The sequence below is a fragment of the Vibrio salilacus genome, assembly GCF_002811245.1.
Classification (GTDB): Bacteria; Pseudomonadota; Gammaproteobacteria; order Enterobacterales; family Vibrionaceae; genus Vibrio; species Vibrio salilacus.
In genome coordinates this window covers 1-44,180 of sequence record NZ_NIVQ01000022.1, presented here as the reverse complement: position 1 = coordinate 44,180, position 44,180 = coordinate 1, and the positions used below count along the sequence as shown (strand labels likewise).

The window sequence follows — 44,180 nt, the reverse complement described above, 5'->3', positions numbered from 1 at the left end:
CTAAGCAATAACCTATTGGATTGTCATCAACGAGTGCCCACACAGATTGATAGGTTTATATTGTTAAAGAGCAATTTCTAACTTCCGTTGCGCTCAGCGCTTCGTCGTTAGGGGTGCGAATCTTACGCTTCCCGTGTTGAGAGTCAAGAACTTTTTAATAATTTCTTTTTCTCACTTCCCAACTCGCTGTGTGACGTCTGTCTCACTCCGTGTCGGTGAGGCGGCATTATAGGGAGCTCTGAGAGGATGACAAGCGTTTTTTTAAATTAATTTTCCGTTTGGTCAAAAAAAAATCAACACACTGAAAATAGAATAAAATTTCAACATTTGAGTCATGTCACATCAATACGTTGGAAAAACATCAACCATATACGTAATATCGCTGTGTCTATTTTGTTAATGTAGACCTATTTTTTCTTAAACCTAAAAAGTTGTATTCCAGTATGAATTCAAACAAATCGACCTTATTGATTGTTGCCTTAGCCGTTTTAGGTGCAATCATCTTTTTTTCGCAGGTAGCGGTTCAACCCGCTTTAAGCTTTGTTGTAGGTTTTGTTGTGGGTGTTGTTGCCTCTACTTTTATCTTTAAACTTTCCATTACCGACAGCGAAGTAAAAAAAGAAGACGACGATCAAGCCAGCGACACTTCAACCAAAACCCTTTATGTCGGTAATCTGCCGTATAAAGCCAATGAATCGCATGTTAAGGATCTCTTTGCTAAGCATGGGGAAGTTTTTGCCGTACGCTTAATGAAAGATAAGCGCACTGGTAAAAGAAGAGGTTTTGGCTTTGTTGTGATGGCTGCAACCGATGTCCCAACCGCTATCGATGCGCTTAACGAACAGGATTACATGCAGCGTACATTAAAAGTACGTGTCGCTAACGATCCTAAATCTCAAGCGGATAATATTGAACAGGACTAAAACCGAACGCCTTTAAAGCCTTATTCAACGCTTCCTCTTGCCAAGGGGGAGCGGTTGAAAAGATGTCACGACTGCCTTTTTTACTCTCATTATTGTTCAGCACTAAATCGTCCAGCGCTAACAGGTCTTCTACTCGACGTGCAATCGCCTCTCCCGAATCGATTAATTGAACCTGTTCACTCAACACAGCTTGAATCTCGGTTTTAATCAACGGAAAGTGGGTGCAGCCCAGAACCGCCACATCTATCTTATTGGCAATCGGCAATAAGATTTGCTTAAGTTCCTCTTGATCAAGGCTTTCACCACGCAGTTTTTCTTCCGCCATATCCACTAGTCGTGTAGAGCCCAGCAATTTGACAGGCTTACTTTGCGAAAAATTGCGAATCAGGTCGTGCGTATAAGGACGAGTGATAGTCGCAGGTGTTGCAATCAGACCAACCGCTTTATTCGCCATATTAGACGCTGGCTTTATCGCAGGTACAACCCCCACCACAGGAACAGACAGCTTGGCCCGCAAAGTAGGTAGAACAATAGTACTTGCGGTATTACAAGCAATCACAACCAAATCGACGTGATACTGCTCAACCATTGAGGTGATTAACGTATCAACCCGAGCTATTAAGGTATGACGATCCAGTTCTCCATATGGATAGGCTTGATTGTCAAAGAGATAGAGGTAATCAAGTTGAGGCAGCTTAGTCTCTATTTCTTGATAAACTGAAAGGCCACCAACGCCAGAATCAAACACTAGGACTTTTTTATTACTTAATGCTCGCACAAGTCTTACCTGCAAATTAAGGACTTGGCGATCATACTGGTTAGATTTGTTTTGGCAATGTTTTCGCTTGGTATCTTTAATGTCTCAATCGCTCCTCTCTTCACTTCAAGTTTAAAAAGAAAAACCGCCGATGTGGCGGTCTTGTTTGGCTCAATTAGAAGCGGTAGTCTGTCGAGATAAAGTACTGACGCCCTGGCGTGGCATAATCTGAGTACATCTCGTAATCTTTATCGAATGCGTTACTGAGCTTCGCATTAATATCCCAGTTTGGGTTCACAGCGTAAGAAGCGGTAAGGTTCCATAGACTGTAACTCGATAATTTTGTACTGCCATTAAAGCGCTCACCTTGGTAAAGATACTGCGAACCCAACGTCCATTGGTTAAATGTTGCGTAAGCATTCCACTTCGCACCACGCTTAGATCGGTATGCTAATTGGGTCTTCTCTGTACCAGACTTATCGACAGGATCTTTATAATCTAAGTAGAACTCATGAGAGACGATATCCGTCTCGAATTTCACCTCTAGCTCTATACCTTTGATCTGTGCTTTACCGACGTTTTGCATGCCAGCGCCTTTCCAAATCAGCATATTTTCGATTTGGTTGTAGTAACCCGTTACTGTCCAATCAACAATCGATACTAGACCAGATAACGATAATTCCGTGTTTTCTGATTCTTCCGGTTTTAGATTTGGCATTTCGTAACCTGGATAGTATAAGTCAACAAAGCTCGGGGCACGAAAAGCCGTACCATGGCTTAAGGTTAATTCGTAGCCTTCGTAAACCTTCCAACCAGCAGCAGTTTGCCATGTGGTGTTGTTACCAAACTGATTGTTTTCGTCATTACGTACGCTGAGTTCTAACGTCCATGCATCGTAAACGTATTGGGTAATAGCACTCACACCAAAGTTAGTTCTTGGATTTTTTTTGGGATGATAGTCTTGAGCCGGTCCCCAACTATTTGCCGCAATATAGCCTTTTGCTAACTTCTCGGTACGGTAGTCCAAACCACCGCCAATACTCAATTGCTCGTTAACGCTGTACGAGTTCAACCAAATTGCATTGAACTGTTCAATAGCAACATGATCGCCCGTAGATTTGCTTTGACCTGACTTATGGTCATAGTTGTCTTGTTGACCATAAGCCAATTTTAATTCAGATGAGTAAACGTCTTTGTTGTATTCTAGCGATAAGTCCGTTCCTACATACTCAACTTCGCCAGTTTTTTTCTCATGGCCACTCCAAATACTGCTGTTGTCGTAATCATATTCATTGTTATAAGCGCTAAGACCTACATAACCCGATAAATAATCTGAGAAGTTTTGTTGATAGCCCAACTTAAAATTTAACGTTTCGAAACCATGTTCATCGCCGTCATTCAATCCCGCTTGAGGCTTAACGTTAAAACCATTGGTTTTCTCGTACCCCACGACCCCCTTAAAGTGCTTACCTTCACCCACAGCCTTAGAGACCAAAAACGTGCCCTTTTTATGATTATTTGAGCCATAACCTATAGACACTCGGCTTGAATCGTCATCAATAGTCGCACGAGTAATAATGTTAATTACGCCAGAGATGGCCTCTGAACCGTAGATGGAGGCACGCGCGCCACGAATGTAGTCAATACGTTCAATAGAATTCATTGGAAATTGGTTAAAATCGATACCCCCCATCATTGTACGTGACATACGAATACCATCGACTAAAACCAGAACTTGGGATGAACTACCTCCTCGAACGTAGATAGACGCGGATTGACCACGTCCACCGTACTGGGCAACTTCAACACTCGGTAGTGTACGAAATACATCAAACAGGCTATTGACTTGAAGACGTTTAATGTCTTCTTTTGTTATAGTGACGGTTTGTGCAAGAACGGCACCATCAATTTGCTTGAAGCGGTTTGCGGTCACCAAAACCGTTTCATCTGCGGCAACTTCTTGGGCTTGTAAATAAAAAATAGGTGAAAGCAGCGATGCACACGTGATCGCAAGAAACGTTTTTCTCATTCTATTATCCTAAATCGCGTAAGTCCTACTGAGTCGGAAAGCATTCCATTGTGACTCAGGCGCTGGCAGGTATTCGGACTCAAGAGCTCGGCTTCGCCACCTACTTGCTCGACTTCCCACATAAATCTCTATGCAGTGTCATTTGAGCGTTCGTTCTCTTTTACCGCTGCGCGTCAGTTCTGGATTTACACCAGGATTCCCTTTTGGCCGTCTATACATCTAAACAGCACCAGCTTGGCGACGATGTTATTAAGCAATTGATAGTTTGTCCAGCCGATATTGAACGGAACTATAAATTAACGCCGAATTCGTGGTCAGCCAACACAACTTTTACACGCTATATTTTGTTGATGAGGCGCTCAATGCTGGACATCACGCTGAGATTGAATAAAATCTGCGCTCTCAAATACAACACACCCTCCACAGGTACAAATACCAAAGGTAATGATCATGGCGACTCTGGACGTAAACCCGCAACGCTACCAAGAACAACTGGCTGAAAAGGTCAAATGTCTCAATGAGATGTTTGCAGATTACAATGTACCTGAGTTGGAAGTGTTTGAATCACCAGAACAAAACTACCGCATGCGCGCTGAATTTCGTATTTGGCATGAAGGTGAAGACCTTTATTACATCATGTTCAATCAACAAACCCGTGAGAAATATCGTGTTGATCAGTTCCCAGCAGCCAGTCGCCTGATCAACGACCTTATGCCTTTACTCATTGATGCTCTCAAGGACAACGACTCTCTACGCCGTAAACTATTTCAAGTGGATTTCTTATCAACATTAAGCGGCGAGATTTTAGTGTCGCTGCTTTACCACCGTCAACTTGATGATGAGTGGACACAAAACGCCAAGACACTCAAACAGCGCCTTAACGATGAAGGGTTTAACCTGAATCTTATAGGCCGTGCGCGTAAGATGAAAGTCGTCCTCGATCGAGATTATGTCATCGAGAAACTGGATGTAAACGGAAAGCCTTATGTCTACCAACAAGTTGAGAACAGTTTTACTCAACCTAACGCTAAGGTCGCAGAGAAGATGTTGGAATGGGCGGTTGATTGCACCCAAGATAGCCAAGGTGACTTACTTGAGCTTTACTGCGGTAATGGTAATTTCTCTCTAGCGCTGGCGCAGAACTTTAACCGCGTGCTCGCCACAGAACTCGCGAAGCCTTCTGTCGTTTCTGCCCAATATAACATTGCAGCGAATAAGATTGATAACGTGCAAATTTTGCGCTTGTCGGCTGAAGAGTTTACTCAAGCGATCGAAGGTAAGCGTGAATTCCGTCGTCTACAAGATGCAGGCATAGATCTGAAGAGCTACAACTGCAACACCATCTTTGTCGACCCTCCACGTGCAGGGATGGATGTCGATACTTGTAAAATGGTGCAAGGTTACCAGCGCATCCTGTACATCTCTTGTAACCCTGAGACTCTAAAAGAGAACTTAGACATTCTATGCGAAACACACAACGTGACACGTTTTGCTCTGTTTGACCAATTCCCTTTCACCCACCATATGGAAGCAGGTATACTTCTAGAGCGTAAAGTCTAAATATCATTTTGATATAAAAAACGAGCCATCACGGCTCGTTTTTTATGACGTTGATAATAATTACTCTTGAGCTTTTTCTGTGGCAGTCAGAAAACCGAGCTTTTTAGCTATCCATAACAGCAAGCCAAGAGTAATAAAGATTGCGAGCATGTTTGATCCTGCCTCAGGGTACTGCGCTTTGATAAACGCAGAATGACCAAAAGCACCAACAAAGAAACACGCCAGTCCGACTAAAGGAATGTCTTCAGAGACCGGGTTACTTAAATATTCTCGATACAGAGCTTGGACTGACAGAGCCAGCGCAATCAATGGAAAAATAGAGAAAGAGACTTCGCTCATGGTTAACCATGACAGCACTGCATCACCACACATACCAGCGACCAGCGCCAGAACCAGTGTTTTTTTCTCAGAGCTACGATTAACTTGGTTTGTTTCATTCGACATTAATCTATCCCACCTTTTAACCGGTTACGTTCACGTTCTTTGCGATACCAAAACGCCCCTTTAGCGATCATTCGCAACTGCATAATAAGACGCTCAGCGAGTTCATCACGCTCAGGTCTCTCTAAATCTAGCGCTTCAGCACCCGAGCTAAAGACTAACGTCACTGACGCTTCAGCTTGGGTAAAAGCTTCATCGCGCGTCATACCACTACTAATTAAGTATTCGGTCATCTCAGCAACAAAATGCTGCATTTCACGCGCCACAGCATTACGAAATTCAAATGAGGTGCCTGAGCGTTCACGCAATAACAAACGCAAGACATTGGGACTGCTCTCGATAAATTCCATAAAGGTTTCTACCGACGTGCGTATCACACTGCCCTCTTTTACAATACGCTGGCGCGCTTGACGCATCAGTTGGCGTAACAACAAACCACCTTCATCAACCATGGTTAGACCTAACTCGTCCATATCTTTGAAGTGACGATAGAACGAGGTGGGGGCAATGCCCGCTTCACGTGCTACTTCACGCAAGCTCAAGTTGGAAAAACTGCGATCGGCACTGAGTTGACTAAACGCAGCATCTATCAAAGAACGTCGTGTCTTCTCTTTCTGCTGTGCTCGGATTCCCATGGATTTCATAGCTGTAATTCTGTTTTTACTTCTAATGTCATTAATATACAACGATTGGAGTAACGAGATAAGCCATAATCGTCCGCTTTGATGACCGAATGGCAATTAAATCGAGCTGAGTTGAGAATTCAATCCTTTCGCCACTAATTAGAGACATACAGCATACCCTTTAGCCATTTTGATCTATTCTGCGTGATCTCGCCGACTCTCTAGTGCGCTTATCATTTACGCTGTCAGCGAATCAGTTAAAATCTCGCTACAGCAATGTTAAGAATCGATAACAAGGAAAAGCGCTATGGCGGAGAATAACCACTTTGATGTAATCGTTATTGGTAGTGGCCCCGGAGGTGAAGGGGCAGCGATGGGATTAACCAAAGCGGGATTGAATGTGGCTATTGTGGAAAAAGAGAGCAGCGTCGGTGGCGGTTGTACTCACTGGGGAACGATTCCTTCTAAAGCGTTACGTCATGCCGTTAGCCGTATTATTGAATTCAATAACAACCCGCTGTTTTGCCACAACAACACCAGTTTGCATTCCACCTTTTCCAGTATTCTTGGTCATGCAAAATCGGTGACAGATAAGCAAACGCGCTTGCGTCAAGGTTTCTACGATCGTAATCAGTGTTCATTGATCTTTGGTACCGCTCGCTTCACCGATAAGTACACTATCGCCGTGATGCAAAGTGATGGTACCGAAGAGACTTACAGCGCGGATCGCTTTGTGATTGCTACAGGCTCACGTCCGTACCAACCTGCCGATGTCGATTTCACACATCAGCGTATTTACGACAGCGACTCGATTTTGAGTCTGAAACATGACCCTCGCCATATCATTATCTACGGAGCAGGGGTTATCGGCTGTGAGTACGCCTCTATCTTCCGCGGGTTAGGCGTAAAAACTGATCTAATTAACACCCGAGATCGACTACTTTCTTTCCTTGATAACGAAGTGTCGGACGCACTGTCTTATCATTTCTGGAACAGTGGTGTCGTTATCCGCAATGATGAAACATATCAGAAAATTGAAGCCACAGAAGACGCCGTGATTGTTCACTTAGAGTCTGGGAAGAAAATGCGCGCCGACTGTATTTTGTACGCCAATGGCCGCACTGGTAATACCGACAAGCTCAATCTTACTGCTGTTGGCCTTGAGGCAGACTCTCGTGGCCAGTTGAAAGTTGACAGTAACTATCAAACAGATATTGACCATGTCTACGCCGTCGGTGACGTGATTGGTTACCCAAGTCTTGCAAGCGCCGCCTATGACCAAGGTCGCTTCGTAGCGCAGGCGATTAATAAAGGTCAGGCAGAAGGGCTTTTGATTGATGACATTCCAACGGGTATTTACACCATTCCCGAGATTAGCTCTGTCGGCAAAACCGAGCAGGAGTTAACTGCAGCCAAAGTTCCATATGAAGTTGGGCGTTCTTCGTTCAAGCACCTTGCTCGCGCTCAGATCGCAGGTAAAGATATTGGCAGTTTGAAGATTCTCTTCCACCGTGAAACAAAAGCAATTTTAGGCATCCATTGCTTTGGTGAACGAGCCGCTGAGATCATCCACATCGGCCAGGCGATTATGGAGCAAAAAGGTGAAGCCAATACCATCGAATACTTCGTCAATACGACCTTCAACTATCCAACCATGGCTGAAGCGTATCGCGTCGCTGCGCTCAATGGCCTCAACCGACTGTTTTAATATTCATGCCTTGTTTCAAGCCGGACCCAGTTCGGCTTGTTCATCGTTAAGCTACCACTGATTGGTTAATTGTGTCACTGAATGAGCAATTAAACACCCAGTGTGTTTGTATCATCACCGTGAGATCACCAACGCAGCTGAACCACGACAGGGGTTAAACGCTGTTTTAAGAACTGGAATTTACTGATCCACCGCTGCCAAAGCTTCCAACGTCCGCAATCACGTTCAAGTGGTGAATCCGTTTTAACCCAACGTGCCCAAGGCAAGTAACCTAGCATCGCCTCTCCTGGCGAACGATAACCATGTTGATAAAGACTGGCTCCCATCTTTTGTCCCAACTTACTCACACACAAATCTCCAGCTAAAACCATACAAATCCGTGCGCTGTCGAAATGACAGCCAAGCGCCTGCACAAATTTGGCGATTTGCTGTTGATTACAATCTAACAAAGCGTGTTCACAAACAATCATCACCGGGCTCTTATCCCCCACCGGCAATTGCGTCAGCCAACTTAAATCATCAACACTACCACACAAGTGATGGTAGCGTTCGCTATGATGAAACAGTTTTTTTCGCCACAACAAATGCTCCGTCACATCAAGCTCGAGCCAGTGACAGCGGCCATTATCGACCCGGTAGAAACGTGTATCCAACCCTGCCCCAACATTAATGATCCAACCATCGGGATTGCGTTTAATAAAAGCGGATACGTGCTGATCGCATAGACGAGCTAAGGTGACATGAAGTAGTTGCTTCTGGTCAATATCACCAGAGAAGCATTCGGGAGCGAGTTGGCAGCGTTGGCAGGCACGCGCGGCGATCGGATCGTAAACTAGGCCATTGTCGATTAAACTCTCACGACTGCGTAGCCACATAGGTTGGAGCAAATTAGCTGGGATTTGATAGCGATGTTGATTGGATTGGGGGTTAGTGGCCATTATCATCTTCCTTCTGTCGCCAGAAGAAGATGATAATGAATATCAGTTACAAAAGCAACAAATGAGAATTAATCTCAATTATTAACTACATCCAGTCGGTATTGCGGATAATGCCGACAGCCAGTCCTTCTATTGCGAGATGCTGACTCGTAAGATCCACTTTGATCGGTGCAAACTGATCGTTTTCTGCATGCAACAGTACTGTTGAGCCTTTACGCTCAAGACGCTTGACCGTTACGTCGTCGTCGACACGGGCCACCACGACTTGACCATCACGCACATCTTGGGTCTTGTGCACCGCAAGCAAATCGCCATCCATGATGCCGATATCTTTCATACTCTCGCCATTTACACGCAAAAGAAAATCCGCTTGAGGCTTGAACATACCAGGGTCGACCTGATAATGCGTCTCGACGTGCTCTTGCGCTAAAATAGGTTCACCGGCCGCAACTTGGCCAATCAACGGCAGACCTTGATCGTCATTTGCAGCGTCTTGAAGCAAGATACGGATACCACGCGAAGCGCCTGGAATGATCTCAATCACTTGCTTACGCGCAAGCGCTTTTAAATGCTCTTCTGCTGCATTAGCGGAGCGAAACCCCAATTCTCGAGCAATTTCTGCTCGTGTTGGTGGCATACCTGTCACATCAATTTTGTTCTTGATGAGGTCAAACACTTGTTGCTGGCGGGGCGTTAGCGGCTTCATAAGTCACCTGTCTTTTTATACAGTTGACTGTGAGTATATCCAGTATTTATAAAAATGAAAAGCCAATTGATTGCTTTTTAACAGGAGTGTTAGCTGGCTAAGATCATGCGAGCAGAGAGTCAAATGAGTATGAGAAACTGTGGTTCATTTGGGTGCAGGTCATTTTAAAACACGCTTTTACTCCTTAGTATAAACATCAGGTTACGTTGCTAAGAGGTTTGGCACCATGTAGGGTTTTCGGTGGCATGTTGCTTTCTATTGGCCGTTTATCGAACGACTTTCTTGAGTTGAAAATTGACGTTTTCCTAATCAATAATAAGTAAAAGGTTAGACCAGTTTCTGGTATCCTTGCCGGCTATAAAAATAACGCTTGAGCATCGCCCCACTTCGATAGTTAGAGAAGGGGAAATACGCTTACGCAAACTCGCAAATTTTGAGGCCAAGATCCTTATGTCTTCTGGACGAATGTTATCGTACTCTTTACTGAAACTGCCCATGTCATTGTTAGTAAAAGGGACAACAATTCCTTCAAATCCTATTGAAGATCATAGCATTGATATCAACAAACCCATTATTTACGCACTACCATATCGATCCAATGTCGACTTGCTCGCATTGCAAAAACAGGTTATCGCATTAGGGCTACCAGACCCCCTACAACCTGTTGAGATCAATGGTAAGCCGTTTATTCGCTATGTGTTTACCTCTGCACGACAAACCGTGATAAACAACGACCAAGACGTGCCGAACGAATCGATCACCCTCTTTTCGGATCTACTTGAGCTGCATAAATTTGATTCAGATCTCGATGTGCAAGTGATCCCAACGACGGTGCTATGGGGACGTAAACCGGGTAAAGAGTCTCAGCACAAACCTTACCTTCAATCGCTTAATGGCCCACAAAAAGCCATGGCGGTTATTGTTTCTGGACGCGACTGTCTTGTTCGTATCAGCCCTGTGGTCTCACTGCGTTATATGGCTGATTCGCACGGCACCGATACTTCGATTGCCCATAAACTGGCCCGCGTGGCACGTATTCACTTCTCACGTCAGAAGCTCGCAGCATCAGGCCCTAACCTGCCAAGTCGCCAAGCGCTATTTAAGCGTTTAATGAAATCGCAGGCGATTGAAAAAGTGATCGAAGATGAGGCAAAAGCGAAAAACGTTTCGATTGAAAAAATGCGTAAAGAAGCGCATGCCATTATGGATGAAATCGCTGCAGACTTTTCTTACTCACTGGTAAAAAATGGTGACCGTCTACTTGGCTGGCTATGGAACCGCATCTATCAAGGCTTGAACATTAACAATGCGGCGACTGTGCGTAAACTCGCTCAAGATGGTCACGAGATTGTTTATGTTCCTTGTCACCGTAGTCATATGGACTACCTATTATTGTCTTACGTGCTTTACCATGAAGGTATGGTACCTCCGCACATTGCGGCAGGGATAAACCTTAACTTCTTCCCGGCCGGACCGCTTTTCCGTCGTGGCGGCGCTTTCTTTATTCGTCGCAGCTTTAAGGGCAATAAGCTCTACTCAACGATTTTCCGTGAATACTTAGCCGAATTGTTCGCCAAAGGTTACTCCGTCGAGTACTTTAGTGAGGGCGGCCGCTCTCGAACTGGTCGTTTACTGCAAGCAAAAACTGGCATGTTAGCGATGACTATTCAGGCCATGTTGCGCGGATTAAACCGCCCAGTCACCTTAGTGCCGGTTTATATTGGTTACGAGCACGTAATGGAAGTAGGAACTTATGCTAAAGAGCTGCGCGGCAAACGCAAAGAGAAAGAAAATGCCAGCCAAGTGCTACGCACGATTCGTAAACTGCGCAACTTCGGCCAAGGCTATGTCAACTTCGGTGAACCAATCCCGTTAAATCAGTATCTTAACGAGCAAGCGCCCCAATGGACCAAAGATATCGATCCTATCGGCGGCAACAAACCACAATGGCTAAACCCTGTGGTTAACTCGCTCGCGACCAAGATGATGACGCACATCAATGATGCGGCCGCTACCAACGCAATGACGCTATGTGCGACAGCACTGCTTGCTTCTCGCCAGCGCGCCCTGTCGCGTGACAGCTTGGTGAATCAGATCAACTGTTATCTGTCGATTTTGAAAAATGTTCCGTACTCAGAAACTTATACCGTCCCTACTGACGATGCCAAGGCCTTAGTCAAACACGCAGAATCACTGGATAAGTTTATTATTGAGACCGACAGCATGGGCGATATTGTTTCACTTGACCGCAGTCAGTCGATTTTAATGACCTATTACCGTAATAACATCATTCACTTGTTAGCGATACCTTCCTTGATTGCGCAGATGCTGGTTCGCCATCAGCAATTATCACTGCAACAGATTCAACGTAATGTCGCGCTCATCTACCCATTTCTTAAGCAAGAGTTGTTTTTAAGTGTGGAACAAAAGAGGTTGGCAGAGCTTACTGAAGCGTATATCGAAGAATTGGCACATCAAGGCCTTGTCACCATTGATAACCAACACAATGTGGCCATGAACCAAGCCAATAACCAAGTACTGGTATTACTGGGTCGCACCATTACCGAAACTCTGCAACGTTATTCGATTGCGCTAAACCTATTGGTCTCAAGCCCTGATCTGGGTAAGTCTGATTTGGAACAAAAGAGCCAAGATATTGCCCAACGTTTAGGTCGGTTGCACGGTATTAATGCCCCGGAGTTCTTTGATAAAGGCGCCTTCTCGGCCATGTTTGCTACCCTCAAACAAGAGGCGTATCTCGACGGTGACGGAAACTGCGATAGAATCAAGAGTAATGAGCTTGCAAAACTGCTCTACTCAATGCTTTATCCAGAAGTACGCCTGACCATTAAAGAGAGTATCCATCAGGCGACTGACCACACAAAGACGCATTAAAATAAAAGAACAAAGGGCATCATACGATGCCCTTTGTTTTACCAGAATGCGATAAATAAGCCGATGGTTATCACCATACCGACATAGTTATTGTTGAGGAAAGCTCGAAAGCACAACGCTCGTTCGCGATGGCGGATAAGATGTTGCTGAAACACAAACAGCGCACCTGCAATCAGCAAGCTCCAGTAATAGCTTGCGCCCAGTTGATAGTAACTGCCTACCCACATCAGCATAGCCAAAGTGACCAGTTGCAATAAACCAATCACCATCTTGTCATAGCGACCGAATAAAATGGCCGTCGATTTGATACCGATCTTCAAGTCATCATCTCTATCAACCATGGCGTATTGCGTATCGTAGGCAATAGTCCACAGGGCATTAATCGCAAAGATAAACCACACCATCATCGGCACTTCATTGGCTTGCGCAGCCCATGCCATAGGAATCGACCAGCTAAATGCTAAACCAAGGAACAGTTGCGGCAGATGCGTATAGCGCTTCATAAATGGATAGATAAACGCCAAGAAAAGGCCAACAAATGAGAGCTTGATGGTTAGCGGGTTCATGCTCATAACAAGCAAGAATGAACTCAACGCGAGAAGAAGAAACAGCGCAATCGCCTCTTTGGCACTCACGCGCCCGGAAGGCAAAGGACGTTTCTCGGTACGTTTGACGTGACCATCAACATTACGATCAGCAAAATCGTTAATCACGCACCCAGCGGCACGCATAAAAATCACCCCAAGCGTAAACACGACTAGAACACTAACGTTTGGCATGCCTTGGGCCGAAATGATCAGCGCCCATAAAGTCGGCCACAGCAGTAACAAAGTGCCAATCGGCTTGTCCATACGCATCAATTGCCAATAAGCAACGGCTTTATCCGCGGTCATCGCTCGCATTCTCCTTGGTGTAAATGGGCGCTGTCGGCAAAAACAATTCAGCCACCAGCATAGGTTTGTGATTCATCCATAATCGCGAGCGCCTAGCTAATAGTGTCTGGCCATCAATGTCCACCGCCCCAACTTGCAAAGCGTCACGTTTAACATTACTGGCACTAAATACGGTTAGCCCGAGCGGTATTTCGCCTTGGTCGGATAGATCAAAGTCTTGTCCTTGCATCGAGCTCTGCGGGATCAAGGTTCGGCCCAATACCCAAGCTTGACCATCGCCTTTTAAGACGACTTTGCGTAACAAACACTGCTCTTGAGTCAGCAAGCTTACTTCTTGCCAATTAAGCTGTTGGCCATCAATGGCTTTGTTATGTAGCAAGTCAACACTCAATGCCTGACAGTAAGACTCTAATAAACGTGACAAGGAGCCCTGTTCTAGCAACCAAATCTTCGCACGTGGAGTGGGAAAGCTAAAATGTTTTGGGTCTTGCCATTCAACTTGACGTAAAGCAGATAAATAAAGCGCAGTTGATTGATTCATACTAGTATTCAATAAGTAGCCTTATCATCGTACAATAATAAAGCTTCGTGCTCTGATGTTAACCACTAGATAGAGTGCTTAACGCATTTTTATTACAAATCGATGCTCTATTGTAACAAGACTCAGGCGATTCGAATATCGTGATTGGAAGAAAGAAAAGTTATAAATATGATTAAACGTTACCTAACCCAAATATTTGTCGTCTGGGGGTTGCTTATTAGCTTACCCGCACTAGCCGAAGAGGAAGGCGCACCCAAGTTGGCTTATTTTACTCTAGAGCCTGATCTCACGACCAACTTCTATACCAAAGGGAAAAAACTCGGTTATATTCAAGTTCGCATCGACATCATGGTTGCCAGTCAAGCAGACCTCGGTATCATCGAGCTGCATCAACCGCTTATTCGAGATGCAGTGATAGAATTACTCGGTAAACAAACCGAAGAAACCGTCACATCACTCGCTGGACGAGAAGATCTTCGTAAAACCTTAGTTGAGCAGTTAAATGCGACCTTGCTGCCTGAAACCGGCAAAACCATTATCGCCGATTTACTGTTCACTAAATATCTCTACCAATAAAACCAAACGGCGCACTCTATGAGGCGCCGCGTTGACTAGTCTTGCTCTACCATGCGAGTGGCATCCAACAGACCTAATAGCACCCCAGAAATCAAACCGGCCAAATGAGCCGTGTTAGCAATAGCCATAAACGGCTGGACAAACCCGAGCACTAACCACGCCAACATGAAGCCAATCACAGGTTTAGGAAGGTTTAAGCCCAGTTGAGGCGCTTTGTAACCGAGCATCCATAAGTAGCCGACTAACGCATAAACTACCCCAGACAAACCACCAAAGTTTGCACCCTCAATCCAGTATTGGCCTGCTCCCGACAACGCTGCGGAAATCACCAGCAACTGAAGCAGTTTTGCCGAGCCTAAACGCTGCTCAATATCGCCACCCAACTGCCACCACCACAATAAATTAAAAGCGATATGCATAATGGAAAAATGCAAAAGTGCATGACTCACCCAACGCCATAGCTGCCACTGCTGAGTAGAAAAAGCGGGGAAGTGGAGTGCGTTAAACACCCCTTGGCCTGACCCAAACTGTTGCAAACCAAAGATGACGATACACATCATCATTACACTTAATGTGACTGGCCCAGCTTTCGCTTTGATCATTGCCAACATACTGGGCGAGTGGTATTTAAAATGATTCTGCCTTGTTTCAGCTACCTGCCATGAGGCCGCTTGGTATTTGCCAGCGTTTGGATTGGCCAGAAACTGCTTCAGCTCAACTTCCGCTTCCACTTGATGTTCTACCCCCACCAGCCACAGAGCAAACTGACCCTCTCCCTCAGGCATCATCTGCACGTCTATTTTTCGAGACGCCATATAATCGATAAACGCTTGCGCCATTCTTGGATTGTTGAGAGCAATCAGTCTCACCATACTGCTATCCTAAACTCGATTCCGTAGCAAGCCCTGCCCTGTGCCAGGCTTCAAAACCACCATCAACACTATACACCTGCTCAAAGCCTTGGTTAACCAAATATTGCGCCGCTCCTTGACTGCTAATACCGTGATAACACATCACCAATATCGGCTGTTCAAACGCCACATCATCCATAAACGAAACCATCGTATCGTTGGTCAAATGAAATGCTTGTTTGGCATGACTCACAGCAAAAGATTGCGGGTCGCGGATATCGACCATTCTCGCGTCACCTTGCTTAAGCAGTGCTTGAGCACCTGCCACATCTATATGTTTAAACTGGTCCATAATCTTTCTCTTTTATCGCTAGTTTTACTAACGCGATTGTAACCTATCCAGTGGTCAACAAGTACTCTGTGTCAGTAAGGTTATCCACCAGTGATCATAATTCAACCATCTGTGGATAAATTTGTGGATTACGTTGATAAAGTGTTTTTATAAGAATCGATCCACAATATGTAGTAATGATCCTTATTCGATTGTGTGTAAAGAGAAAACTATCCCCACTGGATAAAGAGAGTACAGCCCTTTATTCACCCTGCTTTCTGACAGATAGCCAATAATTTCCACACAGAGTTACCCACAGGCAAGTCGGTTACATTCGATCCCGAAAAACAGGCAAAATATCGATAAGCGATCAGCAACAAAAAAGCCGAGATCGTTTGATCTCGGCTTTTTAGATAAATCAGTTTGTGCGTGGCTATTAGAACTCGCCAACCGCCGCTTTAAGCTTCTTCATCGCGTTCTTCTCTAACTGACGAATCCGCTCGGCAGATACATTGTAAGTCTCTGCCAGTTCTTGCAACGTGGCTTTATTGTCTTCTAGCCAACGAGAGCGAACAATATGCTGGCTGCGCTCGTCTAGGCTCTTAAGTGCGAGGCTAAGACGATTGTTGGTGTGTGCTTCCCAGTTTGCCGCTTCCACATTGTCAGCAACATCAGACGATTTGTCTTCTAGGTAGACCATCGGCGCTGTGTACGATGAACCAGAATCATCGTCGTCGTTTGGCATCTCGAAAGTAGGATCTTGTGCCGCTAAACGAGATTCCATTTCACGTACTTCTGATGGCGCAACACCTAATTCGCGAGCGACCGTTTCCACCTCGCCGTTATTGAACCAACCTAAACGTTTTTTCGACTTACGCAGGTTAAAGAACAATTTACGTTGTGCTTTCGTCGTGGCGATTTTGACAATACGCCAGTTACGCAATACGTACTCATGAATCTCGGCTTTAATCCAGTGCACAGCAAACGAAACCAAACGTACACCCACTTCTGGATTGAAACGTTTGACCGCTTTCATTAGACCAATGTTACCTTCTTGAACTAGGTCAGCCATTGGTAAACCATAGCCAGAATAACCTCGCGCGACGTGAACAACAAAACGAAGGTGGGAAAGGATCAACCCTTTTGCCGCCTCAATTTCACCGTCATAATGCAGCCTCTCAGCAAGCTCACGTTCCTCATCAGCAGTCAGCATTGGGTAACTGTTTACTGAGCGGATATAGCTGTCTAAGCTATCTTGTGTAACAACCGCCATAGGGTATGCTTTATTCGTCATTCGGTTCCTCATCAATCTCTGATCTGGAGTAAGTTTTAACCCAACAATCTTGAACCTAAAATGAACAAGATTCAAGCAGGGGGGAACTATTATGCATAAACAAATCGCCTACACAAGAGCGAAGTATACGGTAGCGTCTACTTTTTTCAATAGTATGACAACCACTAAACAGTCGAGTTCCAACTAAATAGGCTCGATCTCTTTTAAGTGCCGTTGGGCGGAGACTTTGGCCGCTAAGCAACCTAAGAAAATGCCGAGCATCACCAGCAATAACGACTCATCCCAGCTTAAACCTACCAAACGAAAACGACTGTCATACAGTAACGCTAACTTCTCAACGCTACTATTGAGTAATACAGTAATCAACGCCGTTAAGATCCATGCGCTGACCGCCCCCAGTAAGCCAAACCACATTCCCGAGTACAAATAAGGACGTAAAATGTAGCTGTTGGTCGCACCAATCAGCTTCATGGTTTGGATCTCTTCTTTATTTGCCAGCACATTGAAACGCAGGGTGTTACCTACAATCAGAAACACCGATCCCAACATCAATACCGACAGGGTAATCACAATACCACTCACAAGGTTCTTGATTGCATCCAGCCGGGTTAACCAATCTTCATCCAGACGAACATCGGTGATTTCACTTTGTTGTGCTATCCGCTCGGCCAATTGCTTAATCACTTGCTGGTCGTCACGACTTGGTGTTACCACTAACACACCCGGCAGGGCGTAATCATCCAGTAAGCTAATAGCTTGTTCAAACCCTGAATACTGGCTTAAATCATCCAAACCTTGCTGTGGAGAGATATATTTGACCGCCGCGACATCACTGTCACTCTCAAGCTGATCTTTTATCACCATCACGCGCGCCTCAGGCGTACGCTCTTGAATATAAGCACTCACTTGTGAAGGACTCGTCACATCACTGGATGCTTGAGCAATATTTTTACCCAGGAGATATAGCGCCGATGGCATCGCTAATGCCATTGAGATAACCGCTAAAGTCAGCAAGTTTCCTAATGGCCGTTGCCACAATTCATGAAATGACGACTTCGCCTGCTTAAGATGGACCTTCAAAAAGCTGTCTTTTTTGACGCGATTTTTCGCTGTCCCATTGGTTCGTCCACGAGGTTTAGTGGCCATAATCTTCTACCTCGCTAAGGAAGCCTTGGGTGAGCTCAAGGTGACGGTATTGTGGGCGCGTATTCACTAAACCGATGTCGTGAGTAGCGAGCAATATCGTCACCCCTGCGCGGTTAAACTCTTCAAATAGCTTCAAGACACGATTCGACAACTCAGGGTCAAGGTTACCCGTTGGTTCATCGGCCAATAATAATGTTGGTCGGTTAACCACTGCGCGAGCAATGCCTACGCGTTGCTGTTCACCACCAGACAACTGGCTAGGTAAACATTTCACTTTGTCGAGTAAATCGGTTTTATCTAATGCAGCTGAAACACGACGTTTAATTTCATGTTCCGAGATCGATTCAATGCGCATCGGCAGAGCGACATTATCAAACACTGTTCTGTCCATCAGCAGACGGTGATCTTGGAATACAATACCGATATTACGGCGCAAAAAAGGAATATCTTTACTAGGAATTCGCGTGATGTCGTGACCGTTAAAGCTCACTTTACCGTCCGTTGGGCGCTCTATCGCACAAATCAACTTGAGCAGAGTACTTTTACCCGCACCCGAGTGGCCGCCAAGAAAAGCCATTTCACCGCGACGCAGATGGAAGTCGACTTTCTGCAAGGCTTGTCGGCCGCCGCGATACGCCTTACTCACTTGTTGAAACTTTATCACCCGAAATCCCTCTATTACGGAGTTGCTGCTATTGGTCGCTTAACCTTAATCTTCGTGACTAAACAAAGCATCAATAAACTCTTGTGTCTCAAATGGGCGTAGGTCGTCAATACCTTCACCAACACCAATATAACGAATAGGGATTTGGAACTGATCGGCCAGCGCAAAAATAACACCACCTTTCGCCGTTCCATCCAGCTTAGTCAGCGTAATGCCCGTCAACGGCGCAACATCACTAAATAATTTAGCTTGGCTAATCGCATTTTGCCCGGTGCCCGCATCAAGCGTCAGCATGATTTCATGCGGCGCCGAGTCATCGATCTTCTTCATCACACGGACGATCTTACGCAACTCTTCCATTAAGTTGGCTTTGTTTTGCAAGCGCCCAGCGGTATCAGCAATCACCACATCAACGCCCTTGGCTTTCGCCGATTCAATCGCATCATAAATCACGGATGCACTGTCAGCACCAGTATGCTGCGCTACCACAGGGACATTATTGCGCTCGCCCCATACTTGAAGCTGCTCGACAGCAGCAGCGCGGAAGGTGTCACCTGCCGCTAGCATGACGCTTTTACCTTCGGCTTGGAATTGTTTGGCCAGTTTACCTATTGTGGTAGTTTTACCGACACCATTGACACCAACCATCAAAATAACGAATGGCGTTTTCGTCGAATCCACGACCAGCGGCTGCTCAACCTGAGACAAGATATCCGCCAGCTCATCTTTAAGCAGACCGTAAAGTGCTTCGCCATCTTTCAGATCTTGACGTGAGGCCTTGTCGGTTAAATTGTCGATAATTTTAACAGTGGTATCCATACCCACATCAGCGATCAGCAATTGCTCTTCAAGCTCTTCAAACAGCTCATCATCAATTTGCTTACCTTTGAACAGACCAAAAAAACCCGCCCCTATGTTCGCTTTAGTGCGCGTTAAGCTGCGCTTTAAACGCACAAAGAAACTTTCGCTTGGTTTCTCTTGTTCGACAACGCGCGGTTCAGCGGGAGTGTCAGGTTCTGCTTCTGCTTCTGCTTCTGCTTCTGCTTCTGCTTCTGCTTCTGCTTCTGCTAGCTCAGCATCAGGGCGTTGATGTTGCTCGTCAACCGTTTGTTCTAGTGTTGGTTCGGTTTCCGTTTGTTGTTGTGTGGATTGTTTGGCCTGTTCTTCGTCACCAAAGCCAAGCCAAGAGAGTAATCCACGCTTCTTTTTTTCCGTCATCTGGGGCTATCCTAGATCGTCTTAATTAACTCAGACTCTTTTTTGCGGCAATGTCGCCGACAAGAAAAGAAAAATGACAACAGAGTGAAACGTTTTCACTGTCAGAGTGATGGTATACACTCTGTCATCAACAAATTTGGGCTGTATGTTAGCGCTCAACAGCAGAGCAGTCAGCGCGTATAGTATCACTTTATTAGCGGTCAAAAAATCTATGGTAAGACGTCGCCAGCAAAACACATCACAAAAAAAGCCCTCAAGTGGCTTTGTTCGTATTATTAGCGGGTTATGGAGAGGACGTAAACTCCCTGTTCATGACGCCGAAGGGTTAAGACCGACCACAGATCGTGTCAAAGAAACGCTGTTTAACTGGTTAGCCCAAGATGTGCCGCGAGCCAAGTGTCTCGACCTGTTTGCTGGCTCTGGAGGGCTAGGTTTTGAAGCCGCTTCACGCCAAGCTGAAATGGTCACGCTGATTGAGCTCAATTCGAGTGCCTTTAAGCAGTTGCAAAGCAATATTGCTGCGCTCAATACTAGCAACCTCACAGCGGTCAACAGCGATGCGTTAAGCTACCTTAAACAAGCCGGGACGCCGCATCATGTAGTATTCATTGATCCACCATTTCGTCAAGGGTTACTCGATGAGACAATTCAGTTACTTGAGCAAAATGGTTGGTTGACAGACGATGCGCTTATCTATGTCGAGACCGAAAAAGAGCTGACACTGGATAACGCGATTCCAGCGCATTGGCATCTACACCGAGAAAAAACCGCCGGTCAAGTCAGCTACCGCCTGTTCAACCGTCAACACTCACCACAAGGATAATAAAATGAAAGCATTGATATGGTTAGCCAAAGCAGCCATCGGGTTTGTCTGGTTTATACTTATCCTCAACTTCTTTACGCCGTTTCCGGGCAAAGCAGCGATCGCCCTCTACATTATGAGCGCGTTCTTGTTGATGATGCATGGTTTGCAGATGGCGATCTTCATTGGGGCTTTTGGTGACAAGATCAAAATGAGCAGTTGGGAAAAATGGTCGATTTTAATCTTCGGCATTTTTGCTCTGCTTGATATTCGCCGCAAACACATGTCATAGCAAATACATGCCATTACAAACAAGCCGCTAAGTTGAGCGGCTTTTTTGTCACTATCGTTAACCGAGATACCCTTTGACGCCATCGAGGAACATCTGTGTCGATATCATAATAAGTAGCAAGCCCATCAGGCGTTCAACCGCTTTTAATCCTCGCTCGCCCAACACTCGATGGAAAAAGTTGTAGAACATCAAAATAAAGAAAACCACGCCCCAAGCCAACAATACCGCAGCAGACAACTCAAGTAACTGCTCAGGGTGCTGGCTCGATAAGAGCAACAACGCCGCAATAACGGATGGACCAGCAATCATTGGGATCGCCATTGGCACAATAAACGGCTCCTCACCCGCCGCCAACCCTGTGATACTACCACCACTTGGGAAGATCATTTTGATGGCAATAATAAACAGGATGATCCCGCCCGAGATGCTCAATGTTTCTGGTTGAACATGGAGGAAATTAAGGATGCTCTTACCTGCAAATAAGAACAGCATTAAGATGCCCAAAGCAAAAAACAATTCTCGAACCAAAACCTTACGCCTGCGCTTTGGATCAAGGTGCTTCAAGATCGATAGGACAATAGGTAAATTGCCAAGCGGATCCATGATCAACACCAACATGGTCGCGGCAGAAAGTATGTCCATAAAAGACCTCCAAAAATAAATCAATCGAGCACAGAAAATTGGCCGAAGTATCGCAACTTCGAGACCTAACAGCAACAATGGTTGTTTGAGCATCAAGGTACCGGATAAAAGCCGTCAGGCACCTTGATTTTTTAGATGAGCAGAGAAGCTGTGATCAGACAGTGTGCCAACAGATAGCTCCCAGAAATAAAGTAGCGCCCCTTGTCGAGCGGATGACGATAGTCATGGATAGCCAACAGCATCGCCGATAACGTCAGTGTCAACGACCCAGTAAAGCCTAGCGCGCTCGCAACGGTGCGGTTCAACAGCCACACTTCACCTGCGGCCCAGTTAAGCTGCAACAACACCATTCCCATCATCACCACAGGGAAGATCAATCGATCGATTTTTGGCAACAACAGGAAGAAGCTGACAACGCCGATACCGAACAGCATTGCAGGCAACCACCAAACGATATCGCCAGAGAGCTTAAACCAAAATGAAGCACTATAACAAAGCTGCGCTGCAATAAACCCTGTAAAACAAAACTTAAGGTGCTTTTGGGCAATATAGAGGCCATCGGCAACCATCGAAATGATTAAACCCAGAGATACCCACCACGCCACAATGCCAACCAAGGCTTCCTGACTCCAAAGCATGACGAGCAACATAAATAACGTCAATATTTTAAATATCGCCGCTTGCTTGATGCGATTGTTTTCAAGCGCAGAAATACTGATGTACCCAGATAAGGCAACCGAGAGCCAGCTCCACATTCGAACACCTCAATAAAAATGAGCTGCTAGTTTAGGCAGCTCAAAAAAGATGTCTAGCTTTGAGGGGCAAAAGTTGGATCTTGATAATACTTCTTATCGGCGCAATATTTGCGACAGCACGGACTTATTCGGCAATTTTTTACCAGGCAATTCAAAATCATAGCTGTAACAACAGAACCATCAAAAAAATCACTTTTCTACTCAAAACGAAGGAGGACAAATTAAAAGACAATAAAAATCAGACTCTTACAATCAAAAAAGCAATATTTAATTCATGTGATATTTAATTTTATCCTTGCGATAACTTGACATCACACTAACACTAATATGCAACTTGGAAATAAAATGCCTATTTATAGCCAATCTAGCAGTTAAATGGACGTAATATCTAGCTCGACTAACAAAAGCTCTATAAATCACACAAAACTAATTAAAACAAAGTTTGACCACTTAAAATAACATTTAATAACAGCAACTTATGGATAAAATTAGCAATATAGAATAGAAAACAAACAGGTCAAACATCACTCATTCCGCGCCTTAACTTCAACAAAAAGGTTTAATCGAGACCAGAAAAGTTATTTTTTAAGGGCGACTTTCTTATTAACTTGATCTAAACCCTAAAAATCTGCTATTCTTATTTACATACCGTTAAACATCAATTTTTAGGAGCAGTGCTATGATTTCTTCTTCACAAAAACAAGGACTTGTAATGATCGCAGTTGTCGTAGGCCTAATGACACTGCCGATGATGTACTAAGTAAAATACAAATAAAAAAAGGGACGCTGATGCGTCCTTTTTTGCTATCTGAGGCCAATACACATGACTTTGGTGTAAAAAACTAGCGATGTGTCGGCTTTTGCACCAAAAGAGAAAAAACCGATTTTGGTGCTCTCGCGTTATAGATGTTTAGATAACTCGTCCCAATGCACATAATAGAAAAATAAGGCAGCACCAGTAATCAATGTCATCAACATAATCGCAGCTCGCCATACAAAACGAGAGCTGCGAGGCGTCAGTTCTTTTTCACACTCATCACACACTGACATAAAATCATTGTAACCATCGAGTTTAAAATCATGCTCATGAACAACTTTATTGCGTATGGTTGCAATGTAGCGCAGCTTACTAATCACATCATGAGGTAAACGCTCTTCACAGCTGGTGATCAACTGATGTAGCCCCTTACCATCTGCATGATACTGAGCCCGCAGTAGCGCCTCGATTTTTCTCGTCCGTGTCACTACGTTTTCGATATCAGACATAGTCTCCCTCCACGCTCTAAGTTTAGGGGGTATTTGATCCTTATTGTATCTAATGTCCCACTTTTTGTTTCGAATGCAAATAGGTTTGTATAAAAGAATCAACCACTAAAAAGTGGCTAATGACTTACACTGCCCAGTGCCCGTGATATGACTCGAAGATTTTTGTTACACTGAACACTTTGTTTTTACGGCAAGATCCGTGCCCTGAATCACAACGAAAATATCGCTAGTATTAGACCAAACCCTCAGAGACCCAATGATTATGCCTATCACACTGTTTATTGCTATTGCCGTCACTGCTCTTGTTAGCGGTTGGGCATTTACCCACTTCTACCGCAAACACATTCAAGGCGAGAATGCCCCACAACAGAAAATCGACGTCACTATTTTAGACAAACAGTCAATTGTGATTGAAGATGCTCAACCCGGTCAGGATGAGCAGGAATATTGGATCTATGTACAAAAAGGGCGCATTGGCCCCAAACGTGAATTTCAAGTGGGTGTGCATTACTTCCAAGCGCTCAATCCTGGAGATAAAGGTACGCTCACCTATCAAGGTGACACTTTTATCCATTTTGCGCTAAAACGTTAAGGTAATAACCACTGTGTTTTTTCTGAGCGTGATACCAACCAACTAAGCCATAATGCACCGCCACCACTGAGAAGAATCCAAACGGGGATCACCCAAGCTGGATGGCCTTGATACCAGCCAAACTCTTTCATTGGCCAAAGGAAAATAGGGTGTAGCAAATAGATGCCTAGGCTGTGCTGACTGATAAAGCCAATCACTCGATTAACTGGCGCTGACAAACCTTCACCCAGATAACGGCATAAGATGAAAATCATACTTGCCGCCAGTACCACGTTGAACGTTTTATACGACAACCAACGCCCAACGGTATACTTGTCTGCAGCAAGGCTATTACCAATCACCATGTAAGTTGTAGTGGCTAGTGCAGCAATCCCAAGCAAGCTAAAAAGAACAGTCCAACCCAATGTGGCAGGGACGCGTTGGTACAATAAATACCCTAAGGGTAAATACCCACTGTAAAGCCACAGCTGATTACTCCACACGCCGTCAATCCCCAGCAAATAGAGTAAGGTCGTCACCAGCCAAATCGCAACATACGCATACAACGTGTTATCACCGTGGTGTCTTACCACAAACTGGAAAAACGGGATCAGCAAATAAAGTGGAATAAAATAATAGAAGAACCCGAGATGATAGTAAGTGGCATGCCACGGACTGTCTCGCAGCACTTGCTCAGCGACACCAAACTCATAGCCCTGAATAGTGAGGCCAGATAACAGAGCATAAAACGCAGACCACAACAGAAACGGAACCAATACTTTGCCTAAGCGACGCTTGAGGTAATACTTAGCATTAAACGGACGTTGGTCGCTGAGCATGAGTGCGCCACTAATGAGAATAAACACCGGGACCGCCCAACGACTCACACTGTTCACCCCAACCGCCGTTACCCATTGGTCAAACGGAATTTCCCCCAGCATTTGACGATATGGGGCAAGCACATGAATCGCTATCACTGCAATGGCTGCCACACAGCGCAGCACATCAAAAAACATCACTCTTTCTCTCACGCTTGCCACCCTTTTTGTCACTGAGAGAGTGACTATAACAACAAAAAAGCCAACCTCGGTATCACCTTGGTCAGCTTTTGGTTATAACTTCGATTTTGTTATGCTGCAGCTATCACTTTGAGCGTCGGCAGTGTTATCGAGATAAGCGTAGTAGCGCATGTGTCATACATATAGGATGTGTCATATCAGGTGCCCCTTATGCCAGACCGACTTTATGAACTAATTCAGCGGTACGCGTCGCGTACCCCCATTTCGTTAACATACCAAGCGTATATTTTGACCACCCAAGTACCAATAACCATAGTTGACTGCGTATCGACGATAGTAGAACACTGATCACCACCTCATTAATCAATACAAACTCCAACTCTGACCAATCAAAAGCGGCGAGGAATATCAGATGACGTGATTGATCTCGCGGCTCCAACGCTGGGCCTCAGAGATACGTGGCATCACTTCGTTAACCGATAAATTGAGTTGCTGACAAGCCAGCTCCATCCCCTGCCAGTCAGCGCTCTCGTAACATTCTTCAAGAGAGATCAGCTGACCATACGGACCTTGACGCTCAAGCAGTGCAAGCTTGATCGTGGCACATAACGGCAGTTGCTTGACCAAATCATCGAGCGACATATCGAGCATCGCATCAAGCATGGAAAACAGCCCTATCAGAAACGCTTGGTCACGATATTGACTGAATGGGTTGTCGCGCGCCATCAACATAAAGAACTGAGCACGCTGCAAACATAAGGTGTAGAGCTCTTTGGGCTTATTGACCGAAACGTAAGAAGCAACGGCAAGAGAGACAAAAATCTTAATTTTATCTTGACCAAGATAGACCAGCGCTTGGCGAAATGAAGAAATAGGAATTTCTATTCGCTCTGACATCGAGTTAACAAAACGCAGCAGTTTGTATGACAGTGCGACATCACGCGCGACTATCTGCTCGACCTTAAGAAAGTCGACCTCTGGCTTACACACTTCCTGAAATAGCTCCATCGCTATGATGTGTTCAGGACTGATATAGCGCTGACGAATCATTTCAGGCTTACTGAAAAAATAGCCTTGGAAGAAGGTAAAACCCGCCGAGCGCGTAGCCAAAAATTCCTCTTCGGTCTCCACTCGCTCTGCAAGAAACTTACGTTTAACCCCCATTGCAAGGCGTTCTTTGACCAACTCACAGGAGGTTTCTAATCCCGTCGCCATGATGTCGATTTTAATGATATGGGTCAAAGGCAAGAACCGCTCCCACTCAGGCTTATACACAAAATCGTCCAGTGCGATTAGATAGCCCTGATTGTGGATCTGTTTCACCGCGTCATAAAGCTCATCATTCGGTGTGCAGGTCTCAAGTATCTCTACTACTATTTTATTTTTTGGCAACGAAAGAGGCAGCAGACGCTGCAAGCTTTGTTGAGGGAAGTTAATAAAACAACGTGATGTTGCCATCGCTGGATTGGTACCGAGCGACAAAAAATTCTCAACAATAATGCGGTAGGTCGCGCGGTTAGAGTCAACATGCGCCGGGTAAGCATTGTTTTCACCGTCCCGAAACAGCAGTTCGTAGCCAAGGGTCTGGCGCTTAGCATTTAAGATCGGCTGTCTTGCAACAAAGGTATCTCTCGTTCTTCTATGCATAATATCAGGTCGAGTTACGCTTTGGCTGCGGCAAATAACGCACCGCATCCCATGAACATCGAGTAAAAGACCTTATTGATTTTCGACATTATCCGCTCAGAGCAAATACATCGTCCCATCAACGCAGCCAACGAGGTGTACCCTAACATCACGATCGCATCAATCGTCACTGTGGTTAGGCCATCAATGATCGAGTTTACCATACCCGATCCCGACACTAAGCTGAACACAATGGCGGTAACGACATAAGCAAGCCAAACATGCATATCCATGGTTTTTCCTCTCGACTAAACTGAGCTAGCCACACATAATCGGTTGTTGTTGAGAATAAAATCGAACTTAGGCTTGAGCACCCATGAATGATTCCAATTGCAACATTACTCCTTCTTATACTCAAGAGTCCAATTTTGAGCAAGCTATCAAAAGCGATATTGCTAAATTCTGGCGTTCTAGGCAGGAGAGCGACCTAAAATCGTTTGATAAAAAGTCGCTGTACTGGGTAAAGTTTACTGCTCCCCATCACACCAAAGCGATTGTGGTGGTCAACGGGCGCATTGAATGTGCCATTAAGTATCAAGAGCTGTTTTACGACCTATTTCAACAAGGTTACGACATCTACTCTTATGATCATCGTGGTCAGGGCTTGTCGCAGCGAATGATAGAAGACACGCAAATGGGCTATGTCGAAGAATTCGATGACTATATCTACGATCTCGATTGCCTTGTTAAACACTTTAACCTTGATCATTACCAACAACGTTACCTGCTCGCACACTCCATGGGGGGTAACATCGCAACTCGCTACTTACAAACCCATGACGCCCCCTTTGACGCCGCGGCGCTGAGCGCGCCGATGTTTGGCGTTAATGTCCCTTGGCACCTGCGCCCATTCGCACCTATGCTTGGTCAAGTATTAACGGCGTGGCACAAAAAACCGACATTTGCTCCCGGACAAGTGGCCTATTTTGCTAAACCTTTCGAGGGCAACTTGCTCAGCCAAAGTGCAGTGCGCTATCACTGGTTTCGCGATCTGTATGAACAGCACCCTGAACTCAAAGTCGGCGGCGCCAGTACGCGCTGGGTTTGGCAGGGACTGATAGCCTGTAAAAAGTGTTATCTTATGACGCGTCACCTCAACACTCCCCTATTGGTACTGCAAGCGGGCGACGATAGAATCGTTTCTAATCTTGCTCAAGCGCGTTTCATTAATAAGTTGAAAAAAACCCAGCCAAGTTGCCAATTTAAGGTCATCGATGGTGCACGGCATGAATTGTTGTTCGAGCAAGACCACTACCGCAATCAAGCGCTAGATGCGACGTTAGCGTTTTTCAACCAGCATTAAAATAGGAAATCATAGAAGGCGATCTTTACCCTCTTTTTGCCTTTTCTATTCAAGTAGACTGTTTACTTCGCCAATTGGCTCATCAACGCGTTATTTACCGAGGGTGATATGACACAAACACGCAAAGATACTCCTTTTCACATTGTGGCTTCGGATCTCGATGGCACTTTACTTGCTCCAAACCACCAGTTAAGCGATTTCTCCAAACAGACACTCAAAGCACTGCATGAGAAAGGCTTCACTTTTGTCTTTGCCACTGGCCGTCACCACATTGATGTGGCCAGTATTCGCCACATCGCAGGTATCCCCGCTTATATGATCACCTCAAATGGGGCGCGTGTGCATGACCAACATGATCAACTGATGTACAGCAACAACGTGCCTGCGGATTTGGTTCAAGCGGTGATCGATGTGATCCGCGACGATCACAATATTTTTATCCACATGTACCAAGATGACAATTGGCTACTCGACCGAGACGACGAGACGTTGGCTAAATTTCATAGTGAGTCTGGCTTTAGCTATCAGCGTTTTGATGCTAGTGCCGCGCCAACCGATGGCATCGCCAAGATTTTCTTCACCCATCCAGAGCATGATCACGAGCATTTGGTCACCTATGAGCACAAACTACGTGAGCAGTTTGGTGACAAGCTCAATATTGCTTTTTCGACGCCTTGGTGTCTGGAAGTCATGGCCGCAGAAGTGTCAAAAGGTCATGCGCTAGAAGCCGTTGCCAAGTCGCTCAACCTGTCGTTAGAAAATTGCATCGCCTTTGGTGATGGGATGAATGATGCGGAAATGCTTGATATGGCAGGCAAAGGTCTGGTGATGGCAACCGCGCATCACAAAGTAAAACAAGCGCTGCCACACTTAGACGTTATTGGCAGCAATGCCGACGATGCAGTCGCTCATTACTTACATCAACATCTGTTTTAATATTGCAATATCAGGCTGCCTACCGGTAGCCTGACCACTCATTACACCTGACTCGGTCGCCGCTCTTTGTCTAAAATAGCCTGCCATTGTGACTCAGTCACTGGCATCACCGACAAGCGGTTTCCGCGCTTAACTAACGGCATATCGGCCAGTTCTGGCATCGCCTTCATCACCGCCAATGAAATCAACCGCTCGGTTTTACGCACAAACTCAATATCGACCATAAACCAACGCGGGTTATCTGGGCTGGATTTAGAGTCGTAATAGTCACTCTCGGCATCAAACGCAAAATGATCGGGGTACGCCGCTTTCACCACCTTAGCGATCCCCGCGACGCCAACTTTTTTACATGATGAATGATAAATGAGTACCCAATCACCCAGCTTAACTTCATCACGCAACATATTGCGCGCTTGATAGTTGCGTACTCCCTCCCAGCACGAACTGGTTTGTGTACGAAGAGTGTCAATAGAAAAGGTGTCGGGTTCAGTTTTGAATAGCCAGTATGCCATAATAGAGTCCGTCAGTTTCTCAATAGGGAAGATATAGCATGAAGGCGCTTCGAAACCCAGTCACCGTCATTACTTTGCTCACGTTGCAAGCGTGTTCGATGACGTCATTAACCCCAGCAATCAACCCTTCACCGAACGAGACCGCCAGCTTGGATAATCCAAAATCTATTCAATCGCAACCGTTTGTCATGCGCGGAGAAATTGTGCTTGGCAATGAGGTACGTTCAATCACGCCATGTGGCAGCAAAAACCAATACTGGTTAGATCTATCGAATGACCGTTTTCAACAAGCTTTAACACTGGTTCGTGGTCCTTATGAACCACTGTATGGTGAAGTCATTGGTCATTTAGAAACGCGCAAAACCGATGGTTTTGTTGCCGATTACCGCGCACGTTTTGTGGTCGATTCATTCAATATACTCACTGCCGAGAACCCAAAGCGTTGCGATCAAGCTCTAAAACCGACCCGAGCTTTTGGCACCGAACCTTTTTGGTCCGTGAGCGTTGCCCCCAACCAGCTAATATTTGACCAAATCGGCCAAGACAAACGCACACTCGACTTGGTTAATAGCAAGATCGAACCACAACGACGCCGCTATCAATTTGATGGTGGCAACTTAGAGCTTAACCAACGCAGTTGTATGGATGGGATGAGTGACTCACTGTACGGTTGGAGTGCCAGCTTAACGCTCGACGGAGCCAACTACCAAGGCTGCGCCACCTTGTCCAATCAAGATCATAGCCAAGATTGGGCCGGCTTCTACCAAGCCACCTCAGCCAACAGTAACAACTTGAGCGTTTTTCTTGAGCTAAATCCTGATCACAGTGCCACCACTACCTATCGCTATGACAATGGCGAGTCAGACTCTGTTGAGCGAGGATATTGGCAATCGCTTAATTCGACTCAAGTACAAGTGGTGATGACTCACCACCAGCAACAACCTTTGCTCTCACAACGTATCTTTAGCCGTCATGACGATCGCATTACTGCTACCAAAGAAAAAATCGGCGAGATCGTGTATGACATTACTGATGGTGGTCTAACGCTATTTACTGCCCCTCAAGAAATGAATCGCCCATGAGTAAAATATCTATTGAGCCATGTCCTAGGTGCCAGTTGCGCTTTCAATGTGCCTGTCACCTATTACCGACATTGTCTACAGACCTTTATATCGCGCTGCTAATGCACCCCAATGAAACCACGCGCGAGACCAATACCGGCCAGTGGTTAGCACAGAGCCTACAATCGTGTAGCCGCCACATTTGGCAGCGCACCCAACCTTGCCCAGAGCTGATAAAGATGATCGTAAGTGGTGACTATCTACCCTATGTTCTGTTTCCTAGCCAGCACAGTGATGCCGTTAAACACGCTCATCGTGAGGCCAACTCGCAACATAAGCCACTGTTATTGATCATCTTAGATGGAACTTGGCAAGAAGCCGGAAAAATGCTGCGTAAAAGTGATTGGTTACGTGCGCTGCCTCAGGTGCACATAGAGCCTAGCCAACCATCACGCTATCGACTGCGCCGCAATCAGCAACCAGGGCATTTGTGCACTATAGAGGTCGGGTGTGAAGTGCTGCGTGAGTTAGGCTACACCAATCAAGCACAGCAATTAGAGGGTTTCTTCGATGGCTATCTTAACGCTTTTCAAGCCGACAAGAGTGGCCATGCCTTCCAAGCGAAGTCTTGAGATTAAACCGCGACATAGCGGTGGTTTAATCGATCAAGGTCAACAGTTGCGGTAACGCGATAATTTCTACATCAGGCAATAGACGCGCCCGATGACTGTGATAAATATCGACCTGTTGGTCATTGAACCAACACGCTTGAAGTCCACTTTGCTTGGCGCCCATCACATCGCTGATCAAGTGGTCACCAACATGTAAAATGTGCTGTGCTGGCAGCCCTAAGTGTTGCTGCGCTTTATCAAACAATTGACAATGAGGCTTGGCATAGCCATCAGGGCCCGCTTTTAACACCAAAGTGAAGTAGTCCGCTAAACCAATTTTCTCGACGTCAACATTACCATTGGTGATAGCAATTAACGGTAACTGTTGAGCCAGCTCTCTCATCACACAGTGCGTTTGGTCAGGGACCGTAAAATCACTACGCAAACTCAGCACTTTTTCAATCGCCTGCTCTGCCGCCAGTTTTGCTTGTTGTGAGGTGTAACCAAGTAAGCCCAATCCATATTCGATCTGCTTAAAACGCCATAGCGTCACATCGTTAGGCAGCCAATTATCTTGCTTAGCTAAATCGCGTTTGATATCACGCCACCAATCAAACGATCGGGTTGCAGAGACAGGATGAGTAGCGTGCAACCATTGCACCATTTGGGCTTCAACCTGACGAATCACCGGTCGGTTATCATACAGAGTATCATCAAGATCAAAGGTCATCGCTTTGACGGGTTTTAAATGGCGAAAAAACTGCATTACTCACTCCCCTTCTTTTTCGCTCTTGGATGAGCTTGATCGTACACTTGAGCCAAATGTTGGAAATCGAGGTGGGTATAGATTTGTGTCGTCGAAATATTTTCGTGGCCAAGTAACTCTTGTACTGCACGCAGATTATTACTCGACTCCAACATGTGAGTGGCGAATGAGTGACGTAATTTATGCGGGCTAATATGACTGGCGACGGACTGTTTCTGCCCCCACTCGGCCATGCGTTTTTGTACGTTACGATGAGAGATTCGACCACCAAGCTTAGAAACAAACAGAGCCGGCTCTCCACTTGTGGCTAATGTTACTCGCACTTTCAGCCATTTGGCCACCCACTCAGCCGCCATGCCAGAAAAAGGCACTTTGCGCTCTTTGTCACCCTTACCAATGACACGTAACTCGCCAGACGACAAACTGACGTCTTTCACATTCACTGCGACCATTTCTGCCAAACGTAAGCCAGCGCCATACATCAGCTCCATCATGGCGCGGTCACGAATCGAAAGCGGATCATCGTCTTTCACATCAAGTAGTTGGCCCATTTCATCAACATCGAGGTTTTTCGGTAACGGCCGTTTTTTACGTGGTGCCGAGACCCCTTTCGCTGGATTAGCACTCATCTCACCACGCAGAATAAGAAAATCAAAAAAGCTACGCAGAGAAGAGAGGCGCGTGGCTAAGCTGCTCGCCTTCATCCCTTCTCGCATTCCTTTACTCGCCAGCTGGCGTACCCAACCTGCATCCACTTGCTGCCACTCTTTGAGACCAAGGTGATGTAAGTGCTGAGCCATCGTTTCTAGCTGCTGTTTATAGTTGCGCTGGGTGTGTAAGCTAAGCCCCTTCTCGCTTCTGAGAAATTCATAGAAACGTTCAAGTGGCCGCTTGAGACCATTAGGTAGAGGTACTACTGATTCGCTCATGCGCTTCACTTTGCCAAGAAAGAGTTTCGATAAGGTGCGAGACAACCAACGCGAGGTGGCGTAAGAATAACGTGTCCATGTGCGGCTGAAAATGCCCGCCATCGGAGCTCGAGAATATTAACACCCCTTGTAGCGTTTTCTTTTGCAACGGCAGTACAACGTACGACCCCATCTCTGGTTGATGCGAAAGCTCACCTAACAACAACTCTCGATCAACTTTACGCATTCGGCCAAGATAAGCCGACTTGCCATTAAGGTGATTGGTTGCGAATCGTTGGTATTGTTCACGCGTTAACGAGTAGCGAGCCGATTCGCTATCGAACAAGCGAACGTAAGCCACGAGACCAAGATTTTTGGCCACATCTTCTATCGCTTTGACAACATCGATTAAACAATCACATTTGAGGATATCTTCCTGTAACTGCATAAATTCGTGAAAAGTTCGATCGTTACTTTTGGCTAATGACATTAGCCCGGTGATCTCTTCTTCCAACTCTTCGATTCTTTGTCGCTGACGATTCATTTGTACATGAACCAAAGAGATCGCTCCCTGCTCTTGGTGCGCAAGCGCTAATCGATCAACTAGCTCACGACGAGCAGTAAAAAAATCCGGATTGTCGCGCAAGTATTCCGCCACGATTTCCGCCGTCAGTGCATCCGCTTCAATTTGAGACACATCGATTCCTTTTGTTTCACTTAGCAGGTAAGTTGACCGTCAAAAACGTGCGTCGCAGGCCCCGTCATGTACAACGGCTTGCCCGGCCCTTGCCAACGGATAGTGAGCGCACCACCCGGCAGGTGAACTGTGACGTGTTCATCTAGTAAGCCTTGGACGATACCAACCGCGACCGCGCCACAAGCACCGCTACCACAGGCTTGAGTTTCACCCGCACCACGTTCATAAACGCGCAAATTGATTTCATTGCGATTGACCACTTGCATAAAACCTGCGTTAACACGTTCAGGGAAACGTTCATGAGACTCTAATAGGGGGCCGAGTGTTTCGACATCAGCGGTGGCAACATCGTCAACCACCGTAACCACATGAGGATTACCCATGCTCACCGCACCACAAAAGAGTGTCTTGTCTTCGGTCCGCATGATATAGGTTTTCTCAGTCTGCTTCGCTTTAAATGGGATCTTGCTTGGTTCAAACTGCGGCACCCCCATATTGACGGTCACTTGATCGTCTTCTTCGATGCTGAGCACCATCTTGCCTTTTTTGGTACTGACACTAACGCTGTACTTATTGGTCAACCCTTTCATTAATACAAAACGGGCAAAGCATCGCGCGCCATTACCACACTGTTCAACCTCACTACCATCGGCATTAAAAATACGATAATGGAAGTCAGTTTCAGGGTCATACGGCGCTTCAACCACCAGCAGTTGGTCAAAACCAACACCTTTATTGCGATCCGCCAAACGACGAATCAAATCAGGGGAAAAGAAAATGTTTTGCGTAATGCAGTCAACGACCATAAAGTCATTACCCAAACCGTGCATTTTAGAAAAATGGAAATGCATAAGACTTCAATTACTCCGGAAGTACGTTTTCAAGTGCCCAAAGGCTTGAGAGCGCTTCTCGCTGACGCACCAAATGCACTTGATTGCCATCAACCATCACTTCTGCCGCGCGGCAGCGAGTGTTGTAGTTCGAGGACATAACAAAACCATAGGCACCCGCCGAACGGACAGCAAGCAAATCGCTCTCTTGCAGCACGAGTGAACGGTCTTTGCCTAAGAAGTCACCCGTTTCACAAATCGGCCCAACAAGATCATACGTTACCGCTTCACCGTCGCGCGGAACCACAGGCACGATGTCTTGCCACGCTTGATACAAGGCCGGACGCATTAGGTCATTCATCGCCGCATCAATGATGGCAAAGTTTTTATGTTCGGTATGCTTGAGAAATTCGACTCGGGTCAGTAGCAGACCAGCATTCGCTGCAATGGCACGTCCTGGCTCAAAAATCAGCTCGAGATCTTGGTGATTCTCTAAGCGACCGAGCAAGGCTTTGGCATAGTCTGAAGGTTGAGGTGGCAATTCATCACGGTAAACCACGCCCAAGCCGCCACCGACATCAAGGTGTTCGATGATCACACCCTGCGCTTTCAGCGCGTCAATCAAGGCAAGTAAACGATCAGTGGCATCGATAAAAGGTTCAATATCGGTCAATTGTGAACCGATGTGGCAATCGATCCCTTTGACATCGAGATTGGCTAGACTTTGTGCGAATTGGTATACCTCAGGCGCACGATCGAATGCGATACCAAACTTGTTATCACGTAGACCAGTGGAAATATAAGGATGGGTATTTGCATCAACATCGGGGTTAATGCGTAATGAGATCGGCGCTTTCACCCCTAGCTCTCCAGCCACCTTATTCAAACGTTCCAATTCAGGCTCGGACTCAACATTAAAGCATTTAATGCCTAGCTCTAACGCACGCTTCATCTCGATTTCGGTTTTGCCGACACCTGAGAACACGACTTTACTCGGCTCGCCACCCGCGGCAATCACACGTTCAAGCTCGCCTCCAGAGACGATATCAAACCCTGAACCTAAGCGGGCTAACGCATTTAACACACCAAGGTTAGAGTTGGCTTTCACTGCATAACAGACTAAATGAGGGTGTTCGCCCACCGATTTATCAAAAGCGTGCCAATGGCGCTCTAAGGTCGCGCGTGAATAGACATAAAGTGGAGTGCCAAACTGCTCGGCGAGGTCGGTTAATGCGACATCTTCGGCCCAAAGTTGGCCATCATCCTGATAATTGAAGTAATCCAAAGTACTTTCCCTTATATTCTGATTTTATTTATTGTGCAGGCTGCTCATTTTGTTGAGCATCTTCAGGCATGTAAAGTGGTCCGGTTTGACCACAGCCAGCCAAGCCAAGGACTGAAAAGATAAATAACGCTAAGATAGATTTTTTCATCGGTTGTATCGTGATTATTCTGTCAATGCCCCCTATAATCGCACCACACTCAAGAAAAGCAATAGGATAGATTGGATGAACGAGACCGAATTTCATCAACTTGTGGATGTTCAAATGCAAATCATCGAAGAAATGATTGATGATTCAGGTGCGGACATCGACTATGAGACCTCTGGCAACGTAATGACGCTCGAATTTGAAGACCGTAGCCAGATCATTATCAACCGCCAGGAACCGATGAAAGAGATTTGGTTGGCATCAAAATCAGGCGGATTTCACTTTGCGTATGTCGATCAGCAGTGGCGCTGCTCTAAAACCGGTATCGAACTGATTGCGATGGTCAAACAAGAGTGTGAGAAGCACTGTGATGAAGAGATAGAGTGGTAATTATCTCGTTTTCAGATATTAAAAAAGAGCATCCCAGATGCTCTTTTTGGTCAAAACGATTAACCGCGAAAGATAAACAGCCCCTAACCATTGACGATTTTGCTCGACTTACTATAGCTGGCACCATCATTACGGTATGGGACAATATAAGGTTGATCATCGTCAGGATGAATAATCTGATAGTACTGCGGCAAGTTAAAGTTGATCAGTTTCGACGACAATGAGTTGTCATCTTTGCCTGAGGTATAAAAGCTGTTGACGCTCGCAATCATCTCGTCTTTGCCACCTTTAAACTGGTGATACACCTCAACCCGATTCGTTTCGTCCAATACGTAAATATTGAAGCCCTTGTCACTGTCTTCAAAGAAAAACTGTACTAAGCCTTCACTGGCAAAGCTATCGACCACTTCTGGCATTTGGTAATCTTGCTCTTTATCGAGCACAATAAGTGGTGCACCTTGCAATTTATTGGTCGAAATACTGCGATAGAAGTCGACCGAGTTTTCTAACATCTGTACCGAAACACCACGACGCTCGAAGAACAATCCATAGGTTTTTTGGCCTAGACGCAATGCTTTAAAGCGGCGACGTTTCTCTTGCTCTACTGGCTTCAAACGTAAATCAATGCAGTCAGCTAACCATTGATACACTTTATTACGCATCACACCACGTAGATTTTTGCTGTAACAGAAAACGTCGACCGACTCTGGTGGAATCGCATCTTGGTGCATTTTACCCAAAATGGTTTTCAACGCATCCAACATCGCGGTCTCACCCTTAAAATGTAGGGTGCGCACTTCATGCCATGAGTTGCGATACACTAAATCGACACTGCCTACTAAGCATTTTTGCTCGGCGCCAAAGCTGAAGATATCGGTTGTTTTAGGATCTAGTTTGAGCGATTTACCACTCAACTCTGTGGTTGGATCGTTCTCAAAGTTAATAAACATCGCCAACTGACTAATTTCACATGGGCTAGATAAAGCTTGCATGGTTGGACGACGTTTGCGCAGTGAGAAGGTGTTACGTAAATCACTCACCATTTGATAAAACTTATCGATATCAAGATGCGCATCACGCACAACAGAGTGCAAACGAGTAGATTCGGTGATCAAGCCATTAAAAAACGACCATGCAACCAGCTTACTCAAATATTCATTATGCTCTAGTGATGCCTGACCAATAATGCGATGAGGCGTTAATGGCTGTTTATAAAGATACCAGCCGGCTTTATTAGTACGACCTGGACGAACCTCAATAAAGGTTAAATCCGGTTCGTGTAAATCGGGGGAGATCTGCGGATTGAGCAGCGTAACCTTACCCGGCAGTACCTCAAATGCCGCATATAACTTACGTGCGAGAATACTGATATCTTGCGGACTAATCGCTGACGTAATGTCGTTACGACGGGCGAATTGAATCAGGTTTCGGTAGCTCTGCATTAAAGCATCGAGCAGAGCATGGTGCATAACTTTAACCTGCTCTACTTTCCAATTACGACGATCGTCAAGCTCGGCGATAACATCCTCAGGCCATTGCCAATCCTGAATCATTTCACCTAACGCTTCACGGCGCCAAGCGACCGAACCCACACTCGGTTCACGTGAGAGCTTCTCATGCGTTTTAAGATAGAAACATCGACGAACTAAATCGAGGCGATTGAAATCACCTATTCGAACTAAGTAGCGGGTCACCTTCTCTAGCATCAAATAATAGGCATCCATCCCATAAAGATCAGGCTCATGGGCAAAGAAGCGGCGCTTGGTATCTAAACTCAACAATTGCGTATGTGGGTACTCCCACGAATAAGCCTCAAGAAGAATCGCTTTCAGCACCGACTTATATGGCGAGTCAATACTCTTGTACAACTGCCATAAATTGGAACCAAAATACTCTTCTGCCGGAATGCGATTCAACTTACCAAAGTCGATCCACTCGGCACAATCGATATAGCCTTTACGACATAGATCGGCGACGTATTCATCGTAGCACTCTTCCATTTCCGGCGGTACGATTTGCCATAACAGGCGCTGACCGGCCAAACGAACCGCACTGCGATAAAACTCATCAAGCAATAATAGATGTTGAGAAGAGCCACAGTTATCGCCAGTCATCTCTTCAGAATGGTTGGAACGGAACCGTTCTTCATCCATCAAAAAGAAGTTCGCTTCTACACCTTGAGTCTGAGCCCAGTCAGTAATCAACAGACATTTATTGGTCAAACTCTCACGCGCGTCACAGTCCATTTGTGACGAGACACAAACCCAGATATCTAAATCACTTGAGGTACTTTGCCCGATAGACGAAGTACTACCCATAGTATAAAGACCTAAGATCTCAGCAGTCACATTGCTAGCCAGTGACTGACCTATGGTGAGTTCGGTATCTTCAACAAACTGTTGCTGTATTTCATTTAGCTCAAAATCACGAATTCCATAAGGAACTTTCGCGTCGTAGTAGCCAGGAAAAAGTGGGTGATTAAAGTGGAGAAGAGTCGGAATGAGATGGAAAACTCTCTGACTGGACAAATCCATCAGTGCCAGCGCACGCTCAATGCGTTGCTGGTTTAGATTATCAAGTCTATTTAATAGCGTCTTGGTGTAAGCCTGCAAGGGAGTTTCCTTGGTTATATCCTAGAGGGTGCCTTGACTATTAATTGTTCTAAAGCACCAACAAAACGTGATCAATCTATCATTTTTCTTTCGATTGGTAAAGAAATGTACGATCGATTCGACACATTTTTGTCCATCTAATATTGCCGCTGTTAGTGTGGTACGTAACTACTATTATTAATAATAGCCTATTTTACAAACGAGACCCAAATCACACTCTTTTGATGATTTTATGCTAGTGCGTACTGATTCTTCACCCGATTGAATCAGCAGTAATGCAATTTTACCCGACAGTGGTAGGATTATGTTCATTCACTTGTTATCACTAGAATACTATGACTGCAAACACTCCAATTAGAATAGCGACACGTAAAAGCCCACTTGCTCTTTGGCAAGCTCATTTCGTCAAGGATGCCTTGCAAGCCGCGCACCCTGGTTTAGTTGTTGAACTGGTTACCATGGTCACCAAAGGCGATATTATTTTGGATACGCCGCTGGCCAAAGTTGGAGGCAAAGGCCTGTTTGTTAAGGAGTTGGAAGTGGCAATGCTGGAAGGTCGTGCTGACCTCGCTGTGCACTCAATGAAAGATGTTCCTGTCGACTTTCCTCAAGGGTTGGGTCTAGTGACAATTTGTGAGCGTGAAGACCCACGCGATGCCTTTGTCTCAAACACATACCGCAATATTGATGATCTGCCACAAGGCGCCATCGTCGGCACCTGTAGTTTACGTCGTCAGTGTCAGTTAAAAGAAGCACGTCCTGATCTGGTAATTAAAGATCTGCGTGGTAACGTCGGCACTCGCCTAGGTAAACTCGATGCTGGCGAGTACGACGCGATAGTACTTGCCGCCGCAGGTTTAAAACGCCTTAAATTAGAACAGCGTATTCGCAGTTTTATTGAACCAGAGCAATCATTACCTGCTGTTGGCCAAGGCGCTGTAGGAATTGAATGTCGTCTTGATGATGAACGCCTAATCAAGCTACTCGAACCTCTTAGTCACAAGGAAACCACTGACCGCGTCTTGTGTGAGCGAGCCATGAATCTCACCCTAGAAGGTGGATGTCAGGTGCCAATCGGTAGTTATTCACTGATTGAAGGCGACAATATTTGGTTACGCGCATTGGTCGGTGAGCCCGACGGTTCAAAAATCGTCCGAGGTGAGATTCGTGGCGCGCGAGCAGACGCTGAAACACTGGGTGTGACACTTGCCAACCAGTTGCTCGCTGAGGGAGCCAAAGAGATCTTAACCAAGCTTTACGAAGAGCACGAGTAAACGCAATGGCAGTACTGGTCACTCGGCCGGGACAACAAGGCCTCTCGTTGTGCCAACAACTCTCAGAGCTTGGAATAGACAACCTTCATCAACCTCTGATAAACATTTCGCCCGGCAAACAACTTGCCGGGCTTGAGCACGATATTGATCACTTCGACATGATCATCGCCATCAGTCAAAACGCAGTCACGGCAGCACAAGATTACCTCTCTCAATTGGCTCACCCATGGCCAACCAACAAGACCTACCTTGGCGTTGGTCAAAAAACTGCACACGTTTTAAGCAAAGCCACTCAACAAAAAGTACACTATCCAGACATTAGTGATAGTGAACATCTGCTAAACCTAAAAGTGCTTGCTGATGTCGCTGGAAAGCGCGTGCTGATACTGCGCGGCAATGGTGGTCGAGAACTTATCTTTGACACGCTCACCGCCCGGCACGCCAAGGTGGAATATCGTGAAGTGTATAAACGAGAAAACCTCGCTTTCCGCTCAGATTTACTGTTACCAATCTGGCAAGATAAACCTATCACTCAATTAGTCGTCACCAGTTCAGGCCAGTTGGAGTACTTGCTCTCTAACCTTACTCCATCACAACAGAACTGGTTGTTTACGCTTCACTTATGGGTACCCAGTGAGCGTATCGCGCAACAAGCACGAGAAGTCGGTTTTAACGTTGTTACCAACACTTTCAGTGCCTCGAACCCAGTATTATTGGCTGCTCTCCGGTCAACGAAACAGGACATAAGTAATGACAAGCAAGAATAAAAACGAAAACATTGCCCCTGACCAAGACAACAAGGCAGAGGATGCAAAACAAGTAGAAGCCAAAGCGTCTGAAACAAACACGGCAACGACTCACAATACCGCAGCGAAAAGCGCTGCACCACAACCTACCACTAGTACGGTTCAATTGGACGAGAAGCAAGGCAAACGCGGCGTGAAACTCGGCACACTCGCGATTGTACTATCGCTATTATTTGGCGGAGGCTTAACTTTCCAGATGCAGCAAAAAGATACGCAATATCAAGCGAAAATCGATGCCTTGCAAGCGCAACTTCAACAAGCGCAATCTGATATGCAATCACAACTTTCATCTGTGGAGCAGCAAGCGGTCACCAAAGCCCTTGAGGCCACCCACCGTGCAGAGACGGTCTTAGCCCAACAACAAAAAACGATCGAAAGTTTGCAAGTCGCAGTGGCCGACGTGAAAGGTCGTCGTCCTAACGATTGGTTGCTTGCTGAAGCCGACTACTTGGTCAAACTTGCTGGACGTAAACTTTTCCTAGAGCACGATGCGGTTAGCGCAACCAAATTAATGGAAAGTGCCGATCAACGTATTGCTGCACTTAACGACCCGAGCCTAGTTCCTTTACGTAAGTCGATGGCTAACGACATTACTAAACTCAAAACCATCCCATTAATTGACCGCGAAGGGCTAGTGCTAAGAATCACCGCACTACAACAACAAGTCGATACTCTGCCGTTAGCCAATGCCATTTTGCCGCAAGCCGAGCAGCAACAGACACAAGCGGTGTCACAAAACATTGATGATTGGCAAGATAACCTGCTTACCTCGCTTAAGGATTTCTCAGACAATTTCATTACTTTCCGCACTCGCGATGGCAATGTGATTCCACTGCTTTCTCCACAACAGCACTTCTATCTTAAAGAAAACATCAAAGCGAAGTTAGAAACGGCGATTAAAGCCGTCTATGTTGAACAACAGGACCTCTACACCACGGCACTGACCACCGCAGATAAGTGGTCAGCCACCTTCTTTAACCAAGATTCAAAAGAGGTGGCTGAGTTTAATCAAGCACTAGAGCTATTGAGTAAACAGCGAGTGCAAGTTGATTACCCGGTAAAACTGGAAACGCAGCAGCAACTTTCCGACGTAATTCGTGAGCGCCTTCGCCGCGAGGTAACGACTCTAGTTACGGAGGATAAATAATGTTTCGACTGATTTTTCTATTCGTCGTATTGGGCTTAGGGTTGTTTGTTGGCACTCAATATTCTGGACAACAAGGTTACGTGCTAGTCTCGATCGCAGATAAAACCCTCGAAATGAGCGTCACTACTCTGGTGATTTTTATTATCGCGACATTAGCGGCTCTCTTTGGCTTAGAATACCTAATTAAAAAGGTATTTTACGCAAGCTCTGCAACTTGGAACTATTTCAGCGTTCGTAAGATGCGCCGCTCTCGCCGTTATACCAATGAGGGCATCATCAAGTTGCTTGAAGGGGATTTTAAACAGGCAGAGAAAAAAGTGACTCGTTGGGCAAACCACCATGATATGCCACTACTCTGTTATCTCGTTGCTTCAGAGGCCGCGCAAGGTTTAGGTGATAAAAAGCAAAGGGATCGCTACCTCGAACTTGCAGCCCAACAAGACAACTCACAACTTGCAGTCGAACTGACTCGCGCTAAACAACAGATTCGCGATGCTGATTACAATGCTGCATTCGACACACTATCAACTCTAAACATTCAATACTCAAACAATTCAGTTGTAGTTAACTTGCTTAAACAGGTTTATATCGAACTCAAACTATGGCAACCGCTTTTAGACTTAATTCCAAAGTTAGTTAAGAACAACATTATTACGACGCAAGAACAACAACCTCTGATGCAGCGTGCTCAATGTGGGTTACTGCATAAAGTTGCCGAGCAGAGCGGCAGTGAAGGTCTAATTGCCCACTGGAACTCGCTACCGCGTAAAATGAAGTCTGATCTCGAACTCATCAATTGCTTTGCTGAACAGCTCATAGCTCGGCAAGCCGATAATGAGGCATTCACTCTGATCAAAGAGACCTTGAGCAAACACCCTAACAGTGATCTGTATCGCTTAATTCCTGAATTAAAGCTAGCCGATACTCATCCAGTAATAACCTTCTTGCAGAGCGTATTACGTAAAGATGCTAACAATGCCGCTGCGCATAGTGCACTCGCTCAGCTTTATCTGCGTAATGACAAATGGCAAGATGCGCAACACCATTTAGAAAAAGCACTCTCAGTTCGCTCGAGCGTGCCTGATTACAGCTATCTTGCCATTGCTTTAGAGAAGCAAAACCTCACCAATGCAGCACATGAAGTATCAAGAAAAGCACTTACTCTAATCAATGAGCCTGCCGCATAACGCTTTCTCTACATAAGTACAACGAAGCCACCTTTACTGGGTGGCTTTTTTTATTACTGAGAGATTTACCAGCAACAAAAGTAAGTTATTTAATCCAATCTTACAGACGGACCATTTATGCCTTATTCTGCAGAGCAAGGGGGAGATATATCTGAGAGAAACAATTTTGAACTGTAGAAAAGGGAGTGGTAGGCGCAATCACGACCTTTACAATAGAAGATGAGTCACGACCTAGCGGATAAACTCGACGTCAACGACGTTATCGATACTGCCAATCCAATGATCTTTAGAAACCAATGACCATTTCAATTCGCATTGTTGTGGAAAGAGCTCTTGAAGCATACCTGGACATCCATATTTCGATACCCTTAATTAAAGTAAAGGGTAGAGCTTTGAGTTTGAGGTCAGCACTAGCTGGCCTTTTTACTGAGACGCAGACATTTCACCGTCTAGCCATGACCAAGCCGATTTTATACCGACGTAAAAAAGCCCAAGTCTTTCGACTTGGGCTTAGTATAATGGCGGAGTGGACGGGACTCGAACCCGCGACCCCCGGCGTGACAGGCCGGTATTCTAACCAACT

45 protein-coding genes, 2 pseudogenes and 1 riboswitch are annotated in these 44,180 nt (G+C 45.7%); of the genes and pseudogenes, 18 read left to right on the top strand and 29 right to left on the bottom strand.

Annotated features, from left to right (window positions below):
- The first annotated feature begins 443 nt into the window (after positions 1–443).
- Positions 444–923 (top strand): RNA recognition motif domain-containing protein, encoded by a 480-nt coding sequence (locus tag CDZ87_RS13690; protein ID WP_100754052.1) that lies wholly within the window; start codon positions 444–446, stop codon positions 921–923.
- On the opposite strand, the gene murI is transcribed toward CDZ87_RS13690, so the two are convergent.
- Both murI and CDZ87_RS13680 read right to left on the bottom strand, forming a co-directional pair.
- Positions 889–1,701, bottom strand: a complete 813-nt coding sequence (gene murI / locus CDZ87_RS13685) for a glutamate racemase (RefSeq protein ID WP_100754051.1) — start codon at positions 1,699–1,701, stop codon at positions 889–891. The genes CDZ87_RS13690 and murI overlap by 35 nt on opposite strands.
- 154 nt (positions 1,702–1,855) lie before the next feature.
- Complete coding sequence (locus CDZ87_RS13680; protein WP_100754050.1) at positions 1,856–3,709, bottom strand: TonB-dependent receptor domain-containing protein; 1,854 nt, start codon at positions 3,707–3,709, stop codon at positions 1,856–1,858.
- A 47-nt stretch (positions 3,710–3,756) separates the two neighbouring features.
- A riboswitch (cobalamin riboswitch) is annotated at positions 3,757–3,958 on the bottom strand.
- A gap of 201 nt (positions 3,959–4,159) precedes the next feature.
- Here CDZ87_RS13680 and trmA point away from each other — a divergent pair.
- Positions 4,160–5,269, top strand: coding sequence for a tRNA (uridine(54)-C5)-methyltransferase TrmA (gene trmA, locus CDZ87_RS13675; protein ID WP_100754049.1), 1,110 nt, complete (start codon positions 4,160–4,162; stop codon positions 5,267–5,269).
- A gap of 60 nt (positions 5,270–5,329) precedes the next feature.
- Here the strand turns inward: trmA and CDZ87_RS13670 are convergent, their stop codons facing one another.
- Both CDZ87_RS13670 and fabR read right to left on the bottom strand, forming a co-directional pair.
- Positions 5,330–5,713, bottom strand: coding sequence for a YijD family membrane protein (locus tag CDZ87_RS13670; protein ID WP_100754048.1), 384 nt, complete (start codon positions 5,711–5,713; stop codon positions 5,330–5,332).
- Complete coding sequence (gene fabR, locus CDZ87_RS13665; RefSeq protein ID WP_100754047.1) at positions 5,713–6,354, bottom strand: HTH-type transcriptional repressor FabR; 642 nt, start codon at positions 6,352–6,354, stop codon at positions 5,713–5,715. The genes CDZ87_RS13670 and fabR overlap by 1 nt, the downstream gene beginning before the upstream one ends.
- 286 nt (positions 6,355–6,640) lie before the next feature.
- Here fabR and sthA point away from each other — a divergent pair, with 286 nt between their 5' ends.
- Positions 6,641–8,041: a Si-specific NAD(P)(+) transhydrogenase gene (gene sthA / locus CDZ87_RS13660; RefSeq protein ID WP_100754046.1), complete on the top strand. Its 1,401-nt coding sequence runs from the start codon at positions 6,641–6,643 to the stop codon at positions 8,039–8,041.
- A gap of 125 nt (positions 8,042–8,166) precedes the next feature.
- On the opposite strand, the gene CDZ87_RS13655 is transcribed toward sthA, so the two are convergent.
- Together CDZ87_RS13655 and lexA are read right to left on the bottom strand one after the other, a co-directional pair.
- Positions 8,167–8,985 carry a class I SAM-dependent methyltransferase gene (locus tag CDZ87_RS13655; RefSeq protein WP_172953588.1) on the bottom strand — a complete coding sequence of 273 codons (819 nt, stop codon included), beginning with the start codon at positions 8,983–8,985 and terminating at the stop codon, positions 8,167–8,169.
- A gap of 79 nt (positions 8,986–9,064) precedes the next feature.
- The gene (gene lexA, locus CDZ87_RS13650) at positions 9,065–9,685 is read right to left on the bottom strand and encodes a transcriptional repressor LexA (RefSeq protein WP_100754044.1); all 621 of its coding nucleotides are present in this window, start codon (positions 9,683–9,685) and stop codon (positions 9,065–9,067) included.
- A gap of 450 nt (positions 9,686–10,135) precedes the next feature.
- On the opposite strand from lexA, the gene plsB reads away from it, so the two are divergent.
- Positions 10,136–12,580, top strand: coding sequence for a glycerol-3-phosphate 1-O-acyltransferase PlsB (plsB, locus tag CDZ87_RS13645; protein WP_100754043.1), 2,445 nt, complete (start codon positions 10,136–10,138; stop codon positions 12,578–12,580).
- Between the two features lie 38 nt (positions 12,581–12,618).
- Here plsB and ubiA read toward each other — a convergent pair whose 3' ends face one another.
- On the bottom strand, positions 12,619–13,473 hold the full coding sequence (gene ubiA / locus CDZ87_RS13640) for a 4-hydroxybenzoate octaprenyltransferase (protein ID WP_100754042.1): 855 nt from the start codon (positions 13,471–13,473) through the stop codon (positions 12,619–12,621).
- The gene (locus tag CDZ87_RS13635) at positions 13,460–14,014 is read right to left on the bottom strand and encodes a chorismate lyase (RefSeq protein WP_100754041.1); all 555 of its coding nucleotides are present in this window, start codon (positions 14,012–14,014) and stop codon (positions 13,460–13,462) included. Before CDZ87_RS13635 ends, ubiA begins: the two co-directional genes overlap by 14 nt.
- 168 nt (positions 14,015–14,182) lie before the next feature.
- Here CDZ87_RS13635 and CDZ87_RS13630 point away from each other — a divergent pair, with 168 nt between their 5' ends.
- Complete coding sequence (locus CDZ87_RS13630) at positions 14,183–14,590, top strand: flagellar basal body-associated protein FliL (protein ID WP_100754040.1); 408 nt, start codon at positions 14,183–14,185, stop codon at positions 14,588–14,590.
- A gap of 35 nt (positions 14,591–14,625) precedes the next feature.
- Here the strand turns inward: CDZ87_RS13630 and glpG are convergent, their stop codons facing one another.
- The 6 genes from glpG to ftsY form a co-directional block, all read right to left on the bottom strand.
- Positions 14,626–15,462 carry a rhomboid family intramembrane serine protease GlpG gene (gene glpG / locus CDZ87_RS13625; RefSeq protein WP_100754039.1) on the bottom strand — a complete coding sequence of 279 codons (837 nt, stop codon included), beginning with the start codon at positions 15,460–15,462 and terminating at the stop codon, positions 14,626–14,628.
- A 4-nt stretch (positions 15,463–15,466) separates the two neighbouring features.
- Entirely contained in the window at positions 15,467–15,793 is a 327-nt protein-coding gene (gene glpE / locus CDZ87_RS13620) for a thiosulfate sulfurtransferase GlpE (RefSeq protein WP_100754038.1), read from the bottom strand.
- 415 nt (positions 15,794–16,208) lie between these two features.
- Positions 16,209–17,066, bottom strand: coding sequence for an RNA polymerase sigma factor RpoH (rpoH, locus tag CDZ87_RS13615; RefSeq protein ID WP_100754037.1), 858 nt, complete (start codon positions 17,064–17,066; stop codon positions 16,209–16,211).
- Between the two features lie 183 nt (positions 17,067–17,249).
- Positions 17,250–18,212: a permease-like cell division protein FtsX gene (ftsX, locus tag CDZ87_RS13610; RefSeq protein ID WP_100754036.1), complete on the bottom strand. Its 963-nt coding sequence runs from the start codon at positions 18,210–18,212 to the stop codon at positions 17,250–17,252.
- Positions 18,202–18,876, bottom strand: a complete 675-nt coding sequence (gene ftsE, locus CDZ87_RS13605) for a cell division ATP-binding protein FtsE (RefSeq protein ID WP_100754035.1) — start codon at positions 18,874–18,876, stop codon at positions 18,202–18,204. Before ftsE ends, ftsX begins: the two co-directional genes overlap by 11 nt.
- Positions 18,877–18,921: 45 nt before the next feature.
- Positions 18,922–20,094 (bottom strand): signal recognition particle-docking protein FtsY, encoded by a 1,173-nt coding sequence (gene ftsY, locus CDZ87_RS13600; RefSeq protein ID WP_100754034.1) that lies wholly within the window; start codon positions 20,092–20,094, stop codon positions 18,922–18,924.
- Positions 20,095–20,305: 211 nt separating this feature from the next.
- On the opposite strand from ftsY, the gene rsmD reads away from it, so the two are divergent.
- Positions 20,306–20,917 (top strand): 16S rRNA (guanine(966)-N(2))-methyltransferase RsmD, encoded by a 612-nt coding sequence (rsmD, locus tag CDZ87_RS13595; RefSeq protein ID WP_100754054.1) that lies wholly within the window; start codon positions 20,306–20,308, stop codon positions 20,915–20,917.
- A 4-nt stretch (positions 20,918–20,921) separates the two neighbouring features.
- Positions 20,922–21,188, top strand: a complete 267-nt coding sequence (locus tag CDZ87_RS13590; protein WP_100754033.1) for a DUF1145 domain-containing protein — start codon at positions 20,922–20,924, stop codon at positions 21,186–21,188.
- Positions 21,189–21,245: 57 nt separating this feature from the next.
- Here the strand turns inward: CDZ87_RS13590 and CDZ87_RS13585 are convergent, their stop codons facing one another.
- The 3 genes from CDZ87_RS13585 to CDZ87_RS13565 form a co-directional block, all read right to left on the bottom strand.
- On the bottom strand, positions 21,246–21,830 hold the full coding sequence (locus tag CDZ87_RS13585) for a YhgN family NAAT transporter (protein ID WP_100754032.1): 585 nt from the start codon (positions 21,828–21,830) through the stop codon (positions 21,246–21,248).
- Positions 21,831–21,961: 131 nt separating this feature from the next.
- The gene (locus tag CDZ87_RS13580) at positions 21,962–22,585 is read right to left on the bottom strand and encodes a lysoplasmalogenase (RefSeq protein WP_100754031.1); all 624 of its coding nucleotides are present in this window, start codon (positions 22,583–22,585) and stop codon (positions 21,962–21,964) included.
- Positions 22,586–23,485: 900 nt separating this feature from the next.
- Complete coding sequence (locus CDZ87_RS13565) at positions 23,486–23,851, bottom strand: DUF4145 domain-containing protein (RefSeq protein WP_100754029.1); 366 nt, start codon at positions 23,849–23,851, stop codon at positions 23,486–23,488.
- A 262-nt stretch (positions 23,852–24,113) separates the two neighbouring features.
- On the opposite strand from CDZ87_RS13565, the gene CDZ87_RS13560 reads away from it, so the two are divergent.
- Positions 24,114–24,443, top strand: a complete 330-nt coding sequence (locus CDZ87_RS13560; protein ID WP_100754053.1) for a DUF2500 domain-containing protein — start codon at positions 24,114–24,116, stop codon at positions 24,441–24,443.
- Here CDZ87_RS13560 and CDZ87_RS13555 read toward each other — a convergent pair.
- The 4 genes and pseudogenes from CDZ87_RS13555 to rhtB form a co-directional block, all read right to left on the bottom strand.
- Positions 24,440–25,453: an acyltransferase gene (locus CDZ87_RS13555; RefSeq protein ID WP_100754028.1), complete on the bottom strand. Its 1,014-nt coding sequence runs from the start codon at positions 25,451–25,453 to the stop codon at positions 24,440–24,442. The genes CDZ87_RS13560 and CDZ87_RS13555 overlap by 4 nt on opposite strands.
- Positions 25,454–25,649: 196 nt before the next feature.
- Positions 25,650–25,794 (bottom strand): annotated as a pseudogene (locus CDZ87_RS13550) (ArsJ-associated glyceraldehyde-3-phosphate dehydrogenase); the annotation flags it as partial.
- A gap of 55 nt (positions 25,795–25,849) precedes the next feature.
- Entirely contained in the window at positions 25,850–27,088 is a 1,239-nt protein-coding gene (locus CDZ87_RS13545) for an EAL and HDOD domain-containing protein (protein ID WP_100754027.1), read from the bottom strand.
- A 14-nt stretch (positions 27,089–27,102) separates the two neighbouring features.
- Positions 27,103–27,279, bottom strand: a pseudogene (gene rhtB / locus CDZ87_RS13540) (homoserine/homoserine lactone efflux protein); the annotation flags it as partial.
- 164 nt (positions 27,280–27,443) lie between these two features.
- Between rhtB and CDZ87_RS13535 the strand changes: the two are divergent.
- Together CDZ87_RS13535 and CDZ87_RS13530 are read left to right on the top strand one after the other, a co-directional pair.
- Positions 27,444–28,430 (top strand): alpha/beta fold hydrolase, encoded by a 987-nt coding sequence (locus CDZ87_RS13535; RefSeq protein ID WP_100754025.1) that lies wholly within the window; start codon positions 27,444–27,446, stop codon positions 28,428–28,430.
- Between the two features lie 108 nt (positions 28,431–28,538).
- Positions 28,539–29,366: a Cof-type HAD-IIB family hydrolase gene (locus CDZ87_RS13530; RefSeq protein WP_100754024.1), complete on the top strand. Its 828-nt coding sequence runs from the start codon at positions 28,539–28,541 to the stop codon at positions 29,364–29,366.
- 41 nt (positions 29,367–29,407) lie between these two features.
- Here the strand turns inward: CDZ87_RS13530 and CDZ87_RS13525 are convergent, their stop codons facing one another.
- Positions 29,408–29,878, bottom strand: coding sequence for an EVE domain-containing protein (locus tag CDZ87_RS13525; RefSeq protein ID WP_100754023.1), 471 nt, complete (start codon positions 29,876–29,878; stop codon positions 29,408–29,410).
- Between the two features lie 38 nt (positions 29,879–29,916).
- On the opposite strand from CDZ87_RS13525, the gene CDZ87_RS13520 reads away from it, so the two are divergent.
- Together CDZ87_RS13520 and CDZ87_RS13515 are read left to right on the top strand one after the other, a co-directional pair.
- Complete coding sequence (locus CDZ87_RS13520; protein ID WP_100754022.1) at positions 29,917–30,960, top strand: COG3650 family protein; 1,044 nt, start codon at positions 29,917–29,919, stop codon at positions 30,958–30,960.
- Positions 30,957–31,571, top strand: coding sequence for a tRNA-uridine aminocarboxypropyltransferase (locus CDZ87_RS13515; protein WP_100754021.1), 615 nt, complete (start codon positions 30,957–30,959; stop codon positions 31,569–31,571). Before CDZ87_RS13520 ends, CDZ87_RS13515 begins: the two co-directional genes overlap by 4 nt.
- A 25-nt stretch (positions 31,572–31,596) precedes the next feature.
- Here CDZ87_RS13515 and yigB read toward each other — a convergent pair whose 3' ends face one another.
- Genes yigB through lptM form a run of 6 tightly spaced genes read right to left on the bottom strand, consistent with a single transcriptional unit; the run spans position 31,597 to position 36,184 of the window.
- Complete coding sequence (gene yigB / locus CDZ87_RS13510) at positions 31,597–32,316, bottom strand: 5-amino-6-(5-phospho-D-ribitylamino)uracil phosphatase YigB (protein ID WP_100754020.1); 720 nt, start codon at positions 32,314–32,316, stop codon at positions 31,597–31,599.
- Positions 32,316–33,245 carry a tyrosine recombinase XerC gene (gene xerC, locus CDZ87_RS13505; RefSeq protein ID WP_100754019.1) on the bottom strand — a complete coding sequence of 310 codons (930 nt, stop codon included), beginning with the start codon at positions 33,243–33,245 and terminating at the stop codon, positions 32,316–32,318. The genes yigB and xerC overlap by 1 nt, the downstream gene beginning before the upstream one ends.
- A complete protein-coding gene (locus CDZ87_RS13500; RefSeq protein WP_100754018.1) occupies positions 33,217–33,921 on the bottom strand; it encodes a DUF484 family protein in 705 nt (234 codons plus the stop codon). Before CDZ87_RS13500 ends, xerC begins: the two co-directional genes overlap by 29 nt.
- Positions 33,922–33,941: 20 nt before the next feature.
- A complete protein-coding gene (dapF, locus tag CDZ87_RS13495; RefSeq protein WP_100754017.1) occupies positions 33,942–34,772 on the bottom strand; it encodes a diaminopimelate epimerase in 831 nt (276 codons plus the stop codon).
- 10 nt (positions 34,773–34,782) lie between these two features.
- The gene (gene lysA / locus CDZ87_RS13490; protein WP_100754016.1) at positions 34,783–36,036 is read right to left on the bottom strand and encodes a diaminopimelate decarboxylase; all 1,254 of its coding nucleotides are present in this window, start codon (positions 36,034–36,036) and stop codon (positions 34,783–34,785) included.
- A gap of 28 nt (positions 36,037–36,064) precedes the next feature.
- Complete coding sequence (gene lptM, locus CDZ87_RS17575) at positions 36,065–36,184, bottom strand: LPS translocon maturation chaperone LptM (protein WP_038175738.1); 120 nt, start codon at positions 36,182–36,184, stop codon at positions 36,065–36,067.
- Between the two features lie 75 nt (positions 36,185–36,259).
- Here lptM and cyaY point away from each other — a divergent pair, with 75 nt between their 5' ends.
- Positions 36,260–36,571: an iron donor protein CyaY gene (gene cyaY / locus CDZ87_RS13480; RefSeq protein WP_038175740.1), complete on the top strand. Its 312-nt coding sequence runs from the start codon at positions 36,260–36,262 to the stop codon at positions 36,569–36,571.
- Between the two features lie 83 nt (positions 36,572–36,654).
- Here the strand turns inward: cyaY and CDZ87_RS13475 are convergent, their stop codons facing one another.
- Positions 36,655–39,183 (bottom strand): class I adenylate cyclase, encoded by a 2,529-nt coding sequence (locus CDZ87_RS13475; protein WP_100754014.1) that lies wholly within the window; start codon positions 39,181–39,183, stop codon positions 36,655–36,657.
- A 335-nt stretch (positions 39,184–39,518) separates the two neighbouring features.
- Here CDZ87_RS13475 and hemC point away from each other — a divergent pair, with 335 nt between their 5' ends.
- The 5 genes from hemC to CDZ87_RS17240 form a co-directional block, all read left to right on the top strand.
- Positions 39,519–40,457, top strand: coding sequence for a hydroxymethylbilane synthase (gene hemC / locus CDZ87_RS13470; RefSeq protein ID WP_100754013.1), 939 nt, complete (start codon positions 39,519–39,521; stop codon positions 40,455–40,457).
- A 5-nt stretch (positions 40,458–40,462) separates the two neighbouring features.
- Positions 40,463–41,224, top strand: coding sequence for a uroporphyrinogen-III synthase (locus CDZ87_RS13465; RefSeq protein ID WP_100754012.1), 762 nt, complete (start codon positions 40,463–40,465; stop codon positions 41,222–41,224).
- On the top strand, positions 41,208–42,410 hold the full coding sequence (locus CDZ87_RS13460; RefSeq protein ID WP_100754011.1) for a uroporphyrinogen-III C-methyltransferase: 1,203 nt from the start codon (positions 41,208–41,210) through the stop codon (positions 42,408–42,410). Before CDZ87_RS13465 ends, CDZ87_RS13460 begins: the two co-directional genes overlap by 17 nt.
- Complete coding sequence (locus CDZ87_RS13455; RefSeq protein ID WP_100754010.1) at positions 42,410–43,597, top strand: heme biosynthesis protein HemY; 1,188 nt, start codon at positions 42,410–42,412, stop codon at positions 43,595–43,597. The genes CDZ87_RS13460 and CDZ87_RS13455 overlap by 1 nt, the downstream gene beginning before the upstream one ends.
- 398 nt (positions 43,598–43,995) lie before the next feature.
- Positions 43,996–44,180: hypothetical protein (locus CDZ87_RS17240; protein WP_216639385.1), on the top strand; the 185-nt coding region annotated here is incomplete at its 3' end.

Excerpts from the sequence above, each read along its gene's own strand:
- CDZ87_RS13690 (WP_100754052.1), top strand. The coding sequence starts at position 444 with ATGAATTCAAACAAATCGACCTTATTGATTGTTGCCTTAGCCGTTTTA.
- CDZ87_RS13680 (WP_100754050.1), bottom strand. The coding sequence starts at position 3,709 with ATGAGAAAAACGTTTCTTGCGATCACGTGTGCATCGCTGCTTTCACCT.
- trmA (WP_100754049.1), top strand. The coding sequence starts at position 4,160 with ATGGCGACTCTGGACGTAAACCCGCAACGCTACCAAGAACAACTGGCT.
- CDZ87_RS13670 (WP_100754048.1), bottom strand. The coding sequence starts at position 5,713 with ATGTCGAATGAAACAAACCAAGTTAATCGTAGCTCTGAGAAAAAAACA.
- fabR (WP_100754047.1), bottom strand. The coding sequence starts at position 6,354 with ATGAAATCCATGGGAATCCGAGCACAGCAGAAAGAGAAGACACGACGT.
- sthA (WP_100754046.1), top strand. The coding sequence starts at position 6,641 with ATGGCGGAGAATAACCACTTTGATGTAATCGTTATTGGTAGTGGCCCC.
- CDZ87_RS13655 (WP_172953588.1), bottom strand. The coding sequence starts at position 8,985 with ATGATAATGGCCACTAACCCCCAATCCAATCAACATCGCTATCAAATC.
- lexA (WP_100754044.1), bottom strand. The coding sequence starts at position 9,685 with ATGAAGCCGCTAACGCCCCGCCAGCAACAAGTGTTTGACCTCATCAAG.
- plsB (WP_100754043.1), top strand. The coding sequence starts at position 10,136 with ATGTCTTCTGGACGAATGTTATCGTACTCTTTACTGAAACTGCCCATG.
- ubiA (WP_100754042.1), bottom strand. The coding sequence starts at position 13,473 with ATGACCGCGGATAAAGCCGTTGCTTATTGGCAATTGATGCGTATGGAC.
- CDZ87_RS13635 (WP_100754041.1), bottom strand. The coding sequence starts at position 14,014 with ATGAATCAATCAACTGCGCTTTATTTATCTGCTTTACGTCAAGTTGAA.
- CDZ87_RS13630 (WP_100754040.1), top strand. The coding sequence starts at position 14,183 with ATGATTAAACGTTACCTAACCCAAATATTTGTCGTCTGGGGGTTGCTT.
- glpG (WP_100754039.1), bottom strand. The coding sequence starts at position 15,462 with ATGGTGAGACTGATTGCTCTCAACAATCCAAGAATGGCGCAAGCGTTT.
- glpE (WP_100754038.1), bottom strand. The coding sequence starts at position 15,793 with ATGGACCAGTTTAAACATATAGATGTGGCAGGTGCTCAAGCACTGCTT.
- rpoH (WP_100754037.1), bottom strand. The coding sequence starts at position 17,066 with ATGACGAATAAAGCATACCCTATGGCGGTTGTTACACAAGATAGCTTA.
- ftsX (WP_100754036.1), bottom strand. The coding sequence starts at position 18,212 with ATGGCCACTAAACCTCGTGGACGAACCAATGGGACAGCGAAAAATCGC.
- ftsY (WP_100754034.1), bottom strand. The coding sequence starts at position 20,094 with ATGACGGAAAAAAAGAAGCGTGGATTACTCTCTTGGCTTGGCTTTGGT.
- rsmD (WP_100754054.1), top strand. The coding sequence starts at position 20,306 with ATGGTAAGACGTCGCCAGCAAAACACATCACAAAAAAAGCCCTCAAGT.
- CDZ87_RS13590 (WP_100754033.1), top strand. The coding sequence starts at position 20,922 with ATGAAAGCATTGATATGGTTAGCCAAAGCAGCCATCGGGTTTGTCTGG.
- CDZ87_RS13585 (WP_100754032.1), bottom strand. The coding sequence starts at position 21,830 with ATGGACATACTTTCTGCCGCGACCATGTTGGTGTTGATCATGGATCCG.
- CDZ87_RS13580 (WP_100754031.1), bottom strand. The coding sequence starts at position 22,585 with ATGTGGAGCTGGCTCTCGGTTGCCTTATCTGGGTACATCAGTATTTCT.
- CDZ87_RS13565 (WP_100754029.1), bottom strand. The coding sequence starts at position 23,851 with ATGTCTGATATCGAAAACGTAGTGACACGGACGAGAAAAATCGAGGCG.
- CDZ87_RS13560 (WP_100754053.1), top strand. The coding sequence starts at position 24,114 with ATGCCTATCACACTGTTTATTGCTATTGCCGTCACTGCTCTTGTTAGC.
- CDZ87_RS13545 (WP_100754027.1), bottom strand. The coding sequence starts at position 27,088 with ATGCATAGAAGAACGAGAGATACCTTTGTTGCAAGACAGCCGATCTTA.
- CDZ87_RS13535 (WP_100754025.1), top strand. The coding sequence starts at position 27,444 with ATGAATGATTCCAATTGCAACATTACTCCTTCTTATACTCAAGAGTCC.
- CDZ87_RS13530 (WP_100754024.1), top strand. The coding sequence starts at position 28,539 with ATGACACAAACACGCAAAGATACTCCTTTTCACATTGTGGCTTCGGAT.
- CDZ87_RS13525 (WP_100754023.1), bottom strand. The coding sequence starts at position 29,878 with ATGGCATACTGGCTATTCAAAACTGAACCCGACACCTTTTCTATTGAC.
- CDZ87_RS13520 (WP_100754022.1), top strand. The coding sequence starts at position 29,917 with ATGAAGGCGCTTCGAAACCCAGTCACCGTCATTACTTTGCTCACGTTG.
- CDZ87_RS13515 (WP_100754021.1), top strand. The coding sequence starts at position 30,957 with ATGAGTAAAATATCTATTGAGCCATGTCCTAGGTGCCAGTTGCGCTTT.
- yigB (WP_100754020.1), bottom strand. The coding sequence starts at position 32,316 with ATGCAGTTTTTTCGCCATTTAAAACCCGTCAAAGCGATGACCTTTGAT.
- xerC (WP_100754019.1), bottom strand. The coding sequence starts at position 33,245 with ATGAGCGAATCAGTAGTACCTCTACCTAATGGTCTCAAGCGGCCACTT.
- dapF (WP_100754017.1), bottom strand. The coding sequence starts at position 34,772 with ATGCATTTCCATTTTTCTAAAATGCACGGTTTGGGTAATGACTTTATG.
- lptM (WP_038175738.1), bottom strand. The coding sequence starts at position 36,184 with ATGAAAAAATCTATCTTAGCGTTATTTATCTTTTCAGTCCTTGGCTTG.
- cyaY (WP_038175740.1), top strand. The coding sequence starts at position 36,260 with ATGAACGAGACCGAATTTCATCAACTTGTGGATGTTCAAATGCAAATC.
- hemC (WP_100754013.1), top strand. The coding sequence starts at position 39,519 with ATGACTGCAAACACTCCAATTAGAATAGCGACACGTAAAAGCCCACTT.
- CDZ87_RS13465 (WP_100754012.1), top strand. The coding sequence starts at position 40,463 with ATGGCAGTACTGGTCACTCGGCCGGGACAACAAGGCCTCTCGTTGTGC.
- CDZ87_RS13460 (WP_100754011.1), top strand. The coding sequence starts at position 41,208 with ATGACAAGCAAGAATAAAAACGAAAACATTGCCCCTGACCAAGACAAC.
- CDZ87_RS13455 (WP_100754010.1), top strand. The coding sequence starts at position 42,410 with ATGTTTCGACTGATTTTTCTATTCGTCGTATTGGGCTTAGGGTTGTTT.